The sequence below is a fragment of the Streptomyces sp. NPDC048523 genome (assembly GCF_043199815.1).
Taxonomy (GTDB): domain Bacteria; phylum Actinomycetota; class Actinomycetes; order Streptomycetales; family Streptomycetaceae; genus Streptomyces.
This window is the reverse complement of sequence record NZ_JBICWQ010000009.1, coordinates 57,005-111,364: the sequence shown is the minus strand read 5'-3', so window position 1 is coordinate 111,364 and position 54,360 is coordinate 57,005. Positions and strand designations below refer to the sequence as shown.

At 70.1% G+C, this 54,360-nt stretch carries 63 protein-coding genes (2 of these 63 only partly in view); 21 read left to right on the top strand and 42 right to left on the bottom strand.

The annotated features are described in order from the left end of the window. Positions 1-218 carry the beginning of a GntR family transcriptional regulator gene (locus tag ACGFWE_RS36100; protein WP_393604341.1) on the bottom strand. It extends 571 nt beyond the left edge of the window, so only the first 218 of its 789 coding nucleotides appear in the window; the start codon lies at positions 216-218; its stop codon lies beyond the left edge, outside the window. A 161-nt stretch (positions 219-379) separates the two neighbouring features. On the opposite strand from ACGFWE_RS36100, the gene ACGFWE_RS36095 reads away from it, so the two are divergent. From ACGFWE_RS36095 to ACGFWE_RS36030, 14 genes are all read left to right on the top strand, one after another. Further along, positions 380-709, top strand: a complete 330-nt coding sequence (locus ACGFWE_RS36095; protein WP_393604339.1) for a hypothetical protein — start codon at positions 380-382, stop codon at positions 707-709. Positions 710-711: 2 nt separating this feature from the next. Beyond that, positions 712-2,031, top strand: coding sequence for an FtsK/SpoIIIE domain-containing protein (locus tag ACGFWE_RS36090; RefSeq protein WP_393604337.1), 1,320 nt, complete (start codon positions 712-714; stop codon positions 2,029-2,031). A gap of 5 nt (positions 2,032-2,036) precedes the next feature. After that, the gene (locus tag ACGFWE_RS36085; RefSeq protein ID WP_393604335.1) at positions 2,037-2,210 is read left to right on the top strand and encodes a hypothetical protein; all 174 of its coding nucleotides are present in this window, start codon (positions 2,037-2,039) and stop codon (positions 2,208-2,210) included. A 73-nt stretch (positions 2,211-2,283) separates the two neighbouring features. Next, the gene (locus ACGFWE_RS36080; protein ID WP_393604333.1) at positions 2,284-2,949 is read left to right on the top strand and encodes a DUF2637 domain-containing protein; all 666 of its coding nucleotides are present in this window, start codon (positions 2,284-2,286) and stop codon (positions 2,947-2,949) included. Between the two features lie 19 nt (positions 2,950-2,968). Next, positions 2,969-3,157: a mobile element transfer protein gene (locus ACGFWE_RS36075; RefSeq protein ID WP_393599866.1), complete on the top strand. Its 189-nt coding sequence runs from the start codon at positions 2,969-2,971 to the stop codon at positions 3,155-3,157. Positions 3,158-3,171: 14 nt separating this feature from the next. Continuing rightward, complete coding sequence (locus tag ACGFWE_RS36070; protein WP_393604331.1) at positions 3,172-3,327, top strand: hypothetical protein; 156 nt, start codon at positions 3,172-3,174, stop codon at positions 3,325-3,327. Between the two features lie 25 nt (positions 3,328-3,352). Next, positions 3,353-3,658: a SpdD protein gene (locus ACGFWE_RS36065; protein WP_393604329.1), complete on the top strand. Its 306-nt coding sequence runs from the start codon at positions 3,353-3,355 to the stop codon at positions 3,656-3,658. 1 nt (position 3,659) lies between these two features. Continuing rightward, positions 3,660-3,893 (top strand): hypothetical protein, encoded by a 234-nt coding sequence (locus tag ACGFWE_RS36060; protein WP_393604327.1) that lies wholly within the window; start codon positions 3,660-3,662, stop codon positions 3,891-3,893. Positions 3,894-3,986: 93 nt separating this feature from the next. Continuing rightward, entirely contained in the window at positions 3,987-4,166 is a 180-nt protein-coding gene (locus tag ACGFWE_RS36055) for a hypothetical protein (protein WP_393604325.1), read from the top strand. 5 nt (positions 4,167-4,171) lie between these two features. Continuing rightward, positions 4,172-4,414 carry a hypothetical protein gene (locus tag ACGFWE_RS36050; RefSeq protein WP_393604323.1) on the top strand — a complete coding sequence of 81 codons (243 nt, stop codon included), beginning with the start codon at positions 4,172-4,174 and terminating at the stop codon, positions 4,412-4,414. Next, positions 4,407-4,595: a hypothetical protein gene (locus ACGFWE_RS36045; RefSeq protein WP_393604321.1), complete on the top strand. Its 189-nt coding sequence runs from the start codon at positions 4,407-4,409 to the stop codon at positions 4,593-4,595. Before ACGFWE_RS36050 ends, ACGFWE_RS36045 begins: the two co-directional genes overlap by 8 nt. A gap of 4 nt (positions 4,596-4,599) precedes the next feature. After that, positions 4,600-5,988 carry a replication initiator protein RepSA gene (repSA, locus tag ACGFWE_RS36040; RefSeq protein WP_393604319.1) on the top strand — a complete coding sequence of 463 codons (1,389 nt, stop codon included), beginning with the start codon at positions 4,600-4,602 and terminating at the stop codon, positions 5,986-5,988. 1 nt (position 5,989) lies between these two features. Continuing rightward, positions 5,990-6,187, top strand: coding sequence for a helix-turn-helix domain-containing protein (locus ACGFWE_RS36035; protein WP_352389447.1), 198 nt, complete (start codon positions 5,990-5,992; stop codon positions 6,185-6,187). Next, complete coding sequence (locus ACGFWE_RS36030) at positions 6,187-7,422, top strand: tyrosine-type recombinase/integrase (protein WP_393604317.1); 1,236 nt, start codon at positions 6,187-6,189, stop codon at positions 7,420-7,422. Before ACGFWE_RS36035 ends, ACGFWE_RS36030 begins: the two co-directional genes overlap by 1 nt. A gap of 146 nt (positions 7,423-7,568) precedes the next feature. Here the strand turns inward: ACGFWE_RS36030 and ACGFWE_RS36025 are convergent, their stop codons facing one another. The 8 genes from ACGFWE_RS36025 to rpsB all read right to left on the bottom strand — a co-directional run bounded on the left by ACGFWE_RS36025 (position 7,569) and on the right by rpsB (position 14,324). Beyond that, positions 7,569-7,832, bottom strand: coding sequence for a hypothetical protein (locus ACGFWE_RS36025; RefSeq protein ID WP_393604315.1), 264 nt, complete (start codon positions 7,830-7,832; stop codon positions 7,569-7,571). Beyond that, positions 7,829-8,965 carry a WXG100 family type VII secretion target gene (locus ACGFWE_RS36020; RefSeq protein ID WP_352389444.1) on the bottom strand — a complete coding sequence of 379 codons (1,137 nt, stop codon included), beginning with the start codon at positions 8,963-8,965 and terminating at the stop codon, positions 7,829-7,831. The genes ACGFWE_RS36025 and ACGFWE_RS36020 overlap by 4 nt, the downstream gene beginning before the upstream one ends. Then, the gene (locus tag ACGFWE_RS36015; protein WP_393604313.1) at positions 8,962-9,291 is read right to left on the bottom strand and encodes a WXG100 family type VII secretion target; all 330 of its coding nucleotides are present in this window, start codon (positions 9,289-9,291) and stop codon (positions 8,962-8,964) included. The genes ACGFWE_RS36020 and ACGFWE_RS36015 overlap by 4 nt, the downstream gene beginning before the upstream one ends. 240 nt (positions 9,292-9,531) lie before the next feature. Then, entirely contained in the window at positions 9,532-10,716 is a 1,185-nt protein-coding gene (locus ACGFWE_RS36010; RefSeq protein WP_393604311.1) for a phosphatidate cytidylyltransferase, read from the bottom strand. Continuing rightward, a complete protein-coding gene (frr, locus tag ACGFWE_RS36005; protein ID WP_352389441.1) occupies positions 10,716-11,273 on the bottom strand; it encodes a ribosome recycling factor in 558 nt (185 codons plus the stop codon). The genes ACGFWE_RS36010 and frr overlap by 1 nt, the downstream gene beginning before the upstream one ends. Positions 11,274-11,419: 146 nt before the next feature. Continuing rightward, positions 11,420-12,178, bottom strand: coding sequence for a UMP kinase (gene pyrH / locus ACGFWE_RS36000; RefSeq protein WP_393604309.1), 759 nt, complete (start codon positions 12,176-12,178; stop codon positions 11,420-11,422). Positions 12,179-12,366: 188 nt separating this feature from the next. Continuing rightward, positions 12,367-13,203: a translation elongation factor Ts gene (gene tsf, locus ACGFWE_RS35995; RefSeq protein WP_352389439.1), complete on the bottom strand. Its 837-nt coding sequence runs from the start codon at positions 13,201-13,203 to the stop codon at positions 12,367-12,369. 182 nt (positions 13,204-13,385) lie between these two features. Next, positions 13,386-14,324, bottom strand: coding sequence for a 30S ribosomal protein S2 (gene rpsB, locus ACGFWE_RS35990; protein WP_393604307.1), 939 nt, complete (start codon positions 14,322-14,324; stop codon positions 13,386-13,388). Positions 14,325-14,596: 272 nt separating this feature from the next. Between rpsB and ACGFWE_RS35985 the strand changes: the two genes are divergently transcribed. Continuing rightward, positions 14,597-15,184, top strand: a complete 588-nt coding sequence (locus ACGFWE_RS35985; RefSeq protein WP_393604305.1) for a M23 family metallopeptidase — start codon at positions 14,597-14,599, stop codon at positions 15,182-15,184. Positions 15,185-15,217: 33 nt separating this feature from the next. Here the strand turns inward: ACGFWE_RS35985 and ACGFWE_RS35980 are convergent, their stop codons facing one another. The 18 genes from ACGFWE_RS35980 to proS all read right to left on the bottom strand — a co-directional run bounded on the left by ACGFWE_RS35980 (position 15,218) and on the right by proS (position 29,875). Further along, positions 15,218-15,775 (bottom strand): helix-turn-helix domain-containing protein, encoded by a 558-nt coding sequence (locus ACGFWE_RS35980; protein ID WP_352389565.1) that lies wholly within the window; start codon positions 15,773-15,775, stop codon positions 15,218-15,220. A 105-nt stretch (positions 15,776-15,880) separates the two neighbouring features. Continuing rightward, entirely contained in the window at positions 15,881-16,723 is an 843-nt protein-coding gene (gene whiG, locus ACGFWE_RS35975; RefSeq protein WP_352389436.1) for an RNA polymerase sigma factor WhiG, read from the bottom strand. 244 nt (positions 16,724-16,967) lie between these two features. Then, a complete protein-coding gene (gene dprA, locus ACGFWE_RS35970; RefSeq protein ID WP_393604303.1) occupies positions 16,968-18,125 on the bottom strand; it encodes a DNA-processing protein DprA in 1,158 nt (385 codons plus the stop codon). Further along, positions 18,122-19,747 (bottom strand): YifB family Mg chelatase-like AAA ATPase, encoded by a 1,626-nt coding sequence (locus tag ACGFWE_RS35965; protein WP_393604301.1) that lies wholly within the window; start codon positions 19,745-19,747, stop codon positions 18,122-18,124. Before ACGFWE_RS35965 ends, dprA begins: the two co-directional genes overlap by 4 nt. 1 nt (position 19,748) lies before the next feature. Beyond that, positions 19,749-20,111, bottom strand: coding sequence for a YraN family protein (locus ACGFWE_RS35960; RefSeq protein WP_352389433.1), 363 nt, complete (start codon positions 20,109-20,111; stop codon positions 19,749-19,751). Between the two features lie 115 nt (positions 20,112-20,226). Next, positions 20,227-20,535, bottom strand: coding sequence for a DUF2469 domain-containing protein (locus ACGFWE_RS35955; protein WP_003965949.1), 309 nt, complete (start codon positions 20,533-20,535; stop codon positions 20,227-20,229). Positions 20,536-20,591: 56 nt separating this feature from the next. Then, positions 20,592-21,116 carry an NUDIX hydrolase gene (locus ACGFWE_RS35950; protein WP_352389432.1) on the bottom strand — a complete coding sequence of 175 codons (525 nt, stop codon included), beginning with the start codon at positions 21,114-21,116 and terminating at the stop codon, positions 20,592-20,594. After that, the gene (gene lepB, locus ACGFWE_RS35945; protein ID WP_352389431.1) at positions 21,106-21,879 is read right to left on the bottom strand and encodes a signal peptidase I; all 774 of its coding nucleotides are present in this window, start codon (positions 21,877-21,879) and stop codon (positions 21,106-21,108) included. The genes ACGFWE_RS35950 and lepB (ACGFWE_RS35945) overlap by 11 nt, the downstream gene beginning before the upstream one ends. 116 nt (positions 21,880-21,995) lie before the next feature. Beyond that, positions 21,996-22,979 carry a signal peptidase I gene (lepB, locus tag ACGFWE_RS35940; RefSeq protein WP_393604298.1) on the bottom strand — a complete coding sequence of 328 codons (984 nt, stop codon included), beginning with the start codon at positions 22,977-22,979 and terminating at the stop codon, positions 21,996-21,998. Next, entirely contained in the window at positions 22,867-23,961 is a 1,095-nt protein-coding gene (gene lepB, locus ACGFWE_RS35935) for a signal peptidase I (RefSeq protein WP_352389429.1), read from the bottom strand. Before lepB (ACGFWE_RS35935) ends, lepB (ACGFWE_RS35940) begins: the two co-directional genes overlap by 113 nt. Further along, positions 23,954-24,649 carry a signal peptidase I gene (gene lepB / locus ACGFWE_RS35930; protein WP_352389428.1) on the bottom strand — a complete coding sequence of 232 codons (696 nt, stop codon included), beginning with the start codon at positions 24,647-24,649 and terminating at the stop codon, positions 23,954-23,956. The genes lepB (ACGFWE_RS35935) and lepB (ACGFWE_RS35930) overlap by 8 nt, the downstream gene beginning before the upstream one ends. A 45-nt stretch (positions 24,650-24,694) precedes the next feature. Then, complete coding sequence (rplS, locus tag ACGFWE_RS35925) at positions 24,695-25,045, bottom strand: 50S ribosomal protein L19 (RefSeq protein ID WP_069765421.1); 351 nt, start codon at positions 25,043-25,045, stop codon at positions 24,695-24,697. Between the two features lie 133 nt (positions 25,046-25,178). Further along, positions 25,179-26,012, bottom strand: coding sequence for a tRNA (guanosine(37)-N1)-methyltransferase TrmD (gene trmD, locus ACGFWE_RS35920; protein ID WP_352389427.1), 834 nt, complete (start codon positions 26,010-26,012; stop codon positions 25,179-25,181). Next, positions 26,012-26,599 (bottom strand): ribosome maturation factor RimM, encoded by a 588-nt coding sequence (rimM, locus tag ACGFWE_RS35915; RefSeq protein WP_393604295.1) that lies wholly within the window; start codon positions 26,597-26,599, stop codon positions 26,012-26,014. The genes trmD and rimM overlap by 1 nt, the downstream gene beginning before the upstream one ends. A gap of 83 nt (positions 26,600-26,682) precedes the next feature. After that, positions 26,683-26,922, bottom strand: coding sequence for an RNA-binding protein (locus ACGFWE_RS35910; protein WP_005479813.1), 240 nt, complete (start codon positions 26,920-26,922; stop codon positions 26,683-26,685). 2 nt (positions 26,923-26,924) lie between these two features. Next, positions 26,925-27,344: a 30S ribosomal protein S16 gene (gene rpsP, locus ACGFWE_RS35905; protein WP_352389425.1), complete on the bottom strand. Its 420-nt coding sequence runs from the start codon at positions 27,342-27,344 to the stop codon at positions 26,925-26,927. Positions 27,345-27,596: 252 nt separating this feature from the next. Further along, positions 27,597-28,199, bottom strand: a complete 603-nt coding sequence (locus tag ACGFWE_RS35900) for a hypothetical protein (RefSeq protein WP_125189668.1) — start codon at positions 28,197-28,199, stop codon at positions 27,597-27,599. 260 nt (positions 28,200-28,459) lie between these two features. Then, a complete protein-coding gene (gene proS, locus ACGFWE_RS35895; RefSeq protein ID WP_393604292.1) occupies positions 28,460-29,875 on the bottom strand; it encodes a proline--tRNA ligase in 1,416 nt (471 codons plus the stop codon). Positions 29,876-30,074: 199 nt separating this feature from the next. Between proS and ACGFWE_RS35890 the strand changes: the two genes are divergently transcribed. Beyond that, positions 30,075-30,932, top strand: a complete 858-nt coding sequence (locus tag ACGFWE_RS35890) for an SAM-dependent methyltransferase (RefSeq protein ID WP_393604291.1) — start codon at positions 30,075-30,077, stop codon at positions 30,930-30,932. 78 nt (positions 30,933-31,010) lie between these two features. Here ACGFWE_RS35890 and ffh read toward each other — a convergent pair whose 3' ends face one another. The 5 genes from ffh to ACGFWE_RS35865 form a co-directional block, all read right to left on the bottom strand. Continuing rightward, positions 31,011-32,564, bottom strand: coding sequence for a signal recognition particle protein (gene ffh / locus ACGFWE_RS35885; protein ID WP_393604289.1), 1,554 nt, complete (start codon positions 32,562-32,564; stop codon positions 31,011-31,013). Positions 32,565-32,648: 84 nt separating this feature from the next. Continuing rightward, on the bottom strand, positions 32,649-35,102 hold the full coding sequence (locus ACGFWE_RS35880; protein ID WP_393604287.1) for a [protein-PII] uridylyltransferase: 2,454 nt from the start codon (positions 35,100-35,102) through the stop codon (positions 32,649-32,651). Between the two features lie 26 nt (positions 35,103-35,128). Next, the gene (locus ACGFWE_RS35875; protein ID WP_003997576.1) at positions 35,129-35,467 is read right to left on the bottom strand and encodes a P-II family nitrogen regulator; all 339 of its coding nucleotides are present in this window, start codon (positions 35,465-35,467) and stop codon (positions 35,129-35,131) included. Further along, positions 35,464-36,795: an ammonium transporter gene (locus ACGFWE_RS35870; protein ID WP_352389420.1), complete on the bottom strand. Its 1,332-nt coding sequence runs from the start codon at positions 36,793-36,795 to the stop codon at positions 35,464-35,466. The genes ACGFWE_RS35875 and ACGFWE_RS35870 overlap by 4 nt, the downstream gene beginning before the upstream one ends. Before the next feature lie 313 nt (positions 36,796-37,108). Continuing rightward, positions 37,109-38,614, bottom strand: a complete 1,506-nt coding sequence (locus tag ACGFWE_RS35865) for a hypothetical protein (RefSeq protein ID WP_393604285.1) — start codon at positions 38,612-38,614, stop codon at positions 37,109-37,111. 433 nt (positions 38,615-39,047) lie between these two features. Here ACGFWE_RS35865 and ACGFWE_RS35860 point away from each other — a divergent pair, with 433 nt between their 5' ends. Next, positions 39,048-39,704, top strand: a complete 657-nt coding sequence (locus ACGFWE_RS35860; RefSeq protein WP_393604283.1) for a bifunctional DNA primase/polymerase — start codon at positions 39,048-39,050, stop codon at positions 39,702-39,704. A 91-nt stretch (positions 39,705-39,795) separates the two neighbouring features. On the opposite strand, the gene ftsY is transcribed toward ACGFWE_RS35860, so the two are convergent. Next, entirely contained in the window at positions 39,796-40,989 is a 1,194-nt protein-coding gene (gene ftsY, locus ACGFWE_RS35855; protein ID WP_352389417.1) for a signal recognition particle-docking protein FtsY, read from the bottom strand. Between the two features lie 262 nt (positions 40,990-41,251). Here ftsY and ACGFWE_RS35850 point away from each other — a divergent pair, with 262 nt between their 5' ends. After that, entirely contained in the window at positions 41,252-42,223 is a 972-nt protein-coding gene (locus ACGFWE_RS35850; RefSeq protein WP_393604281.1) for an LLM class flavin-dependent oxidoreductase, read from the top strand. A 52-nt stretch (positions 42,224-42,275) separates the two neighbouring features. Then, complete coding sequence (locus tag ACGFWE_RS35845; RefSeq protein WP_393604279.1) at positions 42,276-42,653, top strand: hypothetical protein; 378 nt, start codon at positions 42,276-42,278, stop codon at positions 42,651-42,653. A gap of 121 nt (positions 42,654-42,774) precedes the next feature. On the opposite strand, the gene ACGFWE_RS35840 is transcribed toward ACGFWE_RS35845, so the two are convergent. The 4 genes from ACGFWE_RS35840 to ACGFWE_RS35825 all read right to left on the bottom strand — a co-directional run bounded on the left by ACGFWE_RS35840 (position 42,775) and on the right by ACGFWE_RS35825 (position 49,007). After that, on the bottom strand, positions 42,775-44,193 hold the full coding sequence (locus ACGFWE_RS35840) for a sugar porter family MFS transporter (RefSeq protein WP_393604277.1): 1,419 nt from the start codon (positions 44,191-44,193) through the stop codon (positions 42,775-42,777). A gap of 168 nt (positions 44,194-44,361) precedes the next feature. Further along, positions 44,362-47,916 (bottom strand): chromosome segregation protein SMC, encoded by a 3,555-nt coding sequence (gene smc / locus ACGFWE_RS35835; protein WP_393604275.1) that lies wholly within the window; start codon positions 47,914-47,916, stop codon positions 44,362-44,364. A gap of 223 nt (positions 47,917-48,139) precedes the next feature. After that, complete coding sequence (locus ACGFWE_RS35830; protein WP_030667279.1) at positions 48,140-48,343, bottom strand: hypothetical protein; 204 nt, start codon at positions 48,341-48,343, stop codon at positions 48,140-48,142. A 382-nt stretch (positions 48,344-48,725) separates the two neighbouring features. After that, positions 48,726-49,007: an acylphosphatase gene (locus ACGFWE_RS35825; protein WP_057616505.1), complete on the bottom strand. Its 282-nt coding sequence runs from the start codon at positions 49,005-49,007 to the stop codon at positions 48,726-48,728. A 172-nt stretch (positions 49,008-49,179) separates the two neighbouring features. On the opposite strand from ACGFWE_RS35825, the gene ACGFWE_RS35820 reads away from it, so the two are divergent. Together ACGFWE_RS35820 and ACGFWE_RS35815 are read left to right on the top strand one after the other, a co-directional pair. After that, a complete protein-coding gene (locus ACGFWE_RS35820; protein WP_393604273.1) occupies positions 49,180-50,262 on the top strand; it encodes a CAP domain-containing protein in 1,083 nt (360 codons plus the stop codon). Positions 50,263-50,337: 75 nt separating this feature from the next. Further along, entirely contained in the window at positions 50,338-50,739 is a 402-nt protein-coding gene (locus tag ACGFWE_RS35815; RefSeq protein ID WP_352389411.1) for a helix-turn-helix domain-containing protein, read from the top strand. Here ACGFWE_RS35815 and mutM read toward each other — a convergent pair. From mutM to ACGFWE_RS35790, 5 genes are all read right to left on the bottom strand, one after another. Then, on the bottom strand, positions 50,712-51,572 hold the full coding sequence (mutM, locus tag ACGFWE_RS35810) for a bifunctional DNA-formamidopyrimidine glycosylase/DNA-(apurinic or apyrimidinic site) lyase (RefSeq protein ID WP_352389410.1): 861 nt from the start codon (positions 51,570-51,572) through the stop codon (positions 50,712-50,714). The two genes, ACGFWE_RS35815 and mutM, sit on opposite strands and share 28 nt — an antisense overlap. A 107-nt stretch (positions 51,573-51,679) precedes the next feature. After that, positions 51,680-52,516: a ribonuclease III gene (gene rnc, locus ACGFWE_RS35805; protein WP_352389564.1), complete on the bottom strand. Its 837-nt coding sequence runs from the start codon at positions 52,514-52,516 to the stop codon at positions 51,680-51,682. A gap of 19 nt (positions 52,517-52,535) precedes the next feature. Continuing rightward, the gene (gene rpmF / locus ACGFWE_RS35800; RefSeq protein WP_006139588.1) at positions 52,536-52,709 is read right to left on the bottom strand and encodes a 50S ribosomal protein L32; all 174 of its coding nucleotides are present in this window, start codon (positions 52,707-52,709) and stop codon (positions 52,536-52,538) included. 2 nt (positions 52,710-52,711) lie between these two features. After that, positions 52,712-53,368 (bottom strand): DUF177 domain-containing protein, encoded by a 657-nt coding sequence (locus ACGFWE_RS35795; RefSeq protein WP_352389409.1) that lies wholly within the window; start codon positions 53,366-53,368, stop codon positions 52,712-52,714. Positions 53,369-53,500: 132 nt separating this feature from the next. Next, positions 53,501-54,360, bottom strand: the 3' portion of a protein-coding gene (locus ACGFWE_RS35790) for an ATP synthase F0 subunit B (protein WP_393604270.1). It continues 199 nt past the right edge of the window; only the last 860 of its 1,059 coding nucleotides appear in the window; its start codon lies off the right edge, out of view; its stop codon occupies positions 53,501-53,503.

The window sequence follows — 54,360 nt, the reverse complement described above, 5'->3', positions numbered from 1 at the left end:
AGCGGGACCCGCTGTCGTACGACGGTGCCGTGCCCACGGGAGGACGTCACCAGGCCCTCTGCTTCCAGAGCCTTGTAGGCCTGATGGACGGTGGACTTGGAGCCTTCGCCTGCCGCAACGAGCTCCCTGATCTGCGGAAGCTGCTGGCCCGGCGCGTACTCACCCCTCTTGATCTGATCAGCCAGCTTGTCAGCTAGCTCCCGCCACTTCGGCGCCATTTCGCGCTCCTCTCGACTACGCAAGTCAATCACAGTCCCAGGACTGTTGACAGTCCTGGGACTGCGTGCCACAGTCTCCTTAGGTCGCTCGCAGTCCTAGGACAGCGAGCACGGAGAGCCTTCTTTGGGCTGCTCCAACGCATCGACTCAGGGAGTACTTCATGCCGTCGTTCAAGATCGACGTTTCGACCGCTGTGGTGTTCGTGGCGACCGCCCCGGAGCCGAAGATGGTCAACAAGAAGACCGGTGAGCGGGCCGTGGACCGGGACACCAACGCGAGCCTTTCGACCGTGGGCCTGCTGGTCTCGGACGAGGGAGAGGGCAACCTCTACCAGGTGACCGTGCCGGAGACGGGCCTCCCCGAGGGCCTGGTGCCGGGCATGCCGGTCAAGGTCATCGGTCTGAAGGCCCGTGACTGGGAGAACGAGTTCAACGGCCAGAAGCGGCACGGGATCTCGTTCCGCGCGGTCGCGATCGCCCCGGCGGCCTGATCATGGCTGACTGGACGGTGTGGCTGGAGGCCACAGGAGCCGCGTCGGCGGCTGGCGGTGTCGGGTACGCGAAGTACCGTGCGCCGCGCGTGTACTGGTCGTTGGTCGGTCTGCCCGCGACGTGGGGCCGGTTCTCCTACTCGTACCGCTCGACGATGGACGTGTGCGGTCTGACGGTGCAGCCGTCCGGCCTGCGGGCGTTCATGGCGCGCAACGTGGCCCGTCGTGAGGTACAGCCGGTAGCGCCGAAGATCCGCCGGATACGGCCCACCTCGACCGGGCTGCGGGTGACGCTGCGCCTCCCGGCCGGCCTGGAGCCTGCCGACGTGATCGCCTCGACGGAGCGTCTTCGGCACGCCTGGGGTGTGCACGCGGTACGCGTGGTGGTGACCAAGCCGGGGTTCGTCGAATTGCGGATGACGGGCTATGACGTGCTGCGTCGGGTGCGGATGCCTCGCAAGGCCCAGCCCCACGGCATGGCCGTACCGGTCGCGCTGCGCGATGACGGGACCGCGTTCGAGCGGGACTACCTCAAGGCGCCGATGGCGCTGACCCTGGGCGCCAACTCCTCGGGCAAGTCGATGTATCAGCGCAACCTGATCAACGGGCTGGCTCAACTGCCGGTGGCGCTGGTGGGGATGGACTGCAAGCGCGGGGTGGAACAGTCCCCCTTCGCGCCCCGCCTATCAGCCCTGGCGACCAACCCCGACGATGCCGCCTCGCTCGCTGACGTGCTGGTCACGGAGATGGAAGACCGCTTCGACCTGCTTCAGCTCCACGGAGTCTCGGACATCTGGGAACTCCCGGAGGACTTGCGACCGGCGCCCATCGTGGTGCTCATCGACGAGATCGCCGAACTCTTCCTGATCTCCCGCCGGGAGGACGAGGACCGCCGCACCCGGATCGTCACGGCGTTGATCCGCCTCGCGCAGATGGCCCGCGCAGTCGGCATCTACCTGGAGATCTGCGGCCAACGCTTCGGCTCCGACCTGGGCAAGGGCGCCACCATGCTCCGTGCCCAGCTCACCGGACGGGTCGTGCACCGCGTCAATGACAAGGAGACGGCCGAGATGGGGCTCAAGGACGTCGCCCCGACCGCCGTCCCCACCGCGTGCGTGATCCCCGCGAACCGGCCCGGGACAGCCGTGGCCACGGATGCGGAGGGCGGCTGGTGCAAGATCCGCACCCCGCAGATCTCCCGCGACAAGGTCGCCGCGACCTGCCGCGACTTCGCGCACCTGGTCCCGGACTTGCCGTTCCTCAACGCTTTCCAACCCCACGTTCCCGCGTCCGCCGCCGGTGCTCCCTCGCTGGTCAAGTGATCGCCATGGCCGCATCCAAGACCACCACGCCCCCGCCGGTTGAACCGGCGAAGTGCCCGACCTGCAAGGGCTCCGGCGAGATCTCCCGCGCTGTCCACGTCGGCCGCAAGCGCCGCCCCGTCGGCCAGCAAACCGGCATCTGCCTGACCTGCCTGGGCTCCGGCGAAGCCACCGACTGAAGCCGCCGGAACCGGGCGGCCGGACATGATCCCCGCCCGCTCCCGGCCCAACCCCTCGAAGGAGGTGAAGACCGTGACTCGATCGCTTCGCGTGGACGCTGTGCTGATCCAGGCTGTGATCGCTGGCGCGTTGTCCTTCGCCCACCTGCACGACCTCGCCGAAGCTGCCGGACAGTCCGGCTGGAAAGCCTGGGCGTATCCGATCAGCGTTGATCTGCTATTGGTCGCCGCCTGGCGTCGGCTGCGTACGGCCCGCCGGGACCGATCCGCTTGGACCTGGTTTGTGATCGCCCTGTTCGCCTCGCTGGGTGCGAACATCGCCACCGCCGGCCTCCTCGACCTGGCAGCCGTGCCCGCGTGGCTGTGCATCCTCGTCGCTGGCTGGCCCGCCCTCGCGTTCCTCGGCGGCACGCTCCTGGTCCACGCCCCGGCCCAAGCGGCCCAACCGACCGCTCCTGCACAGGCTGTGGAGGACGAACCGGCCGTGGCGGAAGTCGACGTGCACCGCGCCGACGAGCCCGCCTCGGCCCCGGTGCCGGAACTGGCACCCGCCACACCCGAAGCACCCCCGGCCCCGACGCCGGCCGTGCCGGTTGCACTGCTGGATCACGCCCGGAAGATCGCTGACGCGCACCGCGCCTCCACCGGATCGCCGATGCCCGCCGACGCTCTGTCCGCCCGGCTCCAACTGCCCGCCCCGATGGCGGATGCGATCGCCGCTCAACTCCAACTCGCCTGATCTGAAAGGACGTTCGCCCGTGCCCGCTTACCGTCGCTTCCGCGATCGGCGCCGCTTCGGTCCGGTTGAGGTCGCCACGTACTACGACGGCCGTGGCCGTGACAAGCACACCGCCGCGTGCACCGCTCCCGGTTGTGGCTTCTCCGCCGACTATGCCGACCGCTCCGCCGCCGAACTCGCCGCCAACACCCATCGCTGCAAGGCCTGAAGGGAGATCCCGTCATGGACGTTCCGCTGTGGCTCGCCGTGATCGTCGTCGGCTACCTCGGTATCAAGCTCGCCCGCCCGCCGATCTGGCTGGTCGTGCTGCTCCTGCTCGGCGGCTACCTCGTCGCCGGAAGCTTCCTCGGCCCCACCGTCGACTCTCTCGTCAAGTAACCCCGGCCCCGAAGGGACACCCCTCGTGTTCACCCCGAAGTACCCGCCCCAGGACACCGCCCCGCCGGCCACCACCATGCCGCTCCCGGCCGCCGACCTCCCGGCTCCCGCCGCCCCGGCCCCGGTCGTGGCCGCTCCGGTCTCGAACCGGCCGGTCATTCAGCTCACCCCCGGCAGTGCGCTTGCTCTCGCCGCGGGCGGTGGCGCCGTGGTCCTCGTCGTCGGCGCGGTGCTGGTCTCCATGCTCCTCGCGGTCGCCATCACCGCCATGTCGGTGGCCGTGTGCGCGCTCGTCATCCGCTCGATCCTCAACCAGGAAAGGAACCACTGACATGGGCCTCTTCAGTCGCGGGAACGACGACACCCCGTCCAACTCGGAGATGACCGAACTGGGCCGCGAGTACGCCATCGCCAAGCGCCACGGCGACCGCAAGACCGTCGGCCGCATCAACCGGCAGATCGGCGAGTCCGGCATGAGCGACAGCGACCGTACTTCGTTCGAGCAGGGCCGCGAGTCCTACGACTCCATCCCGCCCATCCCGCGCGGACGCGGTCGCCGCAAGTAACGCCCGTCCGGGGCGGCCTCTACCGCCAAGTATCCGCCGCCCCGGACGGCTCCACCCATCCAGATCCAAAAGACCCGAAAGGGAAGCCCCATCATGCCCCAGCACGCCCCGAACACGCCCGTCTGCCGCGACTGCGACGGCTTCCCCACCGTCGCCATCACCACCGGCACCCGCAACACGGACGGCACCCGTACCACCCTCACCATCACCTGCCCGACCTGCAAGGGCACCGGTCACCGTACCGCCCCCGCCCTCGTCCAGGCCGGGAGGTGACCGCCGTGCAGACCATCACCACCTCGGCCCACATCGAGCCGGACACGCACTTCCGCGTCACGCCCTTCCCGGACCCCGCCCACCCCTTCGTCAGCCTCCGGATCGGCGGCGACTTCGTCGAGATCGCGCTCCTCGCCGCCCCCGGCACCTCCGAGGCCCTGCGCAACCTGGCCGCTGCCGCCATCGAAGCCGCGGGCGCCCTGGACGCCATGACGGCCGACGCGGCGGAGGTGAGCAGCCGTGGCTGACCTCACCCCGACCCCGGACCGCCCCGGCCTGCACGTCAGCAAGCCCTCCCCGTACGAGCCCGCCACCGCATCGGCCGTCTGCCACTGCGGTGCCTCCGCCACCGCCACCGGTGACGACCAGGTCAAGGCACTCGTCGACGGCTACACCGCCAGCCACGGCCCCGCCCACAGCAGGAGGTGACCACGTGAACGACACCGCCACCATGGCGGGCCTGGACCCGGCCACCCTCACCGACGTGCTGAGGCTGGCCGGGTCCACCGGCTTCGACCGCATCCAAGACCAGATCCGCCGCACCGGCGGCTGCTCCGACCCGATCCACCTGCAAGGCTCCACAGTCACCCGCGACGCGGTCTCCGGGCAGGTCCTGCACACCTACTCGACCGACACCGAACCCGGCGGACGCCTCCGCATCGCGTGCGGCAACCGCCGTGCCTCGCGCTGCCCCTCGTGCGCCTGGACCTACGCCGGAGACACCTACCACCTCATCCGCGCCGGACTCGTCGGCGACCCCGACAAAGGCACCCCGCACACCATCCGGGACCACCCCCGGGTCTTCGCCACCCTCACCGCACCCTCGTTCGGCCGAGTCCACAACCGCCCCGACACCGGACGCTGCCGCTGCGGCGCACGACACCCCGAGGACGCTGCCGAGCTGGGCACCCCGCTCGACCCGGAGACCTACGACTACGCGGGCGCGGTGCTGTGGAACAACCATGCCTCCGAGCTGTGGCGCTACTTCACGATCTACCTCCGCCGCGAGATCGCCAAGCGGGCCGGACTCACACAGAAGGACGCCCGCGAACAGTCCCGGGTCTCCTTCGGCAAGGTCGCCGAATACCAAAAGCGAGGCGCCGTGCACTTCCACGCCGTGATCCGCTTCGACGGACCGGACGGGCCCGACTCCCCGCCCCCGGCCTGGGCCACCCTCGAACTCCTCACCGAGGCGATCCGCGCCGCCCGCAAGCGCGTTGCCGTCGACGTCCCCCCTACTGGTGACCAGCCTGCCCGCACGCTGCGCTGGGGCGTCAAGCTCGACGTCCAGCCGATCAAAGCCTTCGGGGGCGGCGAAGACATCACCGAACAGAAGGTCGCCGCCTACGTCGCCAAGTACGCCACCAAAGCAGCCGAGACCACCGGCACCGTGGACCGCCGGATCGGCAACAAAGAAGCCCTGATCCTGCTCGACGTGCCCGACCACCCCGCCCGACTGATCGCTGCTTGCCTCGACCTCCACGCGCTCTACCCGGACCGCAAGCTCCGCGACTGGGCCCACATGCTCGGCTTCCGCGGCCACTTCTCCACCAAGTCCCGCCGCTACTCCACCACCCTCGGCGCCCTCCGACAGACCCGCGCCGATTACCGCGCCACCCAACAACGCGAAGCCCTCGGCCTGCCCGACCCCGACGACGAAGAGGCAACCACCCTGACCCTCGCCCACTGGTCCTACGCCGGACACGGCCACACCCCCGGCGAATCCTGGATCGCCGCCAACATCCGCCGCGACCTCCAACACAACCGCGAGACCGCCCGCGAGGAACTGCCGTACCTGTTGGCCGACGAAAGGGAGTGGTGACATGTCCTCCGAGCTGCCGAGCCGCTTCCTGACCCCCGACGACCTGGTCGACATGTTCGAGCTGCCCAGCGTCGAGACGGTCTACCAGTGGCGCCGCAAGCGCACCGGTCCCCGCGGCTTCCGCGTTGGCCGGCACCTGCGCTTCGACCCGAACGACGTACGGGCCTGGGTCGACTCCCAGATCGGGGAGGCTGCCTGATGGCCGGGCACATCCAAGACCGCTGGTACAAGACCGAACCGGGTCCGGACGGCAAGCCCATGAGGGTCAAGACCGAGCGCTACGGCAACGGTCTCCGCTACCGGGCCCGGTACGTCGGACCGGACGGCACCGAGAAGAGCAAGTCCTTCCCCGACCGTCAGAAGCGCCGGGCGGAAGAGTGGTTGTCCGAGACCGCTGCCGACATGTCCCGTGGTCAGTACGTCGATCCCAGGGCTGCCCGGACGACCTTCCAGCAGTACGCCGAACGCTGGATCGCGGGGCAGACGACCGATCTGAACACCCGTATCGGAGCGGAAACCCGGCTTCGGCTGCATGCCTTCCCTCGGATCGGCGCACGTCCGCTCGGGTCCTTCCGCCCGGTCCACATCCGCGAGTTCGTTCGCGACCTGGAGAACGACGCGATAGGCGGCACGTACGCCCGCAACATCTACGCCAACGTCCGCGCGGTGCTGTCGGCCGCCGTGGATGACGGCCACCTTGCCCGAAACCCGTGCTCGGCTGCGTCGGTCCGGCCGCCCGCCGCCTCCACCGCCCGGGTGGTGCCCTGGCTCCCCTCCCAGGTGCGTGCTGTCCGCGATGCACTGCCCGACCGTTACCAAGCCATGGTCGACGTAGGTAGCGGCTGCGGCCTGCGACAGGGCGAGATCATCGGCCTGGCCGAAGACACCTTGCAGCTCGGCGGCGACACCCTGCGGGTCACCACTCAGGTCAAGCTGATCCGGGGCACTGCCGTCTTCGCTCCCCCGAAGGGCAACAAGGAGCGGGACGTACCGCTGCCGTCGTCGGTTGCCTCAGCCCTGCGGCAGCACATGAAGAATCACCCGCCTGTGGCAATCAAGCTGCCCTGGATGAGGCCGGGCGGCCCGCTCACCGAACGGCGCCTGATCTTCACCAACACGGCCGACGGGATCGTCTGGCGGAGCAACTTCAACATCCAGGAGTGGAAGCCCGCTCTTGCGGCGGCCGGCCTCATCCCAACTCCGGAACCCGGCAAGCCGTACGCCTCCGCCCGGCAGCACGGGATGCACGCCCTTCGCCACTTCTACGCCTCGGTCCTCCTGGACGCGGGCGAGAGCATCAAGGCCGTGAGCGAGTACCTCGGGCACTCCGACCCGGCGATGACGCTGCGGGTGTACGCCCACCTGATGCCCAGCAGCAGCGAGCGAGCCCGGCGGGCCCTGGACGGCGTCTTCGACACGGCCCAGGAGCCCTGACGGCCCGGAGACGGCCCAGCGGATACAAGACAGCCCCCTACTGGCGACAACATCGCTGGTAGGGGGCTTCTTCGTGCCCGGAGCACATCAGTTCTCCGGGCTTAGGCATAGCTCAACCAGTGTCGCAGATCATTCCGGGACCGCGGTCAGTAGATCCACACGCCGAAGGCCATGACCGCCAGGCCGACGAGGGCGAAGAAGCCGCCGGCGAGGGTCATCGGGAGCGCCTGGCCGCGGCGGCGGGACTGCTCCAGGCCACGGTAGGTGCTGACCGCCGCGTAGATGCCGGCGAGGGCGATCACGCATCCGATGACGAAGGCGGCGAGTCCGAAGAAGCCGGACCAGGTCGAGGGGTGGTCCGGGTTGGGGGTGAACACGGCCGCGAGGGCCGCTCCGCCGAGGGGGCTCACTTGTCGTTCTCGTCCTTCGTCAGGTTCTGGATGTCGGACTCGATACCGGACGCGGCGGCGTACACGCCGGTGTTGAGAGTGGTCCCCACGGTGTTCTTGAACGCCGCGTCCGCGAGCTTCCCCCGGTCGCTGAGGTGTTCCCCGCCAAGGCTGCCGTGCTCCTCCAAAGCATGGTTGACCCCGTGGTTCTGGGCGTTTCCGGCGGCACCGGCGACGGCGTTGGCCAGAGCGTCCTGCCCCATGGTCGTGGCGTCCTGGCCGTTCGCGTAGTCGGCCGTCAGACCGCCCGTCACGTTGCCGAGCGCTCCGCTGACCGCAGTGCCGAGCAGGCCCTCCCCCCTCAGGAGGTCTCCGGCCACCCCCGTGACCCGGGCCCCGATCGCGCCGGCGCCCGCGGTGAACCCGGCCGTGCCGCCCGCGAGCAGCGCGCCGTTCCTGAGGTCGGCGCCCACGGTCACCGGCTGCCCGTTGACGGCCTGGGTCACCATGAGGCTTCCCGAGTCCGCCACGAAGTTCGTCGCGAAGCTCTCCAGCCCTGTCCTGGCGAAGGTCGCGGTGACCCGGGCCACGGCGGTGAGCATCCTCTCCAGCCCGACGACCGTCTCCGCACTGAGCCCCGAGAACCGCTCCAGGAGGCCCGCCACCCGTTCCGCCGCCGACGTGAACAGCCGGACCAGGTCCACGACCTTCGCGACCCGCTCAGCCACCGCCGTGTTCGCGACGAGGTCGGAGATGAAGCCGGTGAAGAACGACAGCGCGACCCCGGCGATCTCCATCTCGGCGATCTCCACGCAGATGTCGATGATCTCCTTGTTGATCCCGTCGATCTCGTCGGCATAGGAGCGCAGTCCGTCGGCGACGTGGTGGAAGTTGCCGGCAACGTCCTGAATCACCTTCTTCTGCTCCGCCCAGTGGCTCTCGAAGGCGTCCCGAGCGGCTCCGTGCCACCCCTGCCGGTCGACTCCGGCGATCGCGGCGTCGACGGCCCGTACGACGTCCGTCAGTTCGGTGCCCATGGCGTCCCAGGCGCGGGCGACGACCCGGAGCGTGTCGCCGTCGCCGCCCGGGAGCTCCACACCGGCGGCCTGCAGGATCTCCAGGACCTTGCCGTCGATCCAGCTGTTGATGCTCACGGGCGGCCACCCGAGGCCGCGGAGTGCAGATGGCCGAGGGCAGTGCGGTCCGAGTCCGTGTAGTGGGTCGCGTTCAACCGCAGCCGGTCGCTGTCGCTCCTGAGCACGTCCGGCAGCTGCCCGAGTGCCCTGACAGTGCTCTCCAGCAGCTGCCGGTACTTCTCCGTCGCCCCGTCACAGATCCCCAGCAGCCCGAACGCCTGCCCGATCTCCGCCGCGCTCCCCGAGAACGCCCCGATCGGCCCGGCAAGCCCCGTCGCCTCCCGGTCGAACCTGCCCGCCAGATCCGTCAACGTCTCGGGATCCACCCCGAACTGCCCGCTCATCCTGTTCCCCCGTTCGAAAACCGACGCGGCGGTCAGCATCCCGGACGAACTCCCGCGGAAACGGCCCCTTTTACGTATGCCGAGCAAGGCCTGACACACAATTTGCGCCGCCCTGGCCTCCGCCATGCCTACGGTGACGGCGGGCCCGCCATGCCTGCGATGACGGCCCCACCACGCCTGCGGTGACGCAACGCAAAGGGGCGGCAGCCGTCGCTGCCGCCCCTCGCCCGTCCTCGTGCGTCAGCCGCTGCCCACGAACAGCACCAGCAACAGCCACACCACCGGCGCCGTCGGCAGCAGGGAGTCCAGCCGGTCCATGATGCCGCCGTGGCCCGGCAGGAGCGTGCCCATGTCCTTGATACCGAGGTCCCGCTTGATCATCGACTCGCCGAGGTCACCCAGCGTCGCGCTGGCCGCCACCGCGAGCCCGAGCAGCAGGCCCTGCCACCACGCGCCGTCGTCGATCAGGAACTCCATGCACAGCGCACCCGCCGCCATCGCGAAGGTGACCGCTCCGACCAGGCCCTCCCGGGTCTTGCCGGGGCTGATGCGCGGCGCGAGCTTGTGGGTGCCGAAGCGCCAGCCGACCGCGTAGGCGCCGGTGTCGCTGACGACGGTCAGCAGCAGGAAGGTCAGCACGCGTGCCGCCCCGTCCTCGGCCGCCAGCATCATGGCGACGAACGTGGCCAGGAACGGGACGTAGAACGCCGCGAAGACACCCGCCGTGACGTCCCTGAGGTATCCCTCCGGCGGTTCCGTCATCCGCCAGACGAGGACCGCGAGTGCCGTGAGCGCCATGGCGACCCAGGCGCCCTCCGCGCCACGGACGTACCCGGAGACGACCATCGCGGCCCCGCCGAGCGCCAACGGAACGAGCGGCGCCTTGATGCCCTTGCGTTCCTCCAGCCGCTTCGTCAGCTCCCACAGCCCGACCACGACGGCGACCGCTATCACGCCGATGAACGCGGCCTTGACGAAGAACAGCGACGCGATGATCACCACGCCGAGCCCGACCCCGACCCCTATGGCCGCACCCAGGTCCCGCCCCGCGCTCTTCTTCTGCGGCGCGGGCGCCGGCTGCGAGGCGTCGGGCATGGGCTCCGGATTCTGCTTCTGCGGTGCCGCCGCGTAGGGCTGCGCCGATGCGGTCTCTGCACGGAACGTGTCGTCGCGGTACGTCCCGTCCCGGGACGTACCGTCCCGGAACAAGGGACCGCTCAGCCGAGCGGTCCCCCGGTCGTCATCCTGGTCGTCGCCGTATGGGGGTACGGCGGGTCCGTCGGGCACGATGGGCATGGGGCGAGTGTGCTGCGCGTCATGCGCATCGTACGCGGGACCCGCCGGGGCGGCCCCCTGGGCAGGCCCCTGGTCGGACGGCCCCCAGTACCCGGCGTGTGGCGGAGTCGCCCAGGAAGAGTCGTTCATCAGACCTCGAGAAGCTCCGCTTCCTTGTGCTTGAGGAGCTCGTCCACCTGGGCGACGTACTTGTGCGTCGCGTCGTCGAGCTCCTTCTCCGCACGGCGGCCCTCGTCCTCGCCGACCTCGCCGTCCTTGACGAGCTTGTCGATCGCGTCCTTGGCCTTGCGGCGGACCGAGCGGATGGACACGCGCGAGTCCTCGGCCTTGCTCCTGGCCACCTTGATGTAGTCGCGGCGGCGCTCCTCGGTGAGCTCGGGGAACACCACTCGGATGATGTTGCCGTCGTTGCTCGGGTTGACGCCCAGGTCGGAGTCGCGGATCGCCTGCTCGATGTTGCGCAGCGCGCTCTTGTCGAACGGGGTCACGACCGCCATGCGCGGCTCCGGCACGGAGAACGAAGCCAGCTGGTTGATCGGCGTCGGCGCGCCGTAGTAGTCGGCCACGATCTTGTTGAACATCGCCGGGTGCGCACGCCCGGTGCGGATCGCGGCGAAGTCCTCCTTGGCGACCACGACGGCCTTCTCCATCTTCTCCTCGGCCTCGAGGAGGGTCTCTTCGATCACCACTTGCTCCTGCGTGTCTTGAAGTAGGCCCGGCTGCTGTTCCGTATGCGTGGGCGGCGGCCGGCTGCGTCGCGTCTTCTTCCTGCACGGTTCCCGACCGGCAGGACATTGTCCATCCCCCGGTCAGGGACCGGGTGTGTCCCGGGTCAGTCCTGGCTGTCCTGCTCACCCACAAGCGTGCCGATCTTCTCACCCTTGACGGCTCGGGCGATATTGCCCTCGGCCAGGAGCTCGAAGACCAGGATCGGGAGCTTGTTGTCGCGGCACAGCGTGACGGCCGTGGCGTCGGCGACCTTCAGGTCACGGGTGATGACCTCGCCGTATGCGAGGGAGTCGAACTTGACCGCGTCGGGGTTGGTCTTCGGATCGGAGTCGTAGACCCCGTCCACGCCGTTCTTGCCCATGAGCAGCGCCTCGGCGTCGATCTCCAGGGCGCGCTGGGCGGCGGTGGTGTCGGTGGAGAAGTACGGCATGCCCATGCCGGCGCCGAAGATGACCACGCGGCCCTTCTCCAGGTGGCGCACGGCGCGCAGCGGGATGTACGGCTCGGCCACCTGGCCCATGGTGATGGCGGTCTGCACCCGGCTGTCGATGCCCTCCTTCTCCAGGAAGTCCTGGAGGGCGAGGCAGTTCATGACGGTGCCGAGCATGCCCATGTAGTCCGAGCGGGCGCGGTCCATGCCGCGCTGCTGGAGTTCGGCACCGCGGAAGAAGTTGCCGCCACCGATGACGACGGCGATCTCGGCACCGTCCCGGACGACGGCGGCGATCTCACGAGCGATCTTGTGCACCACGTCGGGGTCCACACCCAGGCCCCCGCCACCGGCGAACGCCTCTCCGGACAGCTTCAGCAGAAACCGGCCGCGCACATTGCCGTCGTCGCTCTTCTGGGCCTTGGTGGTCATGGGGATCCCGCCTCTTTCACCTGTTGCACATACGAAGAAGGCCACTGCCGGTGGGAACTGGTTCGCATCCCATGCGCGGCAATGGCCTCCTCGTCAGATCTGCTGTCGTCCGCCACGCGCGTGCGTGGCGGCGTACCGGACGACTGCTGACGACCCTATAGGGCCCGCGCGTCGCTCGCGGTACGGACTCAGATGCCGACCTTGATACGCGTGAAGCGCTTCAGGGTGACACCGGCCTCGTCCAGAACCTTCTGGACCGACTTCTTGTTGTCGAGCGCGTACGGCTGACCGAGCAGCGTGGCGTCCTTGAAGAAGCCGTTCAGGCGACCCTCGACGATCTTGGCGATCGCGGCCTCGGGCTTGCCCTCGGCGCGGGTGGTCTCCTCGGCGATACGACGCTCGGACTCGACGACCTCGGCCGGCACGTCCTCCTTGGAGAGGTACTTCGGCGCGAAGGCGGCGATGTGCTGGGCGACGCCCTTGGCGATCTCGGCGTTCGGCTTGTCCAGCTCGATGAGGACACCGATCTGCGGGGGCAGGTCGGGCATCGTGCGGTGCATGTACGCGGTCACGAAACCGTCGGTGAACTGCGCGAAGCGGTCCAGGACGATCTTCTCGCCGAGGTTGGCGTTGGCCTCGTCCACGTACGCCTGGACGGTCTTGCCGGCCTCGATCTCGGAGGCGAGCAGGGCCTCCAGGTCGGCCGGGGAGGTCTTGGCGACGTGCTCGGCGATCGCGTTGGCGACGGCCTGGAACTTCTCGCCCTTGGCGACGAAGTCCGTCTCGCACTTCAGCTCGACGAGGACGCCGGAGGAGTTGTCGTCGGCGATGATGGAGACCACCGCGCCGTTCTCGGCGGAGCGGCCCTCGCGCTTGGCGACGCCCTTCTGGCCCTTGATCCGGAGCGCCTCGACAGCCTTCTCGACGTCGCCCTCGGCCTCGTCCAGCGCCTTCTTGCAGTCCATCATGCCGGCGCCCGTGAGCTCACGGAGCTTCTTGACGTCGGCGGCGGTGTAGTTCGCCATGAGTCTGTGAATCTTTCTCGAAGTCTGGAAGATCGAAGATCTACGGGGTCTACGGCCCCCATGTGGCCGGGGGCCGCCGACTCTCCGATGACCTACGGGTGAACGGCGGGAGCGGAGTTCACCGCGCCTAAGGCGCTGATGAATGCAGTACCGCTCCCGCCGTCACCCCTGACGCTGACGGATCAGGCCTGCTCGGCGTCCGCGGCCGGAGCGGCCTCGGCCTCGGCGGCAGGAGCCTCGGCGGCGGGAGCCTCGGCCGGGGCCTCGGCCTCGGCCTCGGCGGCGGGGGCCTCGGCAGCAGGAGCCTCGGCCGGAGCGGCCTCGGCGGGAGCCTCCTCGGCCTTCTTCTCGCCACCCTCGAGCAGGTCGCGCTCCCACTCGGCGAGCGGCTCGCCCGCGGCCTTCTCGCCCTTGTCACCGGTGGCGACGCGCGAGCGGGAGATGAGCCCCTCGGCGACGGCGTCGGCGATCACGCGGGTGAGCAGGGTGACGGAGCGGATCGCGTCGTCGTTGCCCGGGATCTTGTAGTCGACCTCGTCGGGGTCGCAGTTGGTGTCGAGGATCGCGACGACCGGGATGTTGAGCTTCCGGGCCTCGCCGACCGCGATGTGCTCCTTCTTGGTGTCCACGATCCAGACGGCGCTGGGCACCTTGGACATCTCGCGGATACCACCGAGGGTCTTCTCCAGCTTGGCCTTCTCGCGCGAGAGCACGAGAAGCTCCTTCTTGGTCAGACCGGAAGCGGCGACGTCCTCGAAGTCGATCTGCTCGAGCTCCTTGAGGCGCTGCAGACGCTTGTAGACGGTCGAGAAGTTGGTGAGCATGCCGCCCAGCCAGCGCTGGTTGACGTAGGGCATGCCGACGCGGGTGGCCTGCTCGGCGATGGCCTCCTGCGCCTGCTTCTTCGTGCCGACGAACATGACCGTGCCGCCGTGGGCGACGGTCTCCTTGACGAACTCGTAGGCGCGGTCGATGTACGACAGCGACTGGAGCAGGTCGATGATGTAGATGCCGTTGCGCTCCGTGAAGATGAAGCGCTTCATCTTCGGGTTCCAACGACGGGTCTGGTGACCGAAGTGGACGCCGCTTTCCAGCAGCTCCCGCATCGTGACGACGGCCATGGCCGTTCTCCTTGGTGTTCTCGGTTGTACCGCGGGTACCGGAGGGCACCCGCGCCTGACGCCCGCGACGCGCCTTGCCGCAAAGGACCGAGAGGCGCTGACACCGACCGTGTGACGGCGAGATGTCGGGGCGTGCGAAGTCGACCCGGTGACCCGGATCGCCAGAAGAAGTGTACGGGACCGGCGAGGTACCGGGTGACGCCGCTGTCCACAACCCGGGAGTAGTCCACAGGTCCCGGCCGCGACCGGGGCGGATGCGGGACGGTTTCCGCATGCGAGCGAAGCGATGCGGTCGATTCGGGCGGTGCGGTACGTGGCTGGTGCTGGGGTTTCTGCTGTTCCTGGCGGCACCGGCGCCCACGCCGGAGCAGGCCCCCCTCACACCGACGGCCACGGCGACGGACGTCTCGGTACCGGCGATCGGCCGCGGCTGGCCCCTGGGCACCCGCCCGACGGTCCTGCGCGGCTGGGAACCACCGGCGACGGTGTACGGCCGCGGCCACCGGGGCGTGGATCTGGCAGCACCCGCCGGCACCCCGGTACGGGCGGTGGCACCGGGCCGGGTGTCCTTCGCGGGCCGGGTGGCGGGCAAGGGGGTCGTCTCGGTGGAGCTGACGGGCACGGATCTTCGAACGACCTACGAGCCGGTGACGGCGTCGGTGGAGAAGGGCGACGAGGTGGCGGCGGGCGAGGTGGTGGGCACGGTGGAACCAACGGGCTCCCACTGCACGACGACCTGCGTGCACTGGGGCCTGCGCAGCGGCGAGACCTACCTCGACCCCCTGTCCCTGCTCCCGCCGTGGCTCCTGCGCAGGGGCCCGTCGAGACTGCTCCCCGTACTCGACATCCCCTTGCCCTGACCGCCCCTGACCGCCCAACAGCCCGGACGGGCCTCAGCCCCGCACGCCCCGCAGCGCCATGGAAACCGCGGCCTCGGTAATCACCGAAGGCTCCTCCGCGGCCCCCAGCTCGATCCGCCGCACCGCCGCGTCCACCACGCCCTGCACCAGCATCGCCGCCAGCCGAGGCTGCTCATGCCCCAGATCGCCGAGCACCTCTACGATCATCGCGACCAGTCCGCCGTGCGCCGCCCGGATCTTCTCCCGGGCTCCCGCATCCAGCTCGCTCGCGGAGATGGCGACGACGGCCCGATGCCGCCGGTCCCCCACCAGCGTCAGCTGCCGCCGGACATACGCCTCGACCTTGGCCTCCGCCCCCTGCGCCGCGGCCATCGCCGCCGAGACCTCCGCGGCCCACACCGGGAAGTCGACCTCGCACAGCTCCTCGACCACGGCGGCCCTCGACCGGAAGTACTCGTACACGGACGAGCGCGCGAGCCCCGTCCGCTCGGCGAGAGCCGGGAAGGTCAGCGCCTCCGTCCCGCCCTCGGACAGCAAAGAGCGAGCCGCGTCCAGCAGGGCGGCTCGCTGCATCGACCGGTGCTCGGCCACGGAGGCCGCTCGAATCCTTGGCACGTCAACCACTGTACGGACGCGACACCGCCGACGGGAGTCACTCCACCCGACCGGCCATGAACGGAAGGCCGTCAGGCCAGGTCAGCGGCCGAAACTGGCCAGCTTCGCCCTCAGTTGCAGCACTGATTTGGTGTGGATCTGGCTGACCCGGCTCTCGGTAACTCCGAGCACGTTCCCGATCTCGGCGAGCGTGAGTCCCTCGTAGTAGTAGAGGGTCACCACGGTCTTCTCCCGCTCGGGCAGGGTGTTGACGGCCCGCGCGAGGAACCGCCGGAGCTCCCGGTCCTCGGCGACCTCCACGGGGTTGTCCGCGGCGGGGTCCTCCAGCGTGTCCATGAAGCTCAACCCGTCGCCGCCCTCGCCGCCGACATGCAGCAGCTCCTCCAGGGCCACCACGTTGGCCAGCGACAACTGGCTGAAGACCGCGTGCAGATCGTCCACGGCGATCCCCAGCTCGCCGGCGACCTCCCCCTCCGTGGGCGTCCGTCTGAGCCGTGCCTCCAGCGTCGCGTACGCCCGCTCGACGTTGCGCGCCTTCTGCCGCACGGAGCGCGGGATCCAGTCCAGCGCCCGCAGTTCGTCGATCATCGCGCCCCGGATCCGGGTGATCGCGTACGTCTCGAACTTGATCTCCCGGTCGATGTCGAACTTCTCGATCGCGTCGATGAGCCCGAAGACCCCCGAGGAGACGAAGTCGGCCTGCTCGACGTTGGGCGGCAGACCGACGCTCACCCGCCCGGCGACGTACTTCACGAGCGGTGAGTAGTGCAGGATCAGCTGCTCTCGCAGCCGCTCGTCTCCCGTCGCTTTGTACGACCGCCACAGCTCGTCGAGGGTCGAGGGAGCGGGCGGCCGCACGCTGCCACCGTCACGGGCGGCTGGGGGGATCGCCGCCCGGTCGGACCCGGAAGTGTGCTGGGGCATTCGTCGCCTTGTGCCGTTCTGCCGTGAAGTACGCGATGTACGTGAAGTGCGTCGGAATTCCCCGTGAGCGTAGCGTGACTGAGGAGTCGCAGTGCGCAAACAGTGTGCCCGGGTTCCTGCCCGGACGCGTTCCGCGGGCCGCTCCCGCGAGGCAGGGCCGTCGCACTGTGTGATCAACGGAACGCCTCAACTGCGGGAATTCCCAAGGACTTCGGGGTTCCCCCGGACGGCCGAACACGCTCGGTCAACACGGGCCACGGCCACCCCGCACGGAGATCATCGCCTGGTGTGTCAACTTCCAGCCGTCGCCGTGTCGTTCGACGTAACCAAGTGCACGGAGTTCGTACAGTCTCGCGATGGCGTCGTCCCGGGTCGTCTGTGCCCCGCGCGCGATCTCGTCCACGCCGGCCTCCCGTCGCCCGGGCAGCGCGGACAAAACCCTGCGCACCTCCGGGTCCAGCAGGTCACGCGGCAGCACGGGCCCGCGCCGGTCGGGGGCCAGCTCCCCCATGTCGCCGACCAGTTCCACCACTTCGGCGGCGTCCGTGACCAGCGTGGCGCCGCCGCGCAGCAGCTCGTGCACCCCGGCGGACAGGCTGCTGGTGGCCGGCCCGGGCACCCCCATCGTGTGACGGCCCAGCCGCTGTGCCGCGCGGGCGGTGACCAGTGAGCCGCTGCGGTGGGCGGCCTCGACGACCACGGTGCCCCGGGTGAGGGCGGCGATCACCCTGTTGCGCAGCACGAATCTGCTGGGCGTCGGATGATCGCCGGGCGGCAACTCCCCGATCACCAGGCCCTGTTCCGCGATCCTGGTGATCAACTGGGTGTGTCCGCGCGGATAGGGCCGGTCGACCCCGCAGGCCAGGACGGCGACGGTGGCGCCGCCTGCGCCGAGGGCACCGCGGTGGGCGGCACCGTCGACCCCGTAGGCCCCGCCGGACACGACGACCCACCCGAGCTCGGCGAGCCCGGTGGCGAGGGTGGCCGCCATGTGGGCCCCGTACTCGGTACAGGCACGGGCCCCGACGAGGGCGACGGACCTGAGCGCCCACATCCGCAGGCTGGGCCGCCCCCGCACCCACAGTCCGAGCGGCCGCGCGTCCCCGAGGTCGTCGAGCTGTCCCGGCCACTCGGCTGCCCCGGGAACGACGAACCGGGCGCCGGCCCGGAACGCGACGGCGAGATCCCGGAGCGGTTCGGCCACTCGAGCCCGGGCCCGCATGCCGCTCCATCTCTTCTCGCTCACCCCGGGCAGCGGCTCCCCGCACCCGCGCAACCGCGAGGCCACCTCCTCCACGCCCCATTCCCGGATCCACCGCCCCGCGGCCTCGTCACCGGGCTCGACGACCCGAGCGAGAAAGACGCGGTCGAGCAGCTCGTCGTCGGGTTCGTCGCGGGTCACGTCAGCGCCCCGATGGCCATGGGCACGCCCCGGGGCACTCCGGTGCGCAGTTGCAGCGCCAGGGCGACGTCCGTCGCGTCCGGGCGGTCGTGTCCGACGAGGTCCGCGACGGTCCAGGCGACGCGCAGGACGCGGTCGAGTCCCCGGGCGGTCAGGACGCCCCGCTCCAGATTGCGCTCGGCCTCGTCCATCGCCCCGGACACGGCGTGCCAGCGGTTGCGCAGCTCGCGTCCGGGGACCTCGCTGTTGGTCCGCCACGGGGTGCCGGCGAAGCGCGTCGCCGCGCGTTCCCTGGCGGCTCGCACGCGGTCCGCGACCACGGCGGTCGACTCGCCCCGGGCGCCGCGTCCGGCAAGCTGGTCACGCGTGACACGGTCCACCTGCACCCGCAGGTCGACCCGGTCGAGCAGCGGACCGGAGAGCCGGGCCTGGTAGCGCCGGATCGCCGAGGGCGGGCACTCGCAGAAGTCGTCGGTCTGCGAGAAGCGACCGCAGGGACACGGGTTGGCCGCGAGGACCATCAGGAACTTCGCCGGGAACCGTACGACACCCGCGCTGCGCGCGATCACCACGTGCCCCGCCTCCAGTGGCTGCCTCAGCGCGTCGAGGGCCTGGGTGTTGAACTCGGGAGTCTCGTCGAGAAAGAGCACCCCTCGGTGTGAGAGCGAGACCGCGCCGGGACGGGCGATGCCGTTGCCGCCGCCCACCAGCGCCTGCATGGTGGCCGAGTGGTGCGGGGCGCAGTAGGGGGCGACGTCGATCAGGGGCTTGCCCGGTGGCAGCAGTCCGGCCACCGAGTGCACCGCCGTCACCTCCAGCGACTCCTCCCGGGCCAGCGGGGGCAGGACCGCGGGCAGCCGCTCGGCGAGCATCGTCTTGCCCGCGCCGGGCGGACCCTCCAGGAACAGATGGTGGCGCCCGGCCGCCGCGACCTCCACGGCCGTGCGCGCCGAGGTCTGTCCCACGACGTCGGCCAGGTCGTGTCCGTGGTCCTGCTGAGCGGCTCCGGCGCTGTGCATGCCCGTCGCCGCGCCCGTGCCCGGCACCCGCAGGCCGGCCAGCAGCGGATCGGGGCGGCCCGGCTCGTGCGGCTCCTCGTCGGGCACCGGTTCGTCGGCGAGGACCGCGATGAGCTGCCGCAGACTGCGGACGCCCAGCACGGAGACCCCCGGTACCAGCGAGGCCTCGGCCGCGGCGCACTCCGGCACGACGACCTGTACGTAGCCGGCGTCCGCGGCGGCCAGCACCGCGGGCAGGATGCCCCGGACCGGACGCACCCGGCCGTCCAGGCCCAGCTCTCCGATCATCACGATGTCGGCGAGCACGCGCGGGTCGATCCGCTCGCAGGCACCCAGGACGGCACATGCGACAGCCAAGTCGAATCCCGAGCCCGCCTTCGGCACCGAGGCCGGGCTGAGTCCCACCGTGAGCTTCTTCTGGGGCCATTCACCACCCGAGTTCACGACGGCCGCCCGCACCCGGTCCCGGCTCTCCGACAGGCTCTTGTCCGGGAGCCCCACCAGCGTGAAGGCCGCGACCCCGGGCTCCAGGTCGGCCTGGACCTCGACCACGACCCCCTCGACGCCCACCAGCGCCACCGAGCACGTACGAGCGAACCCCATCTCAGGCCACCCCCCGCGCATGCTCGACGACTGGCGCGCCGCGCCGGGGCAGGACGACGCCCACCAGGTCGATGCGGACGCCTCCTGGTGGCGCCCCTCCGTGGGCATGGATCCAGCAGGCGGCGAGGCCCCGCAGGCGCTCCGCCTTCTCGGGAGTCACCGCGGCCATGGGGTGCTCGAACGCACCCACCCGCCGTGTCTTGACCTCGCAGACGACCAGGACCTCGCCGTCCCGCGCCACGATGTCGATCTCGCCCGTCCTGCCACAGCGCCAGTTGCGCTCCAGGACGGTCATCCCGGCCTCGGTCAGCCGCCGCGCGGCCAGACTCTCGCCGTACTTGCCGAGTGCACTGCGTGCGTTCATGTCGGCACCACCTCCGGCGCCAACGATCACGCAACCCCGCCCACTGAGTTGATCTTGGTGGACTACTCAGCGGTTGTGGAAAACCCCGTCACCCACACGGGCGAAAAAGCACCCGTCACCCGCCCGGCAACTCCAGATCACTCTTGTTCAGCTCCTCGATGTTCACGTCCTTGAACGTCAGCACCCGGACCTGCTTCACGAAGCGAGCCGGCCGATACATGTCCCACACCCACGCATCCGCCATGGACACCTCGAAGAACACCTCACCCTGGACCGAGTGCACCTGCATCTCGTAGTCGTTGGTCAGGTAGAAGCGCCGCTCGGTCTCGATCACGTATTTGAACAGACCGACGACATCGCGGTACTCCCGGTAGAGCTTGAGCTCCATCTCGGTCTCGTACTTCTCGAGGTCCTCGGCGCTCATGGCATGTTCCCCTTCAGCCGTGCGATCCCACCATTGTGCGCCAGTCCCGTCAGCACCTAGACGATTTCGGTGTCGAGGGTCACGGGCCCGGCGGGGGGACCTTCGTCGAGCAGCCTGCGCAGCAGCTCGGCGAGTCTGGTCGGATACACCGTCTCATGTGCCTGGCTCAGTTCCTGACACGTCCACCAGCGCGCTCCGGCGACACTGCGTCGCTCCAGCTCGGTCAGGGCCGTGGCCCGGGTGGCCGTCACCGTCGTACGGGCCAGGTAGTACCACTCGTCCTGGTCCCAGCGACGGCCCGCGAACGGGAACGAGCACATCCGCCGCCAGAGCACCGGCCCGAGTTCCACCTCGGTGATGCCTGTCTCCTCGGCGAGTTCCCGCAGAGCGGCCTCTTCACGGGTCTCGTCGCCCTCCAGTCCGCCGCCGGGCGTGAACCACCAGTCGTCGGCCGGATCGTCCGGCTCGTGCCCGTGCAGCAGGAGAATGCGGTCCTCGGGATCGAGCAGTACCACTCGGGCCACCTTGCGCAGCGCGCCTTCGGGCGAATCCCCGGACGCGGCCGGCGCCTCAGCGGGCACCGACGGGCTCCGTACGGACCCGGGAGCCCCTGCCGAACAGCTTGGCCACGGGCCCGTACGCCCCGCCGCCCAGCACCAGAGCCCCGCCGGCGACGATCAGGAAGAAGATCGTACGCAGCGGGCCGGGCGAGGAGAGCGCGCCCAGGGGCTCGAAGCCGGTGGGGCGCTCCAGCATGCCCTTCATGGGCCAGACAACGGCGTCCACGCGGGCGGTCACGGCCGAGCGGGCGACGGTGCCCTGGGCGGCGTCCGTGAGGTGGGCGGAGGAGTCCAGCGAGCCCTGGCGCTCGTCGCCGAGCAGGAACAGCCGGCCCTGGGGCACCTTCACGGTCGGGATGGTCTTGTCCTCGACCGGGCCGCCCTTGAGGTAGGTCTCGTCGATCTTCTTGCCGTTGACGGTCAGTTTCCCGTCCGTGCAGCAGGAGACCGTGTCGCCGCCGACCGCGACGACCCGCTTGACCACGGGCGCGTTGCTCACCCAGGTCTCGTCGGTGAAGACGACGACGTCACCCCGGCGTATCTCGTCGCCGTCGACGCGCTGCGCCAGCACCCGGTCGCCGGCGTCGATCGTGGGCGTCATCGAACTGGTGGGCACGGTGTACGGCAGGTAGACCACCGCTCCCCAGACGAATCCCCCGAGGAACAGCACCAGGCCCAGCGCGACGGCCAGTCCGGACAGTCGCTGTCCGGTCCGGCTGCCCACCGGGCCCGTGCTGGTGCTCCCGCTGCGCGGGGCCGTACGTGTAGTGCTCTCGCCACCCATGGATCCGCACCCTACCCGGCGGTACCTGAGCGGGTCAGCCCCTCCTGCCCGGACGGAGCGACAAGCTCCGCAAAGCTTTCACCAGGGCCGTGGCAGCCCGGTCTGCAGGGCCGGGCTCAGCGGGCCTGCTCGACGGCGGCCTTCCTGCGACGCCACAGCGCCACCGGCACCACACCGACGAGAGCGATCCCCTGCGGAGCCACACCGAGGGCGGCCGAAGCGGACGACCGGTCGTTGATGCCCGCCTGGTCGAAGGTGTCCGGCTTGGGCAGCGTGCCCCAGCGGTTGATCGGCCAGGCCTTCACGACGGCGCGGCCCACGACGTCGTCGACCGGGACCATGCCGTGATGCTTGTCCGACTGGTTGTAGCGCGAGTCACGGGAGTTCTGCCGGTGGTCGCCCATCACCCAGATGTAGCCCTTGGGGACCTTCACGGTGAACTGGCCGCCCTGGTCGTCCTGGCTGCACGGCGTGTTGCCGGCGTAGACGTACGACGCCTCGTCCAGTGCCTTGCCGTTGACCTTGAGCGGGCCGGTGCCCTTGCAGGAGACCGTGTCACCGCCCACGCCGATGACGCGCTTGATGAGGTCCTTCTCCGTGGCGGAGGGCATCAGACCGATCCAGGACAGGAACGTCTGTACGGCGTTCGGGTCCGCCACCGGCTCACCCGCCAGCCAGTTGTCCGGGTCGTGGAAGACGACGACCTCGCCGCGCTCGGGCTCGGAGCCGAACCACGGGGTGAGCTTGTCGACCAGCACCCGGTCGCCCTGCTGGAGGGTGTTCTGCATCGAGTCGGACGGGATCGAGAAGGCCTGCACCAGGAACGTCTTGATCAGCAGCGCCAGCACGAGCGCGATGCCGATCAGGATGGGCAGCTCCTTCCAGAAGGAGCGCTGCTTCTTCGCCCCGGGCGTGGAACCGCCCGTCCCACCGCCGCCGGTCCCGGGGGGTTCGTCCACCGGTGGCCCCTCGCCGCCCGCGGCCGGGTCATTCCCGAAGGGTACGGCGCCCTCCGCGGCCGGGTCGGCTGCTTCCACGGGGCGTCCGCGGTGCTCCTCGCCGTCGTGCCCGGATCGTGCGCCAACCGCAACATCCCCCACGCCAACTCCTTACTCTGTGCCGCCGCCGGCGCCAGGTACGGCGCAGGCCCACCACTCCCATAACGAGCGGGAGTTCCGCAGGGCTCGGGAGTTGGATCGCTTCGTTCGGATCGTCGGAAGCAACCCTAAGCGACGGCTGGGAGGCCGCGGTCGCCCCGGACACCGAGTCGGCAATGGAAGAGTAAGTTTTCGGTTCGTCCAGCGTGGTCCAGTGGCCGAACGGCCACGCGATGATCCTGGCCCGCCCCACCACCGAGTCCAGGGACACGGTGCCGCCGTAGTCGGTGTCCTGGTGCGAGCGGGAGTCCGCGGAGTTGGCGCGGTGGTCACCCATCACCCACAGCCGCCCCTGGGGGACGGTGATGTCGAACTGCTGGGTGGACGGGGCGTTCCCGGGATACAGGTAGTCCGTCTCGCTCAGAGGAACGCCGTTGACGGTCACCCGCCCCTCGGTGTCACAGCACTTGACCCGGTCGCCGCCGACTCCGACGACCCGCTTGATCAGGTCTTTCTCGTTGTCGGACGGCAGCAGGCCGATGAAGGTGAGTCCCTCCTTGACCTGCTTGACGACGACGGGGTCGTCCTTCTTCGTCGTGGTCTGCTCGTCCTGGAGCCAGCCGCCCGGGTCCTTGAAGACGACGACGTCCCCGCGCTTCGGTTCGGAGCCGAACCACGGGGTGAGCTTGTCGACCAGGACACGGTCGCCGATACGGATCGTCTGCTCCATCGAGCCGGACGGGATCACGAACGCCTGGACGAGAAACGTCTTCAGGACCAGGGCGATCAGGACGGCCACGCCGACCAGGAGGGGTATCTCCTTGACCGCGCCGCGCCTTCTGCGCCGCTTCACCTTGCGCTGGAGCTTGCGCCGCTCCGCGCGGGAGCGGCCACCCGTGGGACTGGCGGAGCGCCGGACGCCGGTGGGCAGCAGATTGTCGGCCGCGGTGCTCGACACACCGCGCGGTTTGCCGCGGTTACCCATGCGCGCCCTCCGCTGCGGGCACGCGCGCGTAGGCGTCGGAACGGTGCAGGCGGACGGCGTGGCCGGCGGGCCAGATGATCCAGTCGGCCCGTCCGAGGACATCGCCGACGGGGACCATGCCGCCGCCCGGTGAGCCCAGATGGTCCCGGGAGTCGCTGGAGATGCTGCGGTGGTCACCGAGCACGAACAGGGTGCCGTCGGGCACCTCGACCTCGAAGGGCACCGAGGAGGGGCTGTCGCCGGGGTACAGGAAGCCCGACTCGTCGACCGACCGGCCGTTCACCTCGATCCTCCCCTTCGTGTCGCAGCAGACCACGTGGTCTCCCCCCACGCCCACAACGCGCTTGATGTAGTCCCCGTCCCCGAAATACCCGGTTCCGTCGAACACGACCACATCTCCCCGGCGCGGCTCGGCACCGAAACGGTACGCGAACCTATTTACGAGAACGCGGTCCCCGATCCTCAATCCGTTTTCCATGGATCCGCTGGGAATCTGGAAAGGTCTGACCACGAACGTACTGATCAGCAGAAGAAGGACCAGGCAGAGCAGCAGAGTCAGGGAGATCCAGCCGCCGGGCAGCCACGGGGTGATTCTCGACACCAACGCGAAACGCGACCGTCCCTCCGCGGCCCCTGGTCCGGGGCGGGAGGAGCGGTCGCGCTCCATCGACTGTGCTTCGGTGTCCATCGCAGCCAGATGCTATCCGGCCCCGCTGTGACCTCCGAGAGGCGCTCAGTTGTCGCGCTTCTCCTTGATCTTCGCGGCCTTGCCGCGGAGCTCGCGCAGGTAGTACAGCTTCGCGCGACGCACGTCACCGCGGGTGACGAGCTCGATCTTCTCGACGATCGGGGTGTGCACCGGGAAGGTGCGCTCGACGCCGACGGAGAACGAGACCTTGCGGACCGTGAAGGTCTCGCGGACACCGGCACCCTGACGGCGGATGACTACGCCCTTGAACTGCTGCACACGGGAGCGGTTGCCCTCGATGACGCGGACGTGGACGTTGACGGTGTCACCCGGGCGGAAGGCCGGGATGTCGGTACGCAGCGACGCGGAGTCGACGATGTCGAGCAGGTGAGACATTTCGTCTGCTTTCTTCGCCCATGCCACAGGTCATCGGCGGTAGATAGTGTTTCGTGAGGAGGCTGTCCGTGTCGGGGCGGGCGTCGTGTCCCCCTGTGGCAGGGGCGCACGCCGGACGACGCACAACAGGGGCCTATTCTTCCACGGCTTGTGGCCTGCGCCAAAATCGTCCGTACGGCTCCCCCGCCGGGTCCGGCGCCCAGCCCAGGATGGAGAGCATCTCGCGGTCCTTCTTGTTGAAGGCCGCCGGGTCGCAGCGCTCGATCAGGTCGGGCCGGTTGGCCGCCGTACGCCTGAGCGCCTCGTCGCGGCGCCAGCGGGCGATCTTGCCGTGGTGCCCGCTGAGCAGGACGTCCGGGATGCCTCGGCCGCGCCACTCGGGCGGCTTGGTGTAGACGGGGCCTTCGAGCAGGTTCGCCATGGCTCCGGGCGCGAAGGAGTCGTCCCGGTGCGACTCGGCGTTGCCGAGGACGCCGGGCAGCAGCCGGGCCACCGCCTCGGTGATCACGAGTACGGCCGCTTCGCCGCCGGCGAGGACGTAGTCGCCGATGGACACCTCGTGGACGGGCATCCTCGTGGCGTACTCGTCGATCACCCGGCGGTCGATGCCCTCGTAGCGCGCGGGCGTGAAGATCAGCCAGGGGCGCTCGGAGAGTTCCACGGCGAGTTCCTGGGTGAAGGGACGGCCGCTGGGCGTGGGGACGATGAGGGCGGGCGCGTGCGAGCCCGTCTCGTAGCCGTCCGCCAGCACGGAGTCCAGCGCGTCCCCCCAGGGGTCGGTCTTCATGACCATGCCCGGGCCGCCGCCGTACGGGGTGTCGTCGACGGTGTTGTGACGGTCGTACGTCCACGCGCGCAGATCGTGGACATGCACGTTCAGCTGCCCACGCGCGCGTGCCTTGCCGACCAGGGAGACGTTGAGGGGGTCGAGGTACTCGGGGAAGATCGTGACGACGTCGAGCCGCATCAGGACGCGTCCTCGGAGTCCTGCGCGTCCTCGGAGTCCTGAGAGTCCTCGGAGTCCCGGGAGGACGCGATCTCGGCGCGGTCGTCGATCAGCCCGGGCGGTGGTGTGATGACCGCCTTCTGCTCCGCCAGGTCGATCTCGGCGACGATCTCCTCGACGAACGGGATCAGCACCTCGCTGCCGTCGGGCCGCTCGACGATGAAGAGGTCCTGGGAGGGCAGGTGCGAGATCTCGGTGATCCGGCCGACCTCGACGCCGTCCGCGGTGACCACGTCGAGGTCCATCAGCTGATGGTCGTAGTACTCGTCCTCCTCCTCCGGCAGCTCCTCGGGATCGACCTCGGCGATCAGGAGGGTGTTGCGGAGGGCCTCGGCGGCGCTGCGGTCCTTCACGCCCTCGAAGCGCAGGAGGAGACGGCCGCTGTGGACGCGGCCGGCCTCGATGGTGAGGGGTCCCGTGGAGGCCGGGTCGGTGGCCAGGACGGCGCCGGGGGCGAGCCTGAGTTCGGGCTCGTCGGTTCGTACCTCGACGGTGACGTCGCCCTTGATGCCGTGGGCGCGGCCGATCCGTGCGACTACCAGCTGCACTGTGCTTGCTCTCCTGTCATACGACTACGGGCCGGGGACGGCCCGATGGCCCTCCCCGGCCCGAGCCGGTGCTGCGTTTGACGTCAGCGGACGTGGTCGACGTCGACGAGGTCGACGCGGACACCGCGGCCGCCGATGGCGCCCACGACGGTCCGCAGGGCGCGTGCGGTGCGGCCGTTGCGGCCGATCACCTTGCCGAGGTCGTCGGGGTGGACCCGGACCTCCAGCACTCGCCCGCGGCGCAGGTCGCGCGAGGCGACCTGCACATCGTCAGGGTTGTCGACGATGCCCTTCACGAGGTGCTCGAGAGCCTCCTCGAGCATGCTCAGGCCTCGGTCGACCCGGACTCGGCCGCGGCCTCGTCCTTCTTCTCAGCCTTCTTCTTCTGGGTGATGGCCTCACCCTTGCCCTCGTCGTCGCCACCGAGGGCCTCGAACGAGGGACGCGCGGCCTTCTCGGCCGGCTGGAGCAGCGGAGCCGGGGCGGGCTCGCCCTTGAACTTCTGCCAGTCGCCGGTCTTCTTCAGAATGGCGAGCACGGGCTCGGTCGGCTGCGCGCCGACACCCAGCCAGTACTGCGCGCGCTCCGAGTCGACCTCGATGCGCGAGGGGTTCTGCACCGGGTGGTACAGGCCGATCTCCTCGATCGCACGGCCGTCACGACGGGTGCGGGAGTCGGCGACGACGATGCGGTAGTGAGGCGAACGGATCTTGCCCAGACGCTTCAGCTTGATCTTGACTGCCACGGGAGTGGGTTCTCCTGGAATTGACGTGGTTGGGCACGGCGAGACGGCCGCGTGGGGTTGCGGTACCCGAGTGCCCGATGGACGCGTCAGCCGGAGGCGAGAGGGTTCCTGTGCGGCTGTCGAGTACAGCTAGCCATTGTGCCACACCCTGGAGCTCCCGTCGGACCGAGGCCGCGCACGAGCATGCCTGAGGGGCACCCGGCACTCCGGGTGCCCCCGGGCAGGACCGCGGCTGCCACGAGCAGCCGGGTCTCAGCTCGCCGCCGCGCCCACGATGTCGGGAATGCGGAACGGCTTCCCGCAGCCCCCGCAGACGATCGGCGCCTGGGCCAGGACGGAGGGGACGACCCGCACATTGCGGCCGCAGTCGCAGACCGCCTTGACCCGGACCCCGCCTCCGGAAGAGCCGTGACGCGCCGCCGGACCCCGGAAGGAGCGGGCGGTGTCGGCGGAGGTCGCCGCCGTGTGGGCCTTGAGGGCGCGCTGGAGCCGCTCGATGGTCGGGCGGTACCGGCGCTTTGCCTCGGGGGTGAGCGTGACCAGGGAGAAGCCGCTGCTCGGATGCGGTTCCTCGGGGTGGTCCAGGCCCATCTCCTCGGCGATCGCGAGAAATCTGCGGTTGTGGTAGCGGCCGGCGCGGGAGGTGTCGCGGATGCCTCGCGCGGCGGCGATGCCGTGGACTGCCTCGTGAAGCAGTCGCTCGAAGGAGAGCTCGTGACCGCACGCGGACGACGACTCCCCGATCAGGGACTCTGGCGCGGCAAGGTCCGGCAGTTCGGGGTGGTACCGCTGAATGTCGGCCCACGCCTCTGCCAGCTCTGCGGCGAGTACAGGTGGTGTCTGTGTCGTGCTCACGTAATGACAACGAGCCAGGGTGCCGCTGTGTTCCTATTCCGGGGCATCCCAAATAATTTGCACGTACCCGTCAGTTGCGACTGATGCGTGGAGACGAGGGCGGGTGCGCTGATCTGCGGAGAAGCCTCACAGCTCGCCACAAGGTGGTGCGTAGTGTGAGGTACGCCCCGGCGCGTAGATCGTGTCCACGCGCCGGTGCGAGTGTGATCCGCGGGTGCGCAAGAGGCGTTTCGGTCGCTCTCGCACCGGAAGGCGCTGCCTCAGTAAGCGCGTGCGACAACTGCGACGTTACCGGGGGCGTCGTCGGTTCCCGGCACCGACCCGTCCTCGGCGACCAGACAGCGTACGGTCACCGCGTGCTCGGCCAGCCTGGCCTCGCCGTCTTCGCCGAGAGTGGCCCACGGGATCCGGGCCCAGCCGCCGGCGACGGCGGCCTCGACGGCTTCGTCGAACGTCGACACGTCGGCCGTGCGGGACTCGCGGCGCTCGCGGGACTGGGCCAGCAGCAGCGCCTGGTCCTCCTCCAGGACGGCCGGGAGCAGTCGTACGAGATCGTCGACGGCGACCGCCTCCTTGCCTCCCGGAATGCGGCGGGCCACCATCGCGGTGCCGCTCTCCAGGTCACGGGGCCCGATCTCGACGCGGATCGGCACGCCCTTGAGCTCCCAGTCGACCGCGCGGCGGCCGAAGGGGGTGTCGGTGCGGTCGTCGACGTGGACGCGCAGCCCCGCCGCCTTCAGCCGGTCGCCGATGTCGCGGACCTTGGCCAGAACCGGTTCGTCCCCCTTGATGGCGAGCACGACGACCTGGGTCTGCGCGAGCCGCGGCGGGACACGCAGGCCGTTGTCGTCGCCGTGCATCATCACCAGGGCGCCGATCATGCGGGTGGTGGAGCCCCAGGAGGTCTGCCAGACGAGTTCCTGGGTGCCGTCCTTCGAGAGGTACGAGGTGTTGAAGGCCTTGGCGAAGTTCTGGCCCAGCTCGTGGCTGGTCGCCATCTGGAGGGCCTTGCCGTCGCCCATCATGCCTTCGAGCGTGAGGGTGTTGACGGCGCCGGCGAAGCGCTCCTTGACGGTCTTGCGGCCGGCGACGACGTCTATGGCGAGGACGTCGGTCATGAAGTCCTCGTAGACCTGCCGGTGGATGTGCGAGGCGAACTCGCGCGCGTCCTGTTCAGTGGCGTGCGCGGTGTGGCCCTCCTGCCACAGGAACTCCGTCGTGCGCAGGAAGAGCCGGGGCCGGAGTTCCCAACGCACCACGTTGGCCCACTGGTTGATCAGCAGGGGCAGGTCGCGGTAGCTCTGCACCCACTTCGAGAAGTAGTCGTTGACGATCATCTCGGAGGTGGGGCGGACGACCGCGGGCTCCTCCAGCTCCTTGCCGCCGCCGTGGGTGACGACCGCGAGCTCGGGCGCGAACCCCTCGACGTGGTCGGCCTCACGGGTGAGGTACGACTGCGGGATCAGCAGCGGGAAGTACGCGTTCTGCGTCCCCGTCGCCTTGATCCGGGCGTCCATCTCGGCCTGCATCCGCTCCCACAGCCCGTACCCGTACGGTCGGATGACCATGGTGCCGCGCACCGGACCGTTGTCGGCCAGTTCGGCCTTGCCGACCAGATCCTGGTACCAGCGCGGGAAGTCGTCCGCCCGGGGTGTGAGAACAGGTGCCTTTGCCATGGCGCGATGGTACGGGCGCACGTTGCCGGGATGTGAATTCTTTTCCCCGGCACATGCCAACCAGCAACAGGGCCCTTCTGCCTCTGGACGCGCGGTCGAGTGCGGAGTTACCTGGCATACGGGGGAAGTGCGAGCGCACGTCACGGGGGCCACGGAATCGGGCACAGAGTCAACTCTCGGCGGATTGGGGCGCTTATCCATGACACCTACGCTCGTGCGGCAGCACCTGCCCTCGGCGGGACACACCTTCCGTGCGGACCTCGGTGCACGCGCGCGTGACTGGTCCGAGATCCAGGAGCGGATGCTGGTTCCGCTGTACGAGGCCGTCTACGAGCGACTGGAAGTGGGCCCCGCGACGCGGCTGTTGGGCCTTGGCTGCGGCAGCGGGCTCGCGCTGTTAATGGCCACCTCCCGGGGCGCCGCGGTCGCCGGGGTCGAGGCCTCCTCCCCCGAACGGCTGGCGCTCGCACGGGAGCGGCTGCTGCCGGAGGCCCGGGGCACGCGCGCGGGGGCAGGCACCAGGCTCGTCGAGGGAGCGCCCGGGGACGCCGCCGACGACGGGACCGCCCCGTACACCCTCGTGACCGCCTTCGAGCCGATCGGGGGTCTCGCGGGCGACTCGGAGGGCCTCGGTGAGCTTCTCGGCTCGGCGACTCCGCTCGCCGAGCGGGGGGCGCCCGTGGCGCTCGTCGGCTGGGGTCCGCCGGAAAGGTGCGCCACGTCGTCCGTGCTTCGGGTGGCCACCAAGCTGGCGGATCCGCTGCGGGGCACGGGCAGTTGGCGTCCGGCCCGGCGTGACGACCTGGAGGAGGTCGCCCAGCGGGCCGGCCTGCGGCCCGACGGCTCGGGGCGGGTGTCCTGCCCCTTCGGCTACGCCGACCTCGGCAGCGCGCTCAAGGGCCTGCTGTCGACCGGGCTCTTCGACGCGGCCATCGAGGCGACCGACCGGGCCCAGGTGGACAAGGAGGTCACGGAAGCCCTGCATCCGTACCAGCGCCGGGACGGCACGGTATGGATGCCGAACGTCTTCCGGTACCTGGTCGCACGGGTGCCCTAGCCGCCGGCTTCCTCGCCGCGCCGGGTGACCTGCGGCGGTATGTCGCCGTCGGTCACGCCGGCACACGCACAGGCGCGCTCAGCCCATGAACTTCTTGAACTCGTCCGGCAGTTCGAAGTCCTGCGGGACCTGCTGACCGGGTACGCCGAAGGCGCCTCCGCCCTGAGCGCCCGCGGCCTTGCGCGCGGCCTCCTCGGCCTCCTGCTGCTTGCGCTTCATGGGGTTGCCCGAGCGCTGCTTGCCCTTGGCCTTCTTCTGCTGCTTCTTGGCGCGGCCGGGGCCGCCGCCCATGCCCGGCATCCCGGGCATACCCGGCATCCCGCCGCCCTGAGCCATGCGCGACATCATCTTGCGGGCCTCGAAGAACCGCTCGACGAGGTTCTTGACCGCGCTGACCTCGACGCCGGAACCCTTGGCGATACGGGCACGGCGCGAGCCGTTGATGATCGTGGCGTCGGCGCGCTCGGCCGGGGTCATCGACTTGATGATGGCGGCCGTGCGGTCGACGTCCCGCTCGTCGAGGTTGTTGATCCGGTCCTTGATCTGGCCCATGCCCGGGAGCATGCCGAGCAGCTTGGAGATGCTGCCCATCTTGCGGACCTGCTCCATCTGGGCCAGGAAGTCGTCCAGGGTGAAGTCCTGGCCCTTCTTGGACGCCAGCTTGGAGGCCATCTTCTCGGCCTCTTCCTGGCTGAACGTCTTCTCCGCCTGCTCGATCAGGGTGAGCAGGTCACCCATGTCGAGGATGCGGGAGGCCATCCGGTCAGGGTGGAAGGCGTCGAAGTCCTCGAGCTTCTCGCCGTTCGACGCGAACATGATCGGCTTGCCGGTGATCTGCCGGATCGACAGGGCCGCACCACCGCGGGCGTCACCGTCGAGCTTGGAGAGCACCACGCCGTCGAAGCCGACGCCGTCGCGGAAGGACTCGGCGGTGTTGACCGCGTCCTGGCCGATCATCGCGTCGACGACGAAGAGGATCTCGTCCGGCGAGACCGCGTCGCGGATGTCCGCGGCCTGCTGCATCAGTTCCTGGTCGATACCGAGACGGCCGGCGGTGTCCACGATCACGATGTCGTGGACCTTGGACTTCGCGAAGTCGATGGAGTCCTTGGCGACCTTGACCGGGTCACCGACGCCGTTGCCCGGCTCGGGGGCGTAGACCGCGACACCGGCGCGCTCGGCGACGACGCTGAGCTGGTTGACGGCGTTGGGGCGCTGGAGGTCGGCGGCGACCAGGAGGGGCGAGTGGCCCTGCTCCTTCAGCCAGTGGCCGAGCTTGCCCGCGAGGGTGGTCTTACCGGCACCCTGGAGACCCGCAAGCATGATCACGGTGGGCGGGTTCTTGGCGAACCGCAGCCGCCGGGTCTCGCCGCCGAGGATCGTGACGAGCTCCTCGTTCACGATCTTCAGGACCTGCTGGGCGGGGTTCAGCGCCCGGGAGACGTCGGCGCCGAGGGCACGCTCCTTGACGTTCTTGATGAACGTCCGGACGACCGGCAGGGCCACGTCCGCCTCGAGGAGCGCGATCCGGATCTCGCGCGCGGTGGCGTCGATGTCCGCCTCGGAGAGCCGTCCCTTGCCGCGCAGGTTCTTGAAAGTCGCTGAGAGGCGATCGGAAAGAGTATCGAACACGGCGCTCGCGGTCCTCGGGGTCGGTGGCAGCTGGGAATCGCCCTCCAGGGTATCCCGGCGACACACGTTGCCGGGATCCCCCGGTCAGCCCCGCAGGGTCTCCTCCAGCTTCCGGGCCACGGAAGCCGCTTCTCCGGCCCCGAGCGGGGCGCCCTTGCCGTCGGTGACGTAGAAGGCGTCCACCGCGTTGGCGCCCAGCGTCGACACGTGCGCGCTGCGCATCCGCACCCCGGCGTCCTCCAGGGCGCGTCCGATGCGGAACAGCAGTCCCGGGGCGTCCTGGGCGCGCACCTCGATCACCGTGGCGTGCCGGGAGGCCGCCGGAGCGACCGTCACGCGGGCGGCGGGCGCGACGACACCGCGGCGCCTCGGATAGGCGGCGTCCCGCTCGGCCAGGCGCCCGGCGACGTCCAGCGAGCCGTCCAGGGCCCGTACGAGATCGGCGCGCAGCCGGGCCGCCTGGGGCAGCGAGCCGTACTGGGCGGCGACCCGCCAGTTCAGCAGGAGCACGGCACCCTCGACGCCGTCGGGCAGGTCCTGGGTGCTCAGCTCCGCGGTGCGGACGGTCAGCCGGTGCACGGCCAGTACTCCGGCGACCGCGGGCAGCACGCCCGGCTGGTCCGGTACGGCGATCACGAGCTCCACGCCGAGCGGCTCGGGATCCCCGGCCGGCTGGTCCTCCGGGAGAGCGGGCGGCTCGGTCTGCGCGCGCAGGGACAGCACCGGGCCGCCCGTCGCGATCGCCTCGATGGCCAGCCGCTCCTGTTCGGCGGTGGGCGCGGCCGCCTCGGGCTCGTCGGGCTCATCCCCGGCGAGCACCGCGGCCACCCGCTTGACCAGGTCGGCGACGAGCGAGCCCCGCCAGGACGACCAGGCGGCCGGTCCGGTGGCCAGGGCGTCGGCCTCGGTCAGCGCGTGCAGCAGCTCCAGCGTGCCCTGCGATCCGACCGCCTCGGCCACCGAGCGCAGGGTGGCCGGGTCCTCCAGGTCACGCCGTGTCGCGGTGTCCACGAGCAGCAGGTGGTGCCGTACGAGAGCGGCGAGTACGGCGACGTCGTCGCGGTCGAAGCCGATGCGCGCGGCGACGTCCTTGGCGATGATCTCGCCGGCCACCGAGTGGTCGCCGGGCCAGCCCTTGCCGATGTCGTGCAGCAGGGCGGCGACGAGCAGCAGGTCGGGGCGGTGGACGCGCCGGGTGAACTCCGAGGCACGGACCGCCGTCTCGATCAGGTGCCGGTCGACGGTCCAGATGTGCACGGCGTTGCGCTGGGGACGGCACCGCACCCGCTCCCAGTCGGGCAGCATCTGGGTGATCAGGCCCTCGGCCTCCAGGGCCTCCCAGACGTCGATGGTGGGCTGGCCCGAGCCGAGCAGGGTCACGAGCTGCTCGCGTGCCTCGGCGGGCCAGGGCGTGGGCAGGGGGCGCACTCCGGCCGCCATGCGCCGTACGGCGTGCAGGGAGAGCGGGAGTCCGGCCTGTGCGGCGGCGGCCGCGGCACGCAGCGGGAGCACGGGGTCGCGATCGGGGCGCGCGGCGCGGGCGAGCACCACCTCGCCGTCCTGCTCGACGACCCCCTCGGCCAGCGGCGACCTCTCGGCCACCGGCTTGCCGCCGCCGAGCATGGCGCGCAGCCGCGGCCGCACGGCACGCGACCTGAGCACGCGCCCCACCTCGCGCCAGGTGACGTCACTGGCATACGAGATGACCCGGGCGGCCTCGTAGACCTGCCGCAGCAGGGTGTCGGCGTCGAGCAGGCCGAGTTCGGCGGCGACCTGGTCCTGTTCCTGGAGGGCGAGCCGGTCGGTCGCGCGGCCCGTCGCCAGGTGCAGGGCGTCCCGGACGTCGAGCAGCCGGCGCCGGGCGTCGTCGAGGCCCTCGCGCGGGGCGTCGGCCAGCCAGGAGGCGGCGACGGCGCGCAGGGCGGTGGCGTCCCGGAGTCCGCCGCGGGCTTCCTTCAGGTCGGGTTCGAGAAGGTACTGCAGCTCGCCCTGGCGCTCGGCGCGCTCGGCGCACAGCTCCTGGAGCTCGGGCAGGCGCTTGGGCGCCTGGTTGCGCCAGTCGGCGAGGACGGCCGTACGCAGTCCCGCCGTCAGTCCCAGATCACCGGCGATGTGGCGGGCGTCCAGGAGGCCGAGCTGGACCTTCAGATCCTCCCCGGCCGTCTTGCGGGCCTCCGCGGGCGTGCGCACGGAGTGGTCGAGGGCGAGGCCGAGGTCCCACACGGGGTACCAGATGCGGTCGGCGAGTGCGGCGACCGCGCCCGAGTCGCTGCCGTCGTGCAGCAGGACCAGGTCCAGGTCACTGCGGGGCGACAGCTCGCCGCGGCCGTAGCCGCCGACGGCGATCAGGGAGACCCCGCGCAGCTGCTCGGCGCCCGCGCTGAACAGACCCGAGAGCCAGTCGTCCGTCAGTTTCGAGAGGGCGGAACGGCGCGGCGGCCCTGACCGCGCCTCCTCCTGGAGGAGGCGCAGCCGGGCCGCCGCATAGCCACTGGGTCCCGAGTCCTCTACGTCCTTGTGCACGTTCGTGCTCGTCACCCAGTAGCTCCTGTTCTGTTCTTCGGTCAGAGCGCGTCCGGGCCGCGCTCGCCCGTCCGGACCCGTACGGCGGTCTCGACGGGCAGGGACCAGACCTTGCCGTCACCGATCTTGCCGGTGCGGGCCGCCTTGACGATGACGTCGATCAGCTGCTCGGCGTCGTCGTCCTCCGCGAGGACCTCGATGCGGATCTTCGGGACCAGGTCCACGGTGTACTCGGCACCGCGGTAGACCTCGGTGTGGCCCCGCTGACGACCGTAACCGCTCGCCTCGGTGACCGTCAGGCCGTGGACCCCGAAGGCCTGGAGGGCTTCCTTGATCTCGTCGAGCCGGTGCGGCTTGACGACGGCGGTGATGAGCTTCATGCGTCCACCTTCTTGGACTCAGAGGCGGGCGGGGTCGGCACGGCGCTGCGGTCGTAACCACCGCCGGCGCCGCTGAAGTCGTATGCGGTCTCGGCGTGCTCGGCCTGGTCGATGCCCGAGACCTCCTCGTCCTCGTCGACCCGCATGCCGATCGTCTTGTCGAGCAGGAAGGCGAGGATCGCGGAGGCGATCAGGGAGTAGGCGAGGACCGCGAAGACACCGGCGCACTGCTTCCAGAGCTGGTCCGCGTTGCCGCCGTAGAACAGGCCCTTGACGTCGGACTGGCCCTTGCCGCTGGCGAAGAAGCCGATCAGCAGGGAGCCGATGATGCCGCCGACCATGTGGACACCGACGACGTCCAGGGAGTCGTCGTAGTTGAAGCGGTACTTCAGGCCGACGGCCGCGGCGCAGGCGACACCGGCGATGGCGCCGATGCAGATCGCGCCGATCGGGGTGATCGCACCACCGGAGGGGGTGATGGCGACCAGACCGGCGACCGCGCCGGAGGCGGCGCCCAGCGTGGTGAACGCGCCGTGGCGGATCTTCTCGTAGATGAGCCAGGCGAGCATCGCGGCCGCGGTGGCGATCTGCGTGTTGACGAACATCAGCGAGCCGACGCCGTCGTCGTTGCCGAGCCACGAGCCGGCGTTGAAGCCGAACCAGCCGAACCACAGCAGGCCCGCGCCGAGCATGACCAGCGGAAGGCTGTGCGGGCGCATCGGGTCGCGCTTGAAGCCGACGCGCTTGCCGATGACCAGGATCACACCGAGTGCCGCGGCACCCGCGTTGATGTGGACCGCGGTACCACCGGCGAAGTCGATCACACCGAGCTCGAAGGCCCAGCCGCCGGTGCCCCAGACCCAGTGGGCGACCGGGAAGTACACGACCGTCGCCCACAGCGCGACGAAGAGCGCCCAGGCGGAGAACTTCACGCGGTCGGCGAGCGCACCGCTTATCAGGGCCGGCGTGATGATCGCGAACATCATCTGGAAGACGGCGAAGGCGAGAACCGGGATCGTATATCCGGACCAGATGTCGCCCTTGTCGATGCCGGTCCATCCGAAGAAGTCGGATTCCCAGCCGATGAGCGAACCGTGGTCCGTACCGAACGCCATGGAGAAGCCGTACAGCACCCACAGGATCGTGACGATACCCATGCTGATGAAGCTCATCATCAGCATGTTGAGGGTGCTCTTGACGCGGACCATGCCTCCGTAGAAGAAGGCGAGGCCCGGGGTCATGACCAGCACCAGGGCGGAACAGATCAACATGAAGCCTGTGTTGGCCACAGACAGCTTGTCTGCGGCGAGCGTGATGGCTGGTGCCATCGGCGTCTCCTCGTCGTAGGTACGGCCCCGTGCGGGCGAAGCCAGAGCGGATTGAGGGGTGGGCCGGTTATGCGCCATGAGATTGGCGCAGCGCGGTTTCGGCGGAAGCCCCTCGTTGTTTCGCCGCCGTGACGAAGACGCCTCGTGTGTTACGCGTCGATGAACTGGCAGATATGAGCCGCGCCGATCGTTATCGTGGCGCAACCTTCGGAGAAGGCGTAAAACCGGCCGCGGTCGGCCTTCCGATGACCTGGCATGGGGGAGCCGAGTCGGGCAGTTCGGGAGGGCCGGCCGCGGCCGGGGTTCAAGGGATTCAGACGGCTTCCGCGGTCTCCGGGAGTTCGACGGCGAGCTTGTCGGTGAGGTCCACGACCTCGGCGAGATCACCGAAATCGCGTACGGCCGTGTCGACCGTCTTTCGAATACGAGTGTTGACGCGCTCGGACCGGACCTTCTTGGCGATGTGCATGGCCTGTTCCACCAGTACGGTGCTCTGTTCGGGCTCCCGCCGCAGCAGGTGCACCGTGGCCATGCCGACGAGATTGAGTGCGTACGACCGCTGGTGCTCGCCGTCGTCGGAGAAGAGCTCCACCGCCCGCCGCATGAGGGGCTCGGCCAGGGAGGCGTAGGTCGGGCTGCGACCGGCGACGTAGGCCAGGTCGCGGTAGGAGTGGGAGTTCTCGCCGTACAGCTCCGCCTCGGAGAAGAAGCGGATCCAGTCGGGGTCGGGCTCGTCCCACTCGTCGGCGTCGGCGAAGGTGTCCTCGGCCATCCGGACCGCCCGCTTGCACTTGCCGGGCTGCCCCATGTTGGCGTAGGCGCGGGCCTCCATCGCATACAGCATGGACTGGGTGCGCGGGCTCGCGCAGTCCCGGCTGCCGTACTGCGCGAGGTGGATCAGTTCCAGGGCGTCCTCGGGCCGCCCGAGGTGGATCATCTGGCGGCTCATGCTGGACAGGACATAGGAGCCGAGCGGCTTGTCGCCGGCCTCCTTGGCGGCGTGCAGGGCGAGGACGAAGTACTTCTGGGCGGTGGGCTGGAGCCCCACGTCGTACGACATCCAGCCCGCGAGTTCGGCCAGCTCGGCGGCGACCTTGAACAGCTGGCGGGTGGTGGTTTCGGGCTGGGGCTCCTGGAGGAGGTCCGTCACCTCGTGCAGCTGACCGACGACCGCCTTGCGGCGCAGGCCGCCGCCGCACTGGGCGTCCCACTGGCGGAACATCACGGTCGTCGACTCGAGGAGGTCGAGCTCCGGCTTGGAGAGCCGGCCGGCGCGGCGGGACGCGGCGGGGTCGGGCTCCCGGTGCGGGGGGGCGGCGGGGCCGGGGACCAGCCAGCGCTGCATGGGCTCGATGAGGGACGGGCCCGCGGAGAGGGCCAGCGAGCTCCCGAGGAAGCCGCGCCGCGCCAGCATGAGGTCGCTGCGCGAGAACTCGCTGAGCAGGGCCACGGTCTGCGGGCCCGTCCAGGGCAGGTCGACCCCGGTCGTGGACGGTGACTGGCGGGCGGCGCGCAGTCCGAGGTCCTCGACGGAGACGACGCATCCGAACCGCTCGGAGAACAGCTCGGAAAGGATCTTGGGGATGGGTTCACGGGGGTTCTCGCCGTCCAGCCAGCGGCGCACCCGCGAGGTGTCGGTGGAGATGTGGTTGGCGCCCAACTGGCGGGCCCTGCGGTTGACCTGACGGGCGAGCTCGCCCTTCGACCAGCCGCTGCGCACGAACCAGGAGGTGAGCAGCTCGTTGGGGCGCTTGTCGGCCGGGGAGGCGCTGTGCGCAGCACTCCCGGCGCCCGTCCCGCTTCCGCTGTTGCCGCCCACTGGAACGCCCCCACTTCTGAGACCACTTGTCGCCGAGTGCGCCAAGCCCTAACAGAATGCCGGTAAATGCGGCCGTTCGTCCGGCGGTTGTCAGCCTTCGAACGGGGAACCGACTTGCCTCCGGCATACCCGCAAGTGCATGCGCCCCCAGGACTCGTGCACTCACAGTAATCCTACGATCACGCGTCCAGCCACGGCGATCCCGGAAACGCCACCATTCGCCACCCCTTCGAATGAACTCACGGTCGCCTCCACACGATTCACTTGACATAGACCGAGCGGGATGGGCGGAGCGGTGCACTCAGGGGCGCACATGCCCCGACACACCACCCTGGGCGCTTCCGGGCGCCACCGTCACCCGGAAGAAGAAACGGAGAGTGACCGACCGCGTCCGTGGCGTAACCACCGGCGCGCTGAACCCGTTGGAGGGGGCATGGGCTTCACGATCGGCGGCATTCGGGAGATCCGTTCCGGTACGCGCAGGCGCGGCCGCTCCTCGGAGTGCACCGCCGTCGCGGAGTTCACCGGACTCTGGGGCTGGGACGTCGTCCCCGGCGCGCGTGCTTCGGCCGGCGCCTGCTCCTGCGGTCGCGCGGACTGCCGCCACCCCGGCGCCCACCCCCTGGACTTCGCGCCCCCGGTTCCGGCCGGGGCCACGCTCGACGAGGTGACCAAGGCGTGGTCCGAGTTTCCCGGCGCCTCGGTGATGCTGCCGGTCGGCCGCGCCTTCGACGTCATCGAGGTCGCCGAGCCGGCCGGGCGCCGCGCCCTGGTCCGCCTGGAGCGCATGGGTCTGCCCCTCGGCCCGGTCACCGCGACCCCCGAGGGCCGCGCCCAGTTCTTCGTCGCCCCGGGCGCCGCGTCCGACCTGGCCGCACTCCTCTACCGCATGGGCTGGGACGACACCGCCTCCCTCGACCTGCGTGGCCTGGGTCCCGGCACGTACGTCACGGCTCCGCCGTCGGACCGGGGCGGCCTGGGGCCGGCGCAGTGGCTGCGGCCGCCGTCCTTGGACACGGCGACGCAACCACCGGCGGCCCGTCTGCTGCTGGGCACGCTGGCTTACGTGGCACACCGGTCACGGGCGTAGGGCTTACAGAGCAGGACGTACGGCGTACACAGCGAAGCGCCCGCTCCCGACTGCACCTCGGGGGCGGGCGCTTCTTCGCGCGTACGGTTCCTCACTCGCCGATCAGCGCGTCCACGAACGCTTCCGGCTCGAACGGCGCCAGGTCGTCGGCACCCTCTCCGAGGCCGATCAGCTTGACCGGCACGCCCAGTTCACGCTGGACCGCGACCACGATGCCGCCCTTGGCCGTGCCGTCGAGCTTGGTCAGGACGATGCCGGTGATGTCGACGACCTCGGCGAAGACGCGGGCCTGCACCAGGCCGTTCTGCCCGGTGGTGGCGTCGAGGACCAGCAGCACCTCGTCGACCGGAGCGTGCTTCTCCACGACCCGCTTGACCTTGCCGAGCTCGTCCATGAGACCGGTCTTGGTGTGGAGGCGGCCCGCGGTGTCGATGAGGACCACGTCGACCCCCATCTCCTTGCCCTCCTTCACCGCGTCGAAGGCGACGGAGGCGGGGTCGCCGCCCTCGGGCCCGCGCACGGTGTGGGCGCCCACCCGCTCACCCCAGGTCTGGAGCTGGTCGGCGGCGGCGGCCCGGAAGGTGTCGGCGGCACCCAGGACGACACTGCGCCCGTCGGCCACGAGCACGCGCGCGAGCTTGCCGGTGGTGGTGGTCTTGCCGGTGCCGTTGACCCCGACGACCATCACGATGCCCGGCTTGCGCTCCTCGGGCTCGGTCTTCACCGAGCGGTCGACCTCGGTGCCGACCAGCTTGAGCAGCTCGCCGCGCAGCAGGCCGCGCAGTTCGTCAGGGGTCCGGGTGCCCAGCACCTTCACCCGCTCGCGCAGCCCGTCGACCAGTTCCTGGGTGGGGGCCACACCGACGTCGGCGGTGAGGAGGATGTCCTCGATCTCCTCCCAGGTGTCGTCGTCGAGGTGCTCGCGCGACAGGAGCGTGAGCAGCCCCTTGCCGAGGGCGTTCTGCGAGCGGGAGAGCCGGGAGCGCAGCCGGACCAGGCGTCCGGCGGTGGGCTCCGGGACTTCGAGCTCGGTCGGGGGGAGCTCTTCGATGACGGGCGGCGCCGAGCCGCCCGGGAGATCGACCTCCTCAATGGTCCGGCGCGGTTCGTCGCGCGGCGTCTCGGCCTCGTCGCCGACGTGCGGCTCGGCCGGAGGGGCGGTGATGTCGGGCGCGGCGGGAGGCGGCGGGGGCAGCGGCTTCTTGCGTCGGCTGCCGACGACGAGCCCGCCGAGGACACCGAGCACGACCACGGCGATGACTACAGCAAGGATGACGGTTTCCATAACCCACCCAGTATCGGCCATGGGCCACGGCCGGACCCAGCTCCAACGCGTGCCTGCGCGGCAGCGGCGAACTTCCTCCCCGCTTTCGCCGCCGTTCTCTCGCCGCTCGCGGTGCCCTCCCGGGCCCGGGCCGACACCCTTCGCCATGCACCCGGTCGCCCGCGCAGGCCTCCCCCTCCGTCCACGCGTTCCACCCCATGGCAATCTGACGTCCCGTCAGCTACCGTCCCCGCACCACCCGTCCGGTGAAGGGGGACCTCCCATGCCCGTCACGGTCGTCCGTTTCAACCTCGTCGAGCCCGGCGCGACGCCCGCCTCCCTCAGCGCCCGCTACCGGGCCGCCCTGGACATGGCCGCGTACGCCGACGAGCACGGGATCACCACCGTGCAGACCGAGGAGCACCACGGCGTCGACAACAACTGGCTGCCGTCGCCGTTCGCCTTCGCCGGCGCGGTGTTCGGCGCGACACGCACCATCGCGGTCACCGTCTCCGCCGTGATCGGCCCGCTGCACGACCCGCTCCGCCTGGCCGAGGAGATCGCCGTACTGGATCTGCTGAGCGGCGGCCGGCTGGTGACGGTCGCCGGGATCGGATACCGCCCCGAGGAGTACGCCCTGTTCGACGTGGAGTGGCGGCGGCGGGGCCGCTTGCAGGACGAGCTGCTGGAGACCCTGCTGAAGGCCTGGACCGGCGAGGAGTTCGAGTACCGGGGCCGTACGGTACGGGTCACCCCGCGCCCCTTCACCGACCCGCACCCCCTGCTCCTGGTCGGCGGCTCCTCCAAGGCAGCCGCCCGCCGGGCCGCCCGCCTGGGCCTGCCCTTCTTCCCCAGCGCGCATCTGCCGGAGCTGGAGGCGTACTACAAGGAACGGCTCGTCGAGTACGGCACCGAGGGCTGGACCATGATGCCGACGGCCGAGACGCCGCTGCTGCACATCGCCGAGAACCCGGACGAGGCATGGGCGCGTCACGGAGAGCACTTCCTCCACGAGGCCCGGACCTACGCCTCCTGGCAGTCCGGCGACATCCGCTCGGCGGTCCGCTCGGCGGCCACGTCGGTGGACGAGCTCCGCGCGGAAGGCGTGTACCGGATCCTCACGCCCGAGGAGTGCGTGGAGCAGGGCCTCGACAACCTGGTCCTGCATCCGCTGGCGGGCGGGATGCCGGTGGAGGAGGGGTGGCGGAGCCTGCGGCTGTTCGCGGAACGCGTGCTTCCGGCGCTGGGCGGCTGAGCCGGGCGATATCCAGTGGCCGACGAGGACTCGGCGATGCTCCACTGAGCCCATGAGTCTGCTGGTGGAAGTGTTCGTCCTGGAGCCGGACGGCAAGCGGCGGATCCTCGACGTGCCGCCCGACGTGTACCAGTCCGGCGGCTTCGAGTCGTGGCGTACGACGGTGTGGGGATCGGAGTTCGTGCGCTCGCTCGGTGCCCGCTTCCTGCCTGTACTGGCCGAGGGCGACCTTTATGTCGAGGCCGAGGACGTGCCGGCCTTCCAGCGCGAGGTGGCGCTGCTGCGCTCCCGTCTCGACGAGTTCGCCCACGGCACTCGGCGACCGCGGACGGTCGAGGAGCACCGGCACCAGATCGACACCCGGCTGCGGATCATCGAGGAGAGCTCCCGCAAGGCCCTGGAGATCGGCGGCGGCGTCCTCGTCTGGTGAGTCCGCGTACGGTACGACACCGCCGCCCCCGGTCCAGGCGGTTGCCGGGCCGGGGGCGGCGGACGGTTCGGGGAGAAGGGCAGCGGGGTGTTGGCCCCTCCCCCCGGGTTCGCGGGGGCCGTCAGCCCATCTCCTCCAGGGCCTTGCCCTTCGTCTCCTTGACGTACTTGAGGACGAACGGGATGGAGAGCGCGGCGAAGACCGTGTAGATCACGTAGGTCGCGGAGAGGTTCCAGTCGGCCAGCGACGGGAAGCTCGCGGTGATGGCCCAGTTGGCGATCCACTGCGCTGCCGCGGCCACGCCCAGGGCGGCGGCACGGAGCTTGTTCGGGAACATCTCGCCGAGGAAGACCCACACGACGACACCCCAGGACAGGGCGAAGAAGAGGACGAACACGTGGGCGGCGATCAGCGCGGTCCAGCCCTGCGCGGCCGGCAGCTTGCCGTCGACCAGGTCGAAGGAGAACGCCCATGCCTCCAGCGCCAGACCGATCACCATGCCGACGGAGCCGATCAGGGCGAGCGGGCGGCGGCCGACGCGGTCCACGAAGATCATCGCGATCACGGTGCCGACGATGTTGATGATCGACGTCGTGAAGGAGTAGAGGAACGAGTCCGTCGGGTCGACGCCGACCGACTGCCACAGCGTCGAGGAGTAGTAGAACGCGACGTTGATGCCGACGAACTGCTGGAAGACCGACAGGCCGATGCCGACCCAGACGATCGGCTTGAAGAAGAAGGAGCCGCCGAGCAGGTCCTTGAAGCTCGACTTGTGCTCGCTCTTCATGGCGTGCTCGATCTCGGCCACGCGCGCGTCCAGGTCGATCCTGTCGCCCTCGACCTCCGCGAGGATCTCCCGGGCCCGCTCGTGCTTGCCGACGGAGATCAGGAACCGCGGGGACTCGGGGATGGCGAAGGAGAGCAGCCCGTAGAGGACGGCCGGGATCACCATGACGCCGAGCATGACCTGCCAGGCCTCCAGGCCCATCAGCTTGCCGCGCTGGTCACCGCCGGCGGCGTTCAGCAGACCCCAGTTGACCAGCTGCGAGACGGCGATGCCGATGACGATCGCGGCCTGCTGGAAGGAGCCGAGCCGGCCGCGGTAGGCGGGCGGGGCGACCTCGGCGATGTAGGCGGGGCCGATGACCGAGGCCATGCCGATGGCGAAGCCGCCGACGACCCGCCAGAACGCCAGGTCGTACAGCGCGAAGGGCAGCGCCGAACCGACGGCGCTGACCGTGAAGAGCACGGCCGAGATCTGCATGCACCGGATACGGCCGATGCGGTCCGCGATGCGTCCCGCGGTCGCCGCGCCGATCGCACAGCCGATCAGGGCGATGGCGATGACCTGCGCCAGGGCCGCGGAGCCGACGTCGTAGCGGCCTCGGATGGCCTCGACCGCGCCGTTGATCACGGAGCTGTCGTAACCGAAGAGGAATCCGCCCATCGCGGCCGCCGCCGCGATGAAGATGACGTGCCCGAGATGATCGGGATGAGCCGTTCCGGCTCCTGACTTCTGCGCCTGCGCTGTGCTGGTCACGCTCAACTCCTAAGGCCATCGGCAACGCTGCCTGAAGGCAAGAACAACGATGGAAACCCTATGCCTTCAAGTTCCGAAACCAATAGCCGGGGCTGTGTGAGAAAACAGGCACGGAGGAAGTGTTCGTGTTCAAAGCATGAAGGAATGGAAACGGGGTACCCGAACGGGCTAGCGCAGCCGCTGGCTGATGACCTTCGAGACGCCGTCGCCCTGCATGGAGACGCCGTACAGCGCGTCGGCGACCTCCATCGTCCGCTTCTGGTGCGTGATCACGATGAGCTGCGAGGCCTCCTGCAGCTCCTGCATGATGCGGATCAGCCGCTGGAGGTTGGTGTCGTCGAGGGCTGCCTCGACCTCGTCCATGACGTAGAACGGGCTGGGCCGCGCCTTGAAGATCGACACCAGCAACGCCACGGCCGTGAGGGAACGCTCGCCACCGGAGAGCAGGCTGAGCCGCCTGACCTTCTTGCCCGGCGGCCGCGCCTCGACGTCCACGCCGGTGGTGAGCATGTTGTCGGGGTCGGTCAGGATCAGGCGCCCCTCGCCGCCCGGGAAGAGCCGGCTGAAGACGCCCTCGAACTGCCGGGCGGTGTCCCGGTAGGCCTCGGTGAAGACCTGCTCTACGCGCTCGTCGACCTCCTTCACCACCTGCAGCAGGTCGGCGCGGGTCTTCTTCAGGTCCTCCAGCTGCTCACTGAGGAACTTGTGCCGCTCCTCCAGCGCCGCGAACTCCTCCAGCGCCAGCGGATTGACCTTGCCGAGCTGCTGGTACGCCCGCTCGGCCGCCCTGAGCCGCTTCTCCTGCTCGGCCCGGTGGAACTGCTTCGGCTGATTGCGCGGATGCTCCGGATCCTCGGGCAGTTCCTCGCCCTCGGCGGGCGGGGAGGGCGGTACGAGCTGGTGGGGGCCGTACTCGTCGACGAGCCCCGCCGGCTCGACACCCAGTTCCTCCAGCGCCTTGGTCTCCAGCTGCTCGATCCGCATCCGCTTCTCGGCGCCGAGCACCTCGCCCCGGTGGACGGAGTCGGTCAGCTTGTCGAGCTCGGCCTTGAGATCACGGCCGGTGTTCCGAGCGGCGGTCAACTCCCGTTCTCTGAGCGCCTTGGCGGCCTCGGCGGCGGTCCGCTCCGCGTCCGCGCGTGCCAGGGACACCTCGACGTGCGCGAGCAGTTGCCGCGCACCGGAGGCGACGGCCTCGGCCACGGCGGCCTCGTGCCGCAGCCGGGCCCGCCGCTGTTCGGCACGCGCGCGTGCGTCCCGTTCCGCGCGGGCGGCCCGGTCGAGGGAGTCGGCCCGGCCGGCGAGCCCCTTGACCCGCTCCTCGTGGGTACGGACCTGGAGGCGGGCCTCCATCTCGGTCTGGCGGGCGTTGGCGCCGTCGGCGGCGAGACGGTCCCGTACGGAGGTGTCGGGCTCCTCCTCGACCGGCATCTCCTCGGCCACGGCGAGGCGTTCGGCGAGCTCCTCGACCTCTTCGAGTGCCTTCTCCAGCGCGTCCTGCGCCCGGGCGGCCGCCGCGGTGGAGCGCTCCGCCTCACCGGCGGCGCCCCTGGCCTGGCCGGACAGCCGGCCCAGCCGCTGGGCCACGGCCGACTTCTCCCGGTCGGCGGCCCGGCGGCGCTCCCCGAGCTCCTCCACTCGGGCCGTGCACTCCTTGCGCTGCTCCACCGCCGCGTGCTGGGCCTCGGCGAGTTCCTCGCACTGCACGGCCAGCTCTTCGAGTTCGGCGGCGGCCTGGTCGACGGATGCCTGTACTTCGAGGAGGCTGGGGACGCCTGCGGAGCCGCCGTGCGCGAAGTGCGCGCCGAGGAGGTCGCCTTCGGCGGTGACGGCGGTGAGCTGGGGGCGGGCGTAGACGAGGTCCTCGGCGTCTTCGAGGGTGCCGACGACGACGATGCCGTGGAGGAGGCGACGGACCGCCGGCATGAGGTCGGACGGTCCGCGGACGAGATCTGCCGCGAGTTGTCCTGTGGTGTCCGCGTCCCCGGAGGGCATGTCCTCGGGGCCGCCCGCCAAGAGGAGTGACGCTCGGCCGCCGTCCTGCTTGCGCAGCAGGCGGATCGCCTCCGCCGCGGCCGCCGGCGACGTGACCGCCAGCGCGTCCGCCGCCATGCCGAACGCCGCCGCCAGGGCGACCTCGTGGCCCGGGGTCACCGTCAGGAGCTCGGCCGCCGGGCCCAGCAAGCCGGTCAGACGGTCTTTCGCGCCCAGCAGCGCCCCTGTCCCGTCCTTCCTCCTCAACCCCATCGCCAAGGCCTCATGCCTGGCCTGTGTCGCCGCCCGTCTGCGTTCCGCCGCCGTGACCGCCTCGCGGGCGGCCGTCAGTGCGGCCTCCGCCTCCGCCAGCCGCTGCTTCGCCGCCTCGTGCTGCTCCGCCAGTTCCGCGTCGCCCGCGTCCAGGCCGTCGACCTCGGCCTTCAGCGCCTCGTACTCCTCCTGCGCGGCCACGGCCCGCTCCCGGGCCTCGTCCCGGGCGGCGGCGAGTCGGTCGATCTCGGCCTGGGCGGAGGCGGCGCGGGAACGGGCGGCGTTGACCTGGCCGCTGAGCCGGGCGAGGCCCTCACGGCGGTCGGCGATGGCCCGGGCCACGTCCTTCAGACGCCGTTCCTCCTGGGCGAGCTCGCGCTCCAGGTCGGCGCGGTGCGCGACCGTGTCCTCCAGGGCGTGCTCGGCCGCCTCCAGGGCAGCCTCCAGCTCGGCCTCCTGCTCGCGGATACGGGCGGCCTCGCGTTCCATGTCCTCGGGGTCACGGCCCCGCCGTTCCTCGGGCGGCGCCGAGGTCGCGCTCTTCACACGCGCGTCGGCCAGCGAGATCGTGCCGCGCACCCGCTCGGCGAGCTGGGACAGCTCGTACCAGGTCTGCTGGGCGCGCTGGAGCCGGGGCGTGAGCTGCCGTACCTCGTCCTCCAGAAGGGCCTCGCGCTGGAGGGCCTTCTTCAGTTCCAGCTCGGCGGCCTCCTTGCGCTCCTTCAGCGCGGCCTCGTCCGCGACCTCGGCCTGGAGCGCCTGCCGCAGTCGTACGAGATCGTCGGCGAGCAGCCGGAGACGGGCGTCCCGCAGGTCGGCCTGGATGACGGCGGCCCGGCGGGCGACCGCGGCCTGCCTGCCGAGCGGCTTGAGCTGGCGCCGGAGTTCGTCGGTGAGGTCCTGCACGCGCGCGAGGTTGGCCTGCATCGCGTCCAGCTTGCGCAGCGCCTTCTCCTTGCGCTTGCGGTGCTTGAGGACGCCCGCGGCCTCCTCGATGAAGGCGCGGCGGCCGGTCGGGTCCGCGTGCAGGACGGAGTCGAGCTGGCCCTGGCCGACGATCACATGCATCTCGCGGCCGATGCCGGAGTCGGACAGGAGTTCCTGGATGTCCAGCAGACGGCAGGTGTCGCCGTTGATCTGGTACTCGCTGCCGCCGTTGCGGAACATGATCCGCGTGATGGTGACCTCGGCGTACTCGATGGGCAGGGCGCCGTCGGAGTTGTCGATGGTCAGGGACACCTCGGCGCGGCCCAGCGGCGGACGCCCGGTGGTGCCGGCGAAGATGACGTCCTCCATCTTGCCGCCGCGCAGCGACTTGGCACCCTGCTCGCCCATGACCCAGCTGAGGGCGTCCACCACATTGGACTTGCCCGAGCCGTTCGGACCGACCACGCACGTGATCCCCGGCTCGAACCGGAGCGTGGTCGCCGACGCGAACGACTTGAACCCTCGGAGGGTCAGGGCCTTGAGGTGCACGGCGCTGGACTCTACCTTCCGCGGGTGTCTCACTCCATGAACGCGCTGTTGCCCGCGGTTTCACCGTTGAACGTGGAGGGCACACCAAACGTTAAGAGAGTGAAAGGGTGCACGGGGGCAAGAAAGAAGGGACGCCGAAGCGTCCCTTGCAAACTCTGACAACTTAGCGGTTGATACGGGCTGACCGGACCACTGCGTGAGCTGTCGTGGAGCGATGCAGCGATCAGGTGAGCGCAGGCTCCGCCTGGTGTGCGTCGATGCTCTCCATGATCCTGTCGTGAGAAGCGGCAGCCGCGAGCGAGTCATTCTCCGCCTGGATCCGTACGAGCTCGGATTCCAGGTCCTGGACGCGCTGCTGGAGCCGTCGCATCTCGGCGAGGAGTCGAGGGTCCGAGCCGCCGACGTAACCGAGAAGCGCCTTTGCCATGATGGATGGTCCTCCACACTGAGTGACCGACCGATGCGGTGTGGGTCGTGAGGGATTCGCACCCGCGGTGCTTGACACTTTTGAGTTCGTGCTGCGGTTGTTCCATGCCAAACAGCTAAGGTGCGCGGGGTGCTTTCAGCGTCTCACCAAAAAGTTTGACGGTCAACACGATCACGCCCCGTATTGGTGGCAACCCGCTCCGGCGCGGCCTGGGAACGGCGGCGCTACGGCTCCCTCGGGACCCCGGGGGCGTGACGATCATTGTTAGCTGCGGAGCCTGCCACGGCAGGGGCTTCTTGGCAACCACCAGCGCCTTTCTGCTTCCGGCAGGTGCCGGTGGCATGTCCCTCCGCCGCCGCCTGGGCCGTTTTACAGAAACCGCTCAACGGATGGCGAAGCCGTCGTAACCCCCGCGGGGTGTGTCCCAGATCTCGGTGACGCCGTCGACGCGGCCGGGCGTGTCGTCACCCAGGAGCCAGTCGAGGAGTCCCTGGCAACCCTTCCGCGGGCCCTCCGCGACCACCTGGACGCGTCCGTCGTCCAGATTGAGAGCAAAACCACTCAGGCCGCCGATCTCCAGGGCCTTGGCCCGCGTGAACCAGCGGAAACCCACACCTTGGACGCGTCCGCGCACCCAGGCGACCAGTCGTACATCCTCGCTCATGAGTGCAACCTAACCGGCCAATGTCTCTCCCGGCACTCCTTCAACTGGCGCCATGCGGTACTGTCCGCTGCCAATGAATCTCATACGAAACTCACTCGATCGTGTGGGTTTTGTGACTTTGGTTGACCGGGGGGACGCGTCGACCGCAAGAACAGACGAGGAAGGCAAGGACATGGGACGCCACCGACGCTCCGCCGCCGGCCGCGCCGCCCCGGGCCGCGCCACGGGGGTCACACCGGCACACACCTCCTTCGGGAGCGGCCACGACCCGCAGGACTCGTACAACTTCGCCTCGGTGGGCACCGCCACCTACCCGGGCCAGGAGGCCGACCCCTACGCGCGCAGTGACGCCTACCTGTTCGCGTCGGAGGAGGAGTACGCGCTGTACCGGGGCGAGGGCTACACGCCCGCCGACGGTCCGCGTCGCAGCGGCTCGCACCGCCGCCGCAAGAAGAACCTCGTGACGCCGGTCAAGACCGGTCTGCTCGGGGTCTCGGCCGCCGTCGCGATCGGCACGGTCGCGGTCGCCGCGGGCGTGGTTCCGGGCCTGGACAACTACAGGATCGGCGGCGGCAGCACCACCGGCGGGGATGTGCAGGCGGCGGGCTCGCCGACCAACTCGCCCGCCGAACAGGGCGGCACTTCCGGCAGCGCCGACAGCCGCGAGGACGGCTCGTCGACGAGCCGGGACGCCGAGCGCGCCTCCTCGCCCTCGCCGGCCCCCTCGACCTCGACGGCCGCGCCGACCGAGAAGCCGACGAAGAAGCCGACGAAGAAGCCGGCGGCCACGCCGAGCGAGAAGCCGGAGACGACTCCTTCGCAGAAGGAGCGTGAGCCCGCGAAGCAGGAGACCACCGCGCCGGTGGAGGTCTCCACGGAGGCCGCCGCCGAGGCCGAGGTGCTCAGGCTCGTCAACGTCGAGCGGGCGAAGGTGGGCTGCAGCCCCGTCGCCGCCAACAGCGCGCTGACCGAGCTCGCCGAAGCCTTCAGCAAGGCCATGGCCGACCAGGGCTTCTTCGACCACACCGACCCGAGCGGCGCCACCCCGTGGGACCGCGCGGCGAAGGCCGGGATCACCAGCCTCGGCGGCGAGAACATCGCCCGCGGCCAGGCCGACGCGGCCTCGGTCATGGAAGCCTGGATGAACAGCCCCGGCCACAAGGCCAACATCCTGAACTGCGACTTCAAGACGCTGGGCGTGGGCGTGCAGTTCGGTGCGGGCGGCCCCTGGTGGACCCAGGACTTCGGTTACTAGAGACCAACGCCGGTCGCACTAACTTTTCGTTAGTGCGACCTGTCGGTTAGTGCTGTCTTCCAGTACGCTCGTGCTATGGACACCACGCAGCAGCCCCCGGAGGCGCGGGACCTCCCGTACGACGTGTTCGCCAAGGCATGCCCCTCGCGCGGCACCCTGGAGCACGTGACGGGCCGCTGGGGCGCCCTCACCCTCGGCGCCCTGCACGAGGGCTCGCTGCGCTTCAACGAGCTGCGCCGCCGGGTCGACGGCGTGAGCGAGAAGATGCTCTCCCAGACGCTCCAGGCACTGGAGCGCGACGGCCTGGTCCACCGCGAGGCCCAGCCCACCAACCCACCCCGCGTCGACTACGAGCTGACCCCGCTGGGCCACGAGCTGGCCGAGCGCCTGCTGGGCCTCATCCACTTCGTCGAGGGCCGCATGGACGACGTCCTGGCCGCCCGTGAGCGCTACGACGTGACGCGCGGCGCCCGCTGACACCTCGGGCAGAAGTAGCTGGACCGGTTCATCCAGGGCCGCCGGCGCATCGGCGTACCGCACCGCTTGCACGGCAGCCCCTCACGGCCGTACGCGTCGAGGGAGCGGTCGAAGTACCCGGACTCGCCGTTGACGTTGACGTACAGGCTGTCGAAGCTGGTGCCGCCGACCGCGAGGGCCGCGTTCATCACGTCCCGGACGTGGCCCAGGAGTTCCGCGGTGCGGGGGCGCGTGAAGGTGCCGGTGGGGCGCTCGTAGTGGAGGCGGGAGCGCCACAGCGCCTCGTCCGCATAGATGTTGCCGACTCCACTGATCAACGACTGGTCCAGCAGAGCCCGTTTGATGGTGCTGCGCTTGCGGCGCAGGGCCTGGTGGAAGGCGTCGTCGTCGAAGAGCGGGTCGAGGGGGTCGCGCGCGATGTGCGCGATGACGTCGGGCAGGCCGTCGGGGGTGTTGTCGTGCAACGACAGTCCGCCGAAGGTGCGTTGGTCGACGAAGCGGAGTTCGGTGTCCACCTCGTCGGCGAACCTCACCCGGATCCTCAGGTGCTTCTCGTCGGGCGCGGCATGCGGCTGGACCAGCAACTGGCCGCTCATCCCGAGGTGCGCCAGGACCGACTGGCCGGTGTCCTCCAGGGGCAGCCAAAGGTACTTCCCGCGGCGGCTCGGGGTGCCGACGCGGTGGCCCTTGAGGCGGTGCGCGAAGTCGTCGGCACCGGCGAGGTGACGGCGGACCGCGCGCGGGTGCAGCACCTCGGCCTCGGCGACCGTACGGTGGGCGACCCACCTCTCGAGGCCTCGCCGTACGACCTCCACCTCGGGCAACTCGGGCATGGGGCTCCCCCGTCACGGACCGGTGTATGAGCCGAGCGCCCGCCCCGGTGTTCGGGGTCAGGCGCTCGGCTGCGCTGTTCTTCCGGACGCGCTGGTGCTTCCAGGCGTCAGGCGGAGACGGACGACGGACCTTCGTCGTCGTCCTCGGCGGCTTCTACGACCTCGACGGCCTCGACGGCCTCGACGATCTCAACGGCCTTCTCGGCCGCCGCCTCGGCGCGCTCGTCCGCTGCGGCCCGAATGGACCTCCAGGCGGACTCCGCGGCCTGCTGCTCCGCCTCCTTCTTGCTGCGGCCGGTGCCGGTGCCGTACGAGACGCCTCCGACGCGGGCGGCAGCAGTGAAGGTCTTCTCGTGATCGGGGCCGGTCTCCGTGACCAGGTACTCGGGCACGCCGAGCCCTTCGGTCGCGGTGAGCTCCTGGAGACTGGTCTTCCAGTCCAGGCCGGCACCGAGGTTGGAGGACTTCTCGATCAGTGGGTCGAAAAGCCGATGGACGAGCTCGCTCGCCGCATCGAGACCCTGGTCGAGATAGACCGCGCCGATCACCGCTTCCAGGGTGTCGGCGAGGATGGACGCCTTGTCCCGGCCGCCTGTGCCCTCTTCACCACGGCCGAGCCGGATGAAGGAACCCAGGTCGAGCCCGCGGCCGACCTCCGCCAGTGCACGTGAGTTGACCACCGCGGCCCGCAACTTGGCCAGCTGGCCTTCGGGCAGGTCGGGGTGGGTCGTGTACAGCGTGTCCGTGACCACGAGGCCGAGTACGGAGTCCCCGAGGAACTCCAGACGCTCATTGGTCGGCAGACCGCCGTTCTCGTACGCGTACGAACGGTGGGTCAGCGCACGCACCAGAAGGGCGGACTCGAGCTTGTACCCGAGCCGCCCTTCCAACAGCGTGTGGGACGAGGCCTGGTTGTCGCCCGCGTTCTTCTTCGGCGTGGACACAGTGCCTCTCACCAGCCGCTCAGACCTCGAGGACCTGGCGCTTGTTGTAGGTGCCGCAAGCGGGGCACGCGATGTGCTGCAGCTTGGGCTCGTGGCAGCGCTCGCACGCAACCAGGGTGGGGACCGCAGCCTTCCACTGCGACCGGCGGTGGCGCGTGTTGCTGCGCGACATCTTCCGCTTCGGAACAGCCACGGCTACTTCTCCTGCTTCTCGTTGGCGGGCGCCGATCGAGGCGCTTCGCCACTCATCTCGTCCTTCTCGCCGTCTTCGAGTGAACCGGCGAGTCCCTGCAGTGCCGCCCAACGGATGTCGACGGCGTCATGGTGGTGGTCCGGGTCGTCCGTGAGCCGCTCTCCGCATTCGGAGCACAGGCCCAGGCAGTCGTCCTGGCACACCGGCTGCATCGGCAGTGCGAGCACCACCGCATCACGCAGCACGGGTTCGAGGTCGAACAGACCGTCCTCGATGAAGAGCCTGTCCTCGTCTTCCTCGGCGTCGTCGGCCGGTTCCGCCGCTTTCACGCGGCCCCGGTCGTCGGCGTCAGGGTACGAGAACATCTCCTGGAAGTCCGCTTCGAGCGCCAGCTCGAGCGGCTCCAGACACCTTACGCACTCCCCCTTGGCCTGTGCACGGGCGGTGCCTGTGACAAGCACCCCTTCCATGACCGACTCCAGGCGGAGTTCGAGCTCGACCGGGGCGCCTTCCGGCACTCCGATCACTCCCTGGATACCGAGGTCCTTGGGAGCGTCGATCTCACGGGTCAGGCGCTGCAGCGCGCCAGGACGCCGGCCCAGCTCGTGTGTGTCGAACACGAGAGGGTTGCGGTGGTCGAGGCGGGCGTTCAGGGCCATTCCTGCTTTCGATCTTGGAACTTGGGGGGACGCCGCCCTTCGGTGTTCCCGGGCAGCGGTGATCGCGGACGTACACGCGACCGAAGAGCCAGGATACTGGACCTTTCGCTCACGGCCCAATCCGGTGGTCTCCTACTGGCCGCGACCCTGTTCGTACGCCCTCAACTGCTCCGGCGTGATCATGCCGGTGTCGAAGAGGCTGGTCTCGTCGAGGGCGTAGTTCTGCTGGGCCTGCTGCGGCTGGTGGGCCTGCTGGGCCTGGTTCTGGTCGTACTGCTGCTGGTCGTACCCCTGGTAGGCGTAGGGGTCGGCCTGCTGGTAGCCGTACTGGTCCTGCTGGGCGTAGGGATCGGGCTGCTGCTGTTGGTAGCCGGCGTAGGCGTCGCTCTGCTGCTGGTAGCCGTACGCCGGCTGCTGGGCGTACTCCGGCTGCTCGGCCTGGGCCGCCTGGGCCGCGGCCCGGTTGTCCTGCTCGGCGAGGGCGGTGAGGTCGGCCAGGTAGTCGGCGTCGCTGGAGTGCTGGACGGTGGAGGTGTTGTCGGCGAGTGCGCCGAGGTCGTCGGTGGCGATACGGCCGTGCAGCTTCTGGCGGCCGCGGCCGACGGCCTCCAGGGTCTTGGCGAGGACCGCCTCGAAGGCGCCGAGCTTGGCGTCGACGTAGGAGTCGGCGTCCTTGCGCAGGGTCTCGGGGTCGTGGCTGCGCTCGGGGGCGTCCTCGTCCTCGTAGCCGTGCTCGTCGAGACCCGGGCCGGTGCCCAGGAGCTTCTCGCGGCCGCGGCCGACCGAGCCGAGGGTCTTGGTGAGGACGACCTCGAAGTTGGCGAGCTTGGAGTCGACGTAGTCGTCGGCCTCCGCGCGGACCTCCTCGGCCTCCTGCCGGGCCTCGTTGAGGATCCGGTCGGCCTCGGCCTGGGAGCGGCGGGCGATCTCCGTGTCGGAGATCAGGGAGCCGCGCTCGGCGTGGGCCGTGGAGATGATGCGCTCGGCCTCCT

Bases quoted from the DNA above. Each gene is read 5' to 3' on its own strand.
- ACGFWE_RS36095 (WP_393604339.1), top strand. From the start codon at position 380: ATGCCGTCGTTCAAGATCGACGTTTCGACCGCTGTGGTGTTCGTGGCG.
- ACGFWE_RS36090 (WP_393604337.1), top strand. From the start codon at position 712: ATGGCTGACTGGACGGTGTGGCTGGAGGCCACAGGAGCCGCGTCGGCG.
- ACGFWE_RS36085 (WP_393604335.1), top strand. From the start codon at position 2,037: ATGGCCGCATCCAAGACCACCACGCCCCCGCCGGTTGAACCGGCGAAG.
- ACGFWE_RS36070 (WP_393604331.1), top strand. From the start codon at position 3,172: ATGGACGTTCCGCTGTGGCTCGCCGTGATCGTCGTCGGCTACCTCGGT.
- ACGFWE_RS36060 (WP_393604327.1), top strand. From the start codon at position 3,660: ATGGGCCTCTTCAGTCGCGGGAACGACGACACCCCGTCCAACTCGGAG.
- ACGFWE_RS36055 (WP_393604325.1), top strand. From the start codon at position 3,987: ATGCCCCAGCACGCCCCGAACACGCCCGTCTGCCGCGACTGCGACGGC.
- ACGFWE_RS36035 (WP_352389447.1), top strand. From the start codon at position 5,990: ATGTCCTCCGAGCTGCCGAGCCGCTTCCTGACCCCCGACGACCTGGTC.
- ACGFWE_RS36030 (WP_393604317.1), top strand. From the start codon at position 6,187: ATGGCCGGGCACATCCAAGACCGCTGGTACAAGACCGAACCGGGTCCG.
- ACGFWE_RS36015 (WP_393604313.1), bottom strand. From the start codon at position 9,291: ATGAGCGGGCAGTTCGGGGTGGATCCCGAGACGTTGACGGATCTGGCG.
- ACGFWE_RS36010 (WP_393604311.1), bottom strand. From the start codon at position 10,716: ATGAACGACTCTTCCTGGGCGACTCCGCCACACGCCGGGTACTGGGGG.
- pyrH (WP_393604309.1), bottom strand. From the start codon at position 12,178: ATGACCACCAAGGCCCAGAAGAGCGACGACGGCAATGTGCGCGGCCGG.
- tsf (WP_352389439.1), bottom strand. From the start codon at position 13,203: ATGGCGAACTACACCGCCGCCGACGTCAAGAAGCTCCGTGAGCTCACG.
- rpsB (WP_393604307.1), bottom strand. From the start codon at position 14,324: ATGGCCGTCGTCACGATGCGGGAGCTGCTGGAAAGCGGCGTCCACTTC.
- ACGFWE_RS35985 (WP_393604305.1), top strand. From the start codon at position 14,597: ATGCGAGCGAAGCGATGCGGTCGATTCGGGCGGTGCGGTACGTGGCTG.
- whiG (WP_352389436.1), bottom strand. From the start codon at position 16,723: ATGCCCCAGCACACTTCCGGGTCCGACCGGGCGGCGATCCCCCCAGCC.
- ACGFWE_RS35965 (WP_393604301.1), bottom strand. From the start codon at position 19,747: ATGGGGTTCGCTCGTACGTGCTCGGTGGCGCTGGTGGGCGTCGAGGGG.
- ACGFWE_RS35960 (WP_352389433.1), bottom strand. From the start codon at position 20,111: ATGAACGCACGCAGTGCACTCGGCAAGTACGGCGAGAGTCTGGCCGCG.
- ACGFWE_RS35955 (WP_003965949.1), bottom strand. From the start codon at position 20,535: ATGAGCGCCGAGGACCTCGAGAAGTACGAGACCGAGATGGAGCTCAAG.
- lepB (WP_352389431.1), bottom strand. From the start codon at position 21,879: ATGGGTGGCGAGAGCACTACACGTACGGCCCCGCGCAGCGGGAGCACC.
- lepB (WP_352389429.1), bottom strand. From the start codon at position 23,961: ATGGGTAACCGCGGCAAACCGCGCGGTGTGTCGAGCACCGCGGCCGAC.
- lepB (WP_352389428.1), bottom strand. From the start codon at position 24,649: ATGGACACCGAAGCACAGTCGATGGAGCGCGACCGCTCCTCCCGCCCC.
- rplS (WP_069765421.1), bottom strand. From the start codon at position 25,045: ATGTCTCACCTGCTCGACATCGTCGACTCCGCGTCGCTGCGTACCGAC.
- trmD (WP_352389427.1), bottom strand. From the start codon at position 26,012: ATGCGGCTCGACGTCGTCACGATCTTCCCCGAGTACCTCGACCCCCTC.
- ACGFWE_RS35910 (WP_005479813.1), bottom strand. From the start codon at position 26,922: ATGCTCGAGGAGGCTCTCGAGCACCTCGTGAAGGGCATCGTCGACAAC.
- proS (WP_393604292.1), bottom strand. From the start codon at position 29,875: ATGGCAAAGGCACCTGTTCTCACACCCCGGGCGGACGACTTCCCGCGC.
- ACGFWE_RS35890 (WP_393604291.1), top strand. From the start codon at position 30,075: ATGACACCTACGCTCGTGCGGCAGCACCTGCCCTCGGCGGGACACACC.
- ACGFWE_RS35875 (WP_003997576.1), bottom strand. From the start codon at position 35,467: ATGAAGCTCATCACCGCCGTCGTCAAGCCGCACCGGCTCGACGAGATC.
- ACGFWE_RS35870 (WP_352389420.1), bottom strand. From the start codon at position 36,795: ATGGCACCAGCCATCACGCTCGCCGCAGACAAGCTGTCTGTGGCCAAC.
- ACGFWE_RS35860 (WP_393604283.1), top strand. From the start codon at position 39,048: ATGGGCTTCACGATCGGCGGCATTCGGGAGATCCGTTCCGGTACGCGC.
- ftsY (WP_352389417.1), bottom strand. From the start codon at position 40,989: ATGGAAACCGTCATCCTTGCTGTAGTCATCGCCGTGGTCGTGCTCGGT.
- ACGFWE_RS35850 (WP_393604281.1), top strand. From the start codon at position 41,252: ATGCCCGTCACGGTCGTCCGTTTCAACCTCGTCGAGCCCGGCGCGACG.
- ACGFWE_RS35845 (WP_393604279.1), top strand. From the start codon at position 42,276: ATGAGTCTGCTGGTGGAAGTGTTCGTCCTGGAGCCGGACGGCAAGCGG.
- ACGFWE_RS35830 (WP_030667279.1), bottom strand. From the start codon at position 48,343: ATGGCAAAGGCGCTTCTCGGTTACGTCGGCGGCTCGGACCCTCGACTC.
- ACGFWE_RS35825 (WP_057616505.1), bottom strand. From the start codon at position 49,007: ATGAGCGAGGATGTACGACTGGTCGCCTGGGTGCGCGGACGCGTCCAA.
- ACGFWE_RS35820 (WP_393604273.1), top strand. From the start codon at position 49,180: ATGGGACGCCACCGACGCTCCGCCGCCGGCCGCGCCGCCCCGGGCCGC.
- ACGFWE_RS35815 (WP_352389411.1), top strand. From the start codon at position 50,338: ATGGACACCACGCAGCAGCCCCCGGAGGCGCGGGACCTCCCGTACGAC.
- mutM (WP_352389410.1), bottom strand. From the start codon at position 51,572: ATGCCCGAGTTGCCCGAGGTGGAGGTCGTACGGCGAGGCCTCGAGAGG.
- ACGFWE_RS35795 (WP_352389409.1), bottom strand. From the start codon at position 53,368: ATGGCCCTGAACGCCCGCCTCGACCACCGCAACCCTCTCGTGTTCGAC.